The organism is Aquitalea pelogenes, from assembly GCF_041914625.1.
GTDB lineage: Bacteria > Pseudomonadota > Gammaproteobacteria > Burkholderiales > Chromobacteriaceae > Aquitalea > Aquitalea pelogenes.
In genome coordinates this window covers 57905-114643 of record NZ_JAYSDA010000012.1, presented here as the reverse complement: position 1 = coordinate 114643, position 56739 = coordinate 57905, and the positions used below count along the sequence as shown (strand labels likewise).

The window sequence follows — 56739 nt, the reverse complement described above, 5'->3', positions numbered from 1 at the left end:
CGCTTTGCCTGTGCCATGCAGGCAAAGCCGCAACAAGCGCTGGCCCGGCTGGCCGAACGCTATACCGCGGAATGCTATGCCGACGATGTCGACATCGCCGGCATTACCGCACAAACCCGGCAGATGCTGCAGGACATCCTCGGCCCGGACGGCCTGCAAGCCATCCTGCACCACCCGCATTACCGTTTGTCGTTGCTGCTGGTGGCATCGCACGGTTTGTTAAGGCATGAGGCACCGGCCTTGCTACTGCCCGGCCTGGCCTTTGGCGCCACGCTCAACGGCCTTGGCCGCAACTTGCTGCGCCACTGTTTCAGCCGGGTGATTTGCCACGATGCCCGCAGCAGCCTGCATTTTGTTCCGCACGATGGCCTGCCCACCCGTTTGCTTGCGCTGGGTGAACATAATCTGGCTGCCGCGCTGATGGGCAGCGTCGCCATCCCGGGGGTATTGCACGGGGTAAGCCTGCCGGGTGCGCCAGCTGGCGTATACCGGGATGGCGGCTTGCTGGATTACCACCTGGACCTGCCCTTTGCCAGTCAGGATGACATCACGCTGTATCCGCATTTCGGCCCGCGCATCGTGCCGGGCTGGTTCGACAAATTCCTGCCCTGGCGTCAACACCAGCCGTCCAACCACAGCAATACCCTGTTGCTTTGCCCTTCCGCCGACTATCTGGCGCGACTGCCAGGCGGCAAGCTGCCGGACCGCAGCGACTTCAAACGCTTTCGCGGCCAGGACAAGCTGCGGCAGCAGCAGTGGCGCACCGCCTGCAGCGAAAGCCAGCGCCTGGGGGACGCCTGGCTGGAATGGCTGGCGCGCGGCTGCCCGCTGGATGTGGTGGAAACGCTCTAGCGATTGCGGCTGGATGACCAAAGAAAAAGCCCCCGAACGGGGGCTTTGGCTTGCAGATACGGCAATCAGGCTCAGCCGGCACGGCCCAGCTTGAAGTTCTGCCACAGGCGGGAATAGATGCGCAGGGTTTTCGGGTCTACCGACTTCATGATGAAGCCCTTCTTCACATCGTCAGCCGTCGGGAAAATGCTGCGGTCAGCCAGATACTTCTTGTCGATGAAAGGACGTGCAGCCAGGCTACCCGGTGCATAGGTCACCTTGTTGGCATTGGCTGCAGCAACATGCGGGTCCAGCGTGTAGTTGATGAAGGCCAGTGCGTTGGCAACATTGGCGGCATCCTTCGGAATGGTCATGCTGTCCACCCAGAAGGCAACACCGGTCGACGGCATCAGCACCTTGATGTTGACGCCACGCTTGGCTTCTTCGGCACGACGCTTGGCGATGTTCAGGTCGCCACCGTAACCCATGGCCAGGCAGACGTCGCCGTTGGCGATGTCATTGATGTAGCCGGAGGAAGAGAACTGGGTGATACTGCTGCGAATGGCCGCCAGTTGCGGGGCAACGGCCTTGTAATCAGCCTCGTTGTTGCTGCCCGGCTGTTTGCCGTAGTAATGCAGCACCTTGGGCAGTACGTCAGAGGCGGAATCCAGAATGCTCACGCCGCAGGATTTCAGCTTGGAAGCATATTCCGGCTTGAACAGCAGGTCCCATTCATTGGCCGGCAGCTTGCCACCCAGGGCCTTCTTCACCTTGTCTTCGTTGATACCCAGGGTAATCACACCCCAGAAGTAAGGTACGGCAAACTTGTTGCCCGGGTCGGATGCTTCCATCAGCTTGAGCAGGGCCGGGTCCAGGTTCTTGTAATTGGGGATCTTGCTCTTGTCCAGCGGCTGGAACAGACCACCCTTGATGCCTACTTCCAGCACATTGTTGGACGGTACGGTGATGTCGTAGCCGGAGTGACCGGTCACCAGCTTGGCATTCAGGGTTTCCATACTGTCGTAAACGTCGTAACGCACCTTGATGCCGGTTTTCTTGCTGAAATCCGGTACGGTGGTCGGTGCAATGTAGTCAGACCAGTTATAGATGTTTACGACCGGTGCGCCGGCCTGAGCTGCCAGTGCAGTGGCGGCCAGCAGGCCACCGATAATCATTTTTTTCATTGTTTCCCAACTCCTTCGGTACAGGTTTGTTGCATCATGCCTGTTTAGCATATCAGTACATTTGTGATCAAATCTACCATTTCCTTAAACAGCCTTCATCCGCTGCTTGTGGAAAATGCCATGCAGAATGCAAAAAGCCGCCAAATATGGCGGCTTTCACGCGTACAGGCAAGTGTAGTCGGTCTGTGCTCAACTCAATGCCGCGCTTCGCGCACGGCGGCAACCAGGTCGTAATCGAACAGCTCGTTGGCGTCCTCTTCATCAAACACATAGTGCTGGTTGCAGTAGTCGCAGACAATTTCCACACTGCCCTGCTCCACCAGCACCTCACCCACCTCCTGACCGCCCAGCATCTTCAGCATATTGCCCACGCGCTCGCGGCTGCAATTGCAGGAAAAGCTGACGGCTTCGGGTTCGAACACCCGCACGGTTTCTTCATGGAACAGGCGGTGCAGGATGTCGGCTGCCGACAGGGTCAGCAACTCGTCGGCTTGCAGTGTGCCACCCAGAATGCGGACGCGGTCCCAGCCTTCCGGCTCGCCATGGCCGTCGGGCAGGCGTTGCAGCAGCATGCCGGCTGCGGTGCTGTCATTGCTGGCCAGTACCAGGCGGGTATCCAGCTGCTCGGAACGCAGCATGTAGTTTTCCAGCATCTGGCCGATGCTGTCGCCTTCCAGCGCTACAATGCCTTGCCAGGTTTGCGACTTGTCCAGCTTGGGTTCGAGCGTGATGACAAACTGTCCGGCACCACCCAGCAAATCCAGAATGGGAGCTTCGGGCAGGTCGCCATCCCACTTGGCAGTAGCGCGCACCGTGCGGTCATGGTTGCACTCCACCACAGCCAGGCGCAGCGGGCCGCTGCCATGCAATTGCAGGATGAGGGCACCGTCAAATTTCAGATTGGCCGACATCAGCTGCGCAGCTGCCATCATCTGGCCCAGAATGTTCTTGAGTGGTGCGGGATAGGCACGGCGGGCCAGCACCTGTTGCCAGGCGCCATCCAGACGGACCAGTGCGCCGCGCACCGGTGCGCCATCAAACAGGAATCGTTGCAAAGTATCGTGTTGGCTCATGTTTATTCCTTGGCGGTGTCTTCTGCCACTTCTACGGTATAGACGGTCATCGGCAAGCAGGAATTGACGTCGAATTCACAACCGGCACGTACGCCCAGCTCGGCAATTTCACGCGCGGTCAAATCCTGCTCATAAGCGGCAAACATCGCGCCCATGGCGAATTTGCGGCCCGAGCCTATCGCCCAGAAACGCGAAAACTGGTAGATCTCGCGCATGGGGTAAACACCGAAAATACCGTGGGGATTGGCAATCACCACCATCATCTGGCTGGATTCATAAGGGTCTTCCTCGTCCTCTTCCGGACGCAGGTAAAACCCGTCTTTCAATTTGGGATGCAGCTTGCGAAAGGTATCGAAAATGCCTTTGCGGCTGGAGAAATCCTTTTTCTTCAGTTCCTTCAGCGCACCTTGCAGCACCAGGTCATGGGCGGCAGAACCGGAAATGGCAAGATAGCTGTCTCCATGCTGGAAAATCTTGTTATGGAAACAGTCGTAGTTGGCCAGTAGTTTCTGGTCGTCACCAAAGGTGGTCTGGCTGTCGGCGGCAATGGCAATCTGCCCGCCTTTTCTTACTGCCACAATGGTTGTCATTGCCGGATGCGCCTGCTTGCAAGGGAAGGGGCTAATATAGGGCCGCATGGCAAAAATGCAAGCCTGCCCCGCAACAGGCAACAAGCCGACTTGCGTCGGCCTGTAACCCTGACTGACCAGCCCTGCTTACAACACCACGGCGGGCTTTTTCACAGGCTTGAGCTTGTTACCGGCTGAATTATAGGACTGCGGATTCGTCACATTCTGCGGCTCGGCCTGCTGTTCCACCGGCATGCCCTCCTTGGGCGGCAGGGATAGCCAGCGCACGGCGGCCAGTTCACCCGGCACACCGGGCTGGTGCTTGCAGGTGAGGCACACCGGCTTGCCGCTGCGCTCTTTCAAGGCCTGGTCTACCCGACGCCCCACCACGGCAACGCCGTGGGTGCGCTGCCACTCCAGCAGGCTGTCAGCCAGATGGGGGAAGGACGGGTCATCCTGCTTGTAATGGTTTTTATAGGCGGTGAGCCACAAATCGCCGGCCGGGTCCTGATTCAGCAATACCGTCTGATAGGCAATGGTGACCGCCGCGCCCTTTTGCACGGCATCGGCCAGGCTAAGAGCATCCGGGTTCTTCAGACGGATGCAGCCATGGCTGCGAAAACCGGGCACGGAAGCCGGCGCATTGGTACCGTGAAAACCCAGCCCCAGGCGAGCCTCGCCAAAGCGGATGAACACCGGGCCAAGCGGATTATCCGGCCCCGGCGGCACCACGGTGAGCACCGGCTTGCCCTGGTTCTTCTGCTCTTCCTGAATGGATTTGGGCACATGCCAGCTGGGATCGCGGTACACCCCGGTAATGGCATAGCTGCCAATCGGGGTCTGGGTCAGCATCTTGCCGACCGCCACCGGGTAAATCTTTTGCAACTGGCCATCCTGATAAAAAAACAGGCGAGCCTGCGGCAGATTCACCACCAGATGCTGACCGGCCTGACTCAGCTGGATATCAGGTTCGGGCATGCTGGCAGCCATGATCGACGCAGAGCAGGACACCCAGACAGCAGCAGGAACAAGAAAGGAAAGCGACAACTTCATTGCGCACCAGACCCATGGTTTTTCACGAAAAACATGATAACAGAAATCAGCAAATTCCCGCCCCGGCAAAAACCCCTGCGCAGCAGCGCATATTTTGAGAAAATCCCGGTTTTACGCCTGATTTCCCACATCAATACAATGACTCAGCAACAGACCATTGCTCTGGTCGAATCCCTTGACCACGAAGGCCGCGGGGTCGCCCACGTCGACGGCAAGACCATTTTCATCGACGGTGCATTACCTTATGAAAAGGTAATATACAGCGCATACCGCAAAAAACCCACGTACGAAAACGCCGACACCACCAGCGTGCTGAAGGAAAGCTTCATGCGCACCACGCCGCGTTGCCCGCACTTCGGGACCTGTGGCGGCTGCTCGATGCAGCATGTGGAATTCACCGCCCAGGTGGCCATCAAGCAGCGCGTGCTGGAAGACAACCTCAAATTCATCGGTAAGGTTAAGGCTGAGCGCATTCTCACCCCGATTGCCGGCCCCACCTGGCATTACCGTCACCGCGCACGCCTGTCGGCCCGCATGGTGCCGAAGAAAGGCGGCGTGCTGGTGGGCTTCCACGAAAAGCATTCCAGCTATATCGCAGAAATGCGTGAATGCCATATTCTGCCGAAAAACATCTCCGACATGATCATGCCGCTGCGCGAGATGATCGCCAGACTGTCGATCAACAGCCGCATGCCACAAGTGGAAGTGGCGGTGGGCGACAAGGTGGACATTCTGGTATTCCGCAATATGGATGCCATCAATTCCGCCGATGAAAAACTGCTGCAACAGTTTGCCGACACCCATCGCCAGCCCGATCGTCCGGTACAGATCTGGCTGCAACCCGGCGGCCCGGACACCTGCTACCCCATCTATCCGCTGGATGCACCGCGCCTGACCTACAGCCTGCCGCAATACAGCGTGGAAATGCCGTACTACCCCACCGAATTCACCCAGGTGAACCCGCAAATCAACGCGGTGATGGTATCGCGTGCGCTGGGCTTCCTCGACCCGCAGCCGGGCGAGCGCATTGCCGACATGTTCTGCGGCATCGGCAACTTCACCCTGCCCATTGCCCGCTCCGGTGCCACCGTGCATGGCATGGAAGGCAGCCAGGCACTGGTGAAGCGTGCGGTGGAAAACGCCACCCACAACGGCCTGCAGGACAAGGTGAGCTATGAAATGGCCAACCTGTTTGAAGTCACGCCGGAAAGCTTTGCCGCGCTGGGCAAATTCGACAAGATGCTGGTCGACCCGCCACGCGACGGCGCCATCCAGCTACTCAAGGCCATGACCGACGACACCGCGCCGCAGCGCATTGTCTATGTGTCCTGTAACCCGGCCACGCTGGCACGCGACGCTGGCGTACTGGTCCACACCAAGGGCTACACCCTCAAGGCGGCAGGCATCATTAACATGTTCCCGCACACCGCCCACGTGGAGTCCGTTGCCTGGTTTGAAAAAACCGGCCCGGCCAAAAGCCTGAAGGAAGTGGCTGACATGGAAGCCGCGGAAGAAGCCATCCGCGAAGCCAAGCGTCAGGCCCGCAAGCAGCAGGAAGCCGAGGCAGAAGCCCGTAAACAGGCGGAACTGGCCGAAAAAGCCGCGGCTAAGGAAGCCCGCCGTCAGCACTATCTGGCCAACAAGGACTACTACGACGCCCGTAGTGCTGCCCAGCAGCAGGCACGAGATGCCGCTGCCGCTGGTGAGGATGTTTCCAGCAAGGAATAAGCTGTTTTGGGTGTTTGCCTGTAGCGTTCGACCCCGGTTGTCACCCCGGAGCGAACCATGCAGGCGCACCTGACCGACAGCTATATAGCCAGAATCAAGACCCCGGATTCACGTGTTGAACTCAAGGACACGCGGATACCGGGGTTTACTTTGCGCGTAGGAAAGCGCGCTAAGGTGTGGTACTTCCGCAGCACAGTACGCAGCGAACGGGTAAGCATCAAACTAGGTACATGGCCTGTAGTGAACGCAGAAATGGCCAGAGCACGCTGTATACACTGGCTACAGCACAACCGTGATACCTACACGGTAGACAGCGGCAATACCCCTTCCAGGGCCGTTAATCAGCCCATCCCCTCCCCTACATTGCAAGAGGTGTACGACCAGTACATCAAGGCCAAACAGCTCAGGCCAGCTTCAGTAGCTACCTACAGCAAAACACTTCGGCTGTACCTTTCTGAGCACACAGCAAAACCCCTTACAGGGTTTACGTCACAGCTTGTGCGTAAGTTATATGCAGGGTTGAAAAACAAGATTTCGGTAGCGAAGGCAAATTCAGCAGTTACATTGCTAAAAGCAATCTGGCGATGGTGGGGTGCTACGCAGGAAGTTGAACTGCCGGATGTGTTCACTGCACTTACGGCATCAGGTGAGAAACAACGCACACGGGCTAAGGATGACGTATTAATTGACAGTGAAATCAAAACAATTTGGGATGAGGCTCAAAGATCAAACAACGAAAAATATAAATTTATTCAACTAGGCTTACTTACTGGGCTGAGGCTGTCAGAAATACTAAATCTCACACCCTTAAATATTGACTTTGAACATAAAAAAATTCAAATACGTGAAACAAAGAATGGACGAAGTCACTCACTACCAATAACAAGCCAACTCAATTCCATACTGAAGTATTTATGCGTTGGCAAAGCAAAAAATGCCAAATTATTTTCAGCACATGCTAAAAATTGGTGCTCCTCTATATCAAATGATTTATCCATTAATTTCACAACACATACATTACGAAGGACATTTGCATCCATCGCAGCAAAAATTAACTTAAACTCATACCAAATTAGGGCCCTACTAAATCACCATGCAAATGCAGACGTAACCCAACTTCACTACGTAAGACTCACAACAGATGACCTAGCAGAGCCAATACAACGAATTAATGACTACATATCTAATTTACAAACTATTGATAATAATTGAGCAAAGCCGAAAATGCCTTTTCTGATATTTCATCTTTATATTTTTCAGCAAGTGCCGAAACAAAATCCTGATACTGTTCCTTGTTAACAAACCTAGGCAAAGCACTATTAATCCGCGCAGGCAAAAAACAACATGTTTCAGGAGAATACATTACCAAACCAGGACTAGACAGTAGATCTTTATCAAGTTGATACTTATCTTTATCATGCCCTAGCTGATCATAGAACCATTTTGCAAATTTTTGAAAGTCCAGAAATTCATTAGAAATTCCAACTCCCATATAACATGGCTTATGATCGAAGTTCGCATTAACAACACGATCAATCATAGCACTCCAACGCCTATACGCATCACTATGCACTGAAGGACTATATGGACCCGCCCCAAGAAAAGCAGTACCACGTACTGTTTTATCATATGGTGAAGAAAACTTCTCCTCTGCAAGATTAGACATGGGAAGCAATCCAAAACAGTCTAATCCAAATTCCATACTTTCAAAACAAACCAGTGCCAAACAATCATCCCAAACCGCAATGAGTTTTGCAAAATTTTCATATTTATTTTTATACCACGCACCAACAATTAATGGCATTTTTTCATTATTCACTTACGTGACCCTCTTTCTAAACTCAGATTCAATTGCTTCAGCACAGAGCCTTAGCGCCTCAGCAAGTCTTCTGGAATGTCGCTCAGACATCCACGTTCTCACCCTAACCTCATGAGAGGTTATAACTGGCATAGTAGAAATCAATAAGAATAATTTCCATGGAACTAATCCACGGACACCACCCCAATCTAAGGCACAGACCCCCTCCACAATATCATCGATGAATGGATAATTAAATGCGACCGATTCCAATGATGGATATTTATTTAATAGGTTATAGCAAAATTGATTACTCCTCTCGACTCCAGGCCGCCCCCTATTTGTCACAAGCACTTCTGGTGGAGTATGAGTTGAAGGAGTACCAACAGCTTTTACAAGTGGATAGCTAAGTTCATCAAAGCTTTCAAAATATATGTTTTTACAGGGCAATGCACCTGAATGAGAAAAAAACAGACTCTCACCGGTATCTTTTGCCACTATCCAAAATCCGTTTGACATCAAAAAATTTGTAGGCTAATTCTTCTGCTCCAGCGTTGTAATATAAAAATGAATTACGGCCACCTAAGAGAAATGCCAATTTCTAAAAATTGCGAAATACATCCAACCAGTGGATAAATCATCCTGCTTAGCAAAAGTGGTTTTCACACGATATTTCTATTTTATTTATTAACTTAGTTGCAACTAATACACTCAAGCATCACTTAGCAGTAGCCAAGATACCCAAGACTAGTTTCTTTGAAAAACTAAAATATCAAGAAGGGCAGCACGTAGAAAGGTATATATAGATTACATATACCTGTGCGGCTGACAGGAGAAGATAATATCAATATGGAAAACAGGAAGGAAGCAGCAGTACTAGCATCGTATACATCTTGCCAGCACTGCTGATAGTTCATGCGAAAGGGTTAGACATTGTATAGAGCACGTCTTGCTGCATGGTAAGACATACCAAGAGCCGCACACTCTTGCTCAGCACAGATATTCTTGCTGGTGTATTTACCACTCTTCCATGCCGCAATCATCTTGGCACGCTTTTCCTTGGCACCATTACTCTTGCTATGCCGTGCATTAGCAGCTTCCCGTGCAAAATAGCTACGCATCCTAGCTTTATCATCAGGGTCGAATTCCATATCAGACTTTCCTAGAAATTTATAAGTGAAGCCTCTGCAGAGACGGCGGCATTTAAGCATGTCACAAATAGGTTTTCAACATGAAAGTTAATATTTTTTCCTGAATAATTTAATCGCTACATACTAATATGACAATGTAAAAACGAGTCATGATGTATATATATGCATTACGTGTTAACAAATCAACTGAGCAGTCTGCACATATATACAGATTGATATTAATACATCAAATAAAACTATCTAAATATTGACTCTGTCTTATTCTATATCATTTCACATTGAACACTACAAATCAAATTAATGTAAAGAATGATCTTTCCCTCTACAACAAAACATCGAAAACAAGAATATTCTTAAATAGCACTACTAAACTTATCTGACTTTTTCACTTGGCTTAACAGAAAAAACTAAGAACTTTTAATTTGCAAATTCAATCAACATTTCAATACCAATGAATTTATCTATCAGTATAGTTGTGATATTGAAACCACAAATTAATTATGCAAAAATGATGGATTCATACTAGAAAGTATCTCGATGAAAAAAAGTCTATATGTATCATTTCTTGCAGTAAGTGTTCTTACTGGCTGTGCAGCAACGAATCCGAACTATCAGGCACCGAATATAAAACCGAATGAACCCGCAATTGTAATAACTGGAACAAATCAAGCATCGGCATGCTTTGGAACTATTTTAATTGATGGGACATATGCTGCTGATGTTGGACCATATGAAACAATTTCCATACCAGTTCAACCGGGAAGACACTTTGTCAGATGGGATATAGAGAAGAAAGGCTCATGCATAGGGCACAAGCAAGACATAGCGCACAAAATGGTTGAAGTGCGCGATGGGCCAATAATGCTAAAACTTGACATATCCGGGATAGGTAAGGCATTTATACCAATCTATGGTATTTTTACATCTCCCGAATTTAGTATCATAGAGATTAATTAAGAATAAAAACGACCACATGTTAAGTGTGTGTCGTTTTTTTTAATTTACTGCTTTGATATCAATTTTAATATCCGTTGTACTTGTATTAGTGTCCAGCGCCCACCACGGCTTGCTTTAATATCAAGTTCATTTAGTTCCTCAACCATTCTTCTCTGTGAAATACCACGCATTTTCATACCTACAAAAACACTGCGTAGTTTTTCTGCAAACTCTTTAGCTTCCTGCTGGCGTTGTTCTATATTTGGTTTTAAATTTGTAAAACCAGCCTTGCCAAGTACTACTCCCCTAGCCTTAGCCGCAGCAAGAGCAGCTTTGGTTCGTGTACTGATCTGATCACGCTCCCATTCAGACATAACAGCATGCATCTGAATCATGACTTTGTTTGCGTGTGGCATATCAGCAGCGACGAACTCTACCCCGGCCTCTAGTAGTCCAGAGACAAAGTGTACGTTTCTCGCTAGTCGATCAAGTTTAGCGATGATCAGTGTTGCCCCGTGTTTCTTGCATGCGTGTAACGCAGCCTTTAGCTGAGGGCGTCTGTCCAGGGCATTGCTACCCTTTCCAGTTTCAACCTCGTGGAACGAGTCCAGGAGTTCCCACTCTCCACCGTTTAGATACGAGAGTACAGAACTCTCCTGTGCCTCTAGCCCAAGCCCACTCTCACCTTGCTTCGCGGTGGATACCCGGTAGTACGCGATGAACTTACCTGACGGCATAGATGACTCCCGGTGACTACATTACTAGTTGTTCATTTAATATGTAGTCATTATATATAAATATTATATACTAACAAATATTCCAACCGCACATATCTCAACTACATAGCCGCACTATATCGTGGTGTTGTTAGTTCGATGAGACGCAATCCAGATATACAAATTAGATAGGGTTGTACCATCTCACTATATTGACCAGAAGAACGACGCAATGAAGGTGCTACACAAAGCGCATCCAGGCAATGCTCTAGACGAACAATGCCATACCTAAAATCTATATTAGCTATAATTTTAATTAAATATTACAATGAAGAACACACCCGTGGCAACTTCGAATCCAGGACAACACACGCATCCAGCGTCTTGCCATGGAAAAATGAACACAATGTTCTTCAGTTATAGGGTCTTTAACAGATGGCCATACCCGATGGTTTGACGTAGCACGAATAAGATATCATCATATGTATCATGAAAAATTATGAAGTAATTAATCACAAGGTAATTTAAATTATTCAAAAATACAACTCTCTAGATAAATTTTATTTCTCATTATTATAAACCTAAACTCACAGAATTGGAACTCAACATGCAAATTGAATCAATTCAAATTAAAAACTATCGCTTATTTCGTGACACTAAACTTGAAAGAATACCAAAATTATGCGTACTTGTTGGAGCAAATGGAACTGGAAAATCCACTCTATTTGATGTATTTTCCTTTTTAAAAGACTCTCTAAGCATGAATGTCGGCAAGGCAATATCCAAACGTGGTGGATATAAAGAACTTTCAAGCCGAGGACATTCTACGGAACCTATTGAAATTACAATGCAGTTCCGGCTAGAAATTACCGGAAAAGAACGACTTGTTACTTATTTATTAAGAATTTCATTAGGAACAAATGGAAAGCCTATTATTGAACGAGAAGTATTAAGATATAAGCGCGGATCATACGGCGCGCCATTTCATTTCTTAGACTTTTCCAATGGGAAAGGATATGCAATAACAAACGAAGAAGATTTCTCAAAACCTGATGAAGCACTGAATAAAGAATATAGTGAGCTTGATGCACCAGACATCCTAGCAGTTAAAGGACTTGGCCAATTTGAAAAATTCAAAGCTGCCAGCGCATTTCGTCTGATGATTGAAAATTGGCACATTTCAGACTTTCACGTCACAGAGGCTCGCCCTAGTCAAGAAGAAGGATATGCAGAACATTTATCTTCCCGCGGTGAAAATTTACCATTAGTTGCAAATTATATCTTTGAAAATCATTCAAAAATATTTAAAAGAATTATCAAATCCATGAAAAAGCGTGTCCCTGGAGTTTCGGTTGTTGAACCCAAACAAACCGAGGATGGCAGACTAGTTTTGCGCTTTCAAGATGGCAGCTTCAAGGACCCATTCATTGCTAGACATGTATCAGATGGAACAATAAAAATGTTTGCTTATCTGATATTACTTAACGATCCTAATCCATATCCTATGCTAGCGGTTGAAGAACCTGAAAATCAACTGTATCCAGAATTGCTACCAGAATTGGCCGAAGAATTTAGGGACTATGCAACCAGAGGCGGTCAAGTATTTATTTCCTCACACTCCCCTGATTTTTTAAATGCACTATTACTATCTGAAATATATTGCCTTCGTAAAGAAAATGGCTTTACAAAAATAACAAAAGCAAGCGATTCAGAAACTCTTACCTCACTTAACAATGAGGGAGATTTGCCTGGCTACCTTTGGAAGCAAGGATTATTTGAAGGACTGAATTAATGCAAGGGCGCATAATTTTTTTACTAGAAGAGCCTTCAATGAAGGAATTACTCGAAGTCCTGATACCTCGATTTTTCCCAAAAATGAAAAGCGGAGAGCACTTTCTTTGTGTTAAACACGAAGGGAAAAGTGATCTAGACACAAGCATTCCTCAAAAACTAAAAGCATGGAATGTACCGAATGACAGATTTATAATACTACGAGATACAGATGGAGCAAACTGCATCGATCTAAAAAAGAGGTATATTAAAATTTGCAAGGACTGTAGAAGAGAAGATACTTTAATAAGATTAGTTTGCCAAGAATTAGAAAGTTGGTACATTGGAGATTTAGCTGCACTTTCAGCTGCATTTACAGATCCAAAACTTAACTCACCAGTAAATCGAAAGAGATTTATTAATCCAGACGAATGGGTTAAACCATCATCCGAACTTACTCGCCTAATTAAATCTTTCCAAAAGGTAAGTGGTGCTAGATTAATGGCAGAAACACTTAACATGCAGGGAAATAGGTCTACCAGTTTTAATTTTTTTATTTCTGGTTTAACCAGGGTAGCCACAGAAATGGGTTATTGAATATTTAATAATTCTAAATTTCATCAAGATTTGGAGGCTTGCGAAAACGGTATACTCAAGACGTAAGCAAGCCTACTTTTCTTAGTCTATAAGTGGCAGAACTAACCAGATGTTCTTTCTATTCAATGCTAACATCAATTTAGTGCATTACCTAAGATGTGATAATATTGAAAATACACCATTTCAACCCCTGGCAGCACTTCACTGCCCACTGGAGTCGCGCTAGCCAAACGTAAATAACAGCTATTCCTAATTGGGTAACATGTTCCCGCACACCGCCCACGTGGAGTCCGTCGCCTGGTTCGAAAAAACCGGCCCAGCCAAGAGCCTGAAGGAAGTGGCTGACATGGAAGCCGCGGAAGAAGCCATCCGCGAAGCCAAGCGTCAGGCCCGCAAGCAGCAGGAAGCCGAGGCAGAAGCCCGTAAACAGGCGGAACTGGCCGAAAAAGCCGCGGCTAAGGAAGCCCGCCGTCAGCACTATCTGGCCAACAAGGACTACTACGACGCCCGTAGTGCTGCCCAGCAGCAGGCACGAGATGCCGCTGCCGCTGGTGAGGATGTTTCCAGCAAGGAATAAGCTGTTTTGGGTGTTTGCCTGTAGCGTTCGACCCCGGTTGTCACCCCGGAGCGAACCATGCAGGCGCACCTGACCGACAGCTATATAGCCAGAATCAAGACCCCGGATTCACGTGTTGAACTCAAGGACACGCGGATACCGGGGTTTACTTTGCGCGTAGGAAAGCGCGCCAAGGTGTGGTACTTCCGCAGCACAGTAGGCAGCGAACGGATAAGTAGCGCACCAAGCACATGGCCACATGACACGAGCGAGGTAATCCGCATTGCCTTGAAGATTGACCTGGCGCTGGCCAATGAACTCTGAACAAGTATCGGGTATTGATTGAAGCGGCCAAGCGTCGCTGTAATCATTTTTCTGGTTTTGATCTAGAATCTAAGCGTTTATTCAGCGTAGTAAGCGAAAATCATGCCCCACATCGGCTATCAATGGTTGGCCAAACACTATGGGATCACCCCGGTGCATCCCTTTGCCGTGCATAGCGAGATTGGTCGCACACGCAGCACCGTGGTGGCCGATGGCGTGCGCCGTGAAGTATATACCGAGCATTACCGGCCACAGGCCAATCTGGCAGATCAGCTGACCTTTGCCTTCAAGTATGAAGGCATCCATCTGGAGTTTCTCGCCCGGCTGGCACCGTTGCCAGGCGTCAAACAGGCGTTGGAAGAATGGATAGCGCGTGAGCCAACCGGTGCCTACGCGCGCCGCGCCGGTTTTTACTACGAATGGCTGACGGGTGAGCAACTGGCCTTTGCCGGGGTCAGCAAAGGCAATTATGTTGACGCCCTTGATGCCGAGCTGTTTGTGACCGGAAGCCCGGTGAATAACGCCCGCTGGCGTGTGCGTGACAATCTGCCGGGCAACAGGGACTTCTGCCCCATCATCTGGCGCAGTCCTGCAGTGCGTGCTGCGGAAAGCTACGACATTCCACAGCATCTGGCTGCACTGGAGGCTGATTACGGCATCGACCTGGTGCTGCGCAGCACGGTATGGCTGACAGTCAAGGAAAGCCGAGCCAGTTTTCTGATCGAGCGGGAGCAAGAACAGGAAGACCGCATCCGGCGCTTTGCCGCGGTGATGGAGACCGAGTGCGGCATACACCCGCAACCACTTGCGCCAGACACACTCTCGGCCCTGCAACGAGCCATCCTGGGGGATGCCGCCCTGCGCTACGGGCTGCGCCGTTCTCCCGTATTTGTTGGCCATACCGCACGCTATCAGCAGGTGGTGGACTACATCGGCCCGCACTGGGATGAAACCATCCCGATGCTGCAAGGCCTGGCGCAGTTTCTGGACAAAACCAGGACAACATCTGCGCTGGTGCGCGCGGCAGTGGCATCCTTCGGCTTTGTTTACATTCACCCCATGGCGGATGCGAATGGGCGGATCTCGCGCTTCCTGATCAATGATGTGCTGCGGCGCGATGGCATCCTGCCACCACCAATGATCCTGCCCGTTTCAGCCACCATCACGCATAGCACCTATAACCGTGCCGATTACGACCGGGTGCTGGAAAAATTCTCCCGTCCGCTGATGCAACGCTATGCCAGCCATTACCGTTTTGCCGAGGCGGTGCAGGCGGAAGACGGTGTGGAATACAACTTCCACTTTGATGCCTATCAGGACGCCCTGCCCGCCTGGCGTTACCCGGACCTGACGCCCCATGTCGCCTATCTGGCAGATATTGTTGACCAGACCCTGACACGGGAAATGCGGCAGGAAGCGCAATTCCTGCATGCCAACGAACAGGCACGCCAAGGCATCAAGCAAGTGCTGGAAGCACCGGATGCCGAGCTGGACGTCATCATCCGCAGTGTGCGGGAAAGTGGCAACCGCATCTCCGGCAAGCTGGGCAAACGCTATCCACTGCTGGCAGAAAAACCTGCGCTGGCAGCACGAATCATCGACGCCATCTCCCGCGCCTTTGGCGATGACACTGCCGAACAGGCCGGAGACGAGCATGCAAGAACAACTGAAGACAACAATCATGACTGAATCCAACGCTGATCTGGACACCCTGCTCAACCAACAGTTTGCCGGCAAGGTGGTGCGCAAAGACCTGACGAAGATGATCAAGGAAGGTGCCAACGTCCCGGTTTACGTGCTGGAGTATCTGCTGGGAATGTAAAGCGCATCCTGGCTGAGAATTATGTGCGGCGAGACCAAGCCAAGCAGATCAATGGGAGTAGCAATAGCTTGTGATTTGCTCTGTATCGGACTTGCCCTGATAGCATTCATAAACAACCCTATAAAATATGTGGTTTATCATCGACATCCCGCAAATTAACAATTGTAAATAAAGAAAAATCCCCTCTAGAATTCACTCATTACAGGCAAAGCCGGTGAAAGCCGGTGACGCAAAACTAAAGGGACTACCGGAGGCCTTGCCCCCATGTCAGCCAGTTGCCCGCCACGCGATGTGTGGCTGCATGTGCACCTTTGGGTTTGTTGGATACTACTGAAGGAAAGCACATGAGCGCCTCCAATACCCTCTCTCGTCAGTCGAACAACCCGCTGGACAATGCTTCCAACTCGCAGACTGCCGACACGATATTGACGGGCTTTGCCAACAACGTGTTGCACGATGTTGCCGTCCCCCTGCAAGGTGCCATGCTGCGTTCGGCGCTGCCCTTTGTCAGTGCAGCAAGCGTAAGCACCACAACCACGGCATCCACTGCCGCCCTGGCCACGACCATCAACCAAACCACCAGCACCACGGTAAAAACCGGCAGCACCACCGCCCCCAGCTGGATTGCCACGCTGACCGATGTCGCCTTGAAAGCCGACATGAACGCCATGTCCGGCAACGTGACTGAAGCTGGCCTGGCCAAGATGGTGACCGACCTGGCTGCCGAACTGACCAGCAGCAAGAGCACGCTGTCCACCAGCCAGTTCAACGACCTGAAAACCATTGTCACCAACCTGAATGTCGGTGAAACGGCCTCGTCCTATTCCCAGTACACCCTGAATGCACTGGTAAACGGCAATGCTGCCAACAGCAGCTGGACCGGTGGCGCGGCCAGTTCCAGTTCGCTGGGCAATCTGGCTGTCGGCTCCAGCGCAGCCCAACTGAGCAATCTGAACGGCAAATGGCTGCAAGGCACTGACCTGCCCACATCCACCGTCACCGTCAGCGGCTCCACATCCAAGATTACCTACGCCACCAGCACGGCTTCCCTGTTTGGCAGCAGCGGCCCGCTGGCCAGCGACATCAACCAGGGCAAACTGGGTGACTGCTATTTCCTGGCGTCGATTGCCGAGGTGGCAGTCAAGAACGCCGGCATCATCAAGAACATGATTACCGACAACGGTAATGGCACGTATGGCGTGGCATTCCACGTCAAGGGCGCGACAGAATACGTTACCGTCAACAATGTGCTGCAAACCGGTTGCAACTCCGGGCCCAATATGTGGGCCACCTTGCTGGAAAAAGCCTACGCCCAGTTGCAGGCCATCAATGTCACCACCGGTAACAGCTATACCGGCAACAGTTTTACCGCCATCGGCAACGGCGGCCTGCCGGAATATGCACTGGAGTCCGTAACCGGTGCTTCGCAAATCACCGACTACAGCGGCAGCGGCACCAGCTGGCTGTGCCGTACTTACAATTCTTCCTTGTCCGGTACCGGCTCGCAAAGCGGCCTGAGCAATGCCACGGTATTGAGCTCGCTCAAAACCCATCTGGCTGCCGGTGATGATGTAGTGCTGTCGTCCTACACCTGGAGCTACGACGCCGCTGGCAAGGTGCAACTGGTGGCCGGCCATGCCATGTCGGTTTACGGCATTGATGCAGCCAACGATTATTTGCAGATTCGTAACCCGTGGGGCAGCCAGACCGGCCAGTACTGGAACACCACTTTTGAAGTCAGCCTCGCTACCCTGCTGGCCGCTGGTGACACCATCACCGTGGACAATGCCGGTGGCTCGGTCCCCGTCACCCCGAAAGCACCGGTAATCAGCGCCCAGACCGCCAGTCAGACGGTTGCCGCCAACCACGCCTTCTCGGTGTCGCTGGGCAATGTGTTTACCGACCCGCAAAACCAGACGCTGAGCTATAAGGTGACCCAGGCCAATGGCCAGGCCTTGCCGTCGTGGATGACTTACAACGCCAGCACCAACACCCTGTCCGGCACCACACCGGTGACCAGCAGCAGCACCCAGATTCTGGTAACAGCCACCGACACCTCCGGCCTTTCCGCCAGCGAAACCTTTTCCATTACAGATACCGCACTGGCACCGACCTTGGCCAAGGCGACCGCCACCCAGGTGGTGACACCGGGCCGTACTTTCAGCTTTGCCCTGCCCGCCGGCACCTTTAGCGACCCGCAAGGCGAAACCCTGAGCTACACCGCCAAGCTGGCCAGCGGGGCTGCGCTGCCGTCCTGGCTCAGTTTCAATGCCCAGACCCAAACCTTCAGCGGCACCGCACCCACGGCCAATACATCGGTAGCCGTGCAAGTGGTGGCTACCAATCAGGCCGGACTCACGGCATCGGAAAGCTTCACCGTCAACGATGCCTATGTCGCCCCTACCCTGAAGGCGCAAACCGCCAACCAGACGCTTGCCGCCAACCATGCCTTCTCGGTATCGCTGGCCAATGTCTTCAGCGACCCGCAAGGGCTGGCTCTGAGCTACAAGGTGACCCAGGCCAATGGCCAGGCGCTGCCGTCGTGGATGACTTACAACGCCAGCACCAATACCCTGTCCGGCACCACGCCGTTTGGCAGCAGCAGCACCCAGGTGATGGTGAAGGTGACAGACACGGCCGGCCTGTCCTCTTCGGAAACCTTCACCATCAGCGATACCGCCTACGCACCAACGCTGAGCAAGGCCACCGCCACCCAGCTGGTGACGCCGGGCCATACCTTCAGCATTGCACTGCCAGCCGGCACCTTTACCGACCCGCAAGGCGAAACGCTGAGCTATACCGCCAAGCTGGCCAGCGGGGCTGCGCTGCCGTCCTGGCTCAGCTTCAACGCCCAGACCCAAACCTTCAGCGGCACCGCCCCGACGGCCAGTACTTCGCTGTCGCTGCAAGTGACCGCCAGCAACCAGGCCGGTTTGTCCACCTCGGAAACCTTCACCCTGAACGATGCTTACGTGGCCCCGACGCTGAACCAGCAAACCGCCACGCAAACCATCAATGCCGGCAAGGCCTTCAGTTTTACCCTGCCGTCCACCACTTTTATCGACCCGCAAGGGCTGGCGCTCACCTACAAGGCTGCGCTGGCCAATGGTCAGGCTTTGCCCGGCTGGCTGAACTTCAATGCCCAGACCGAAACCTTCTCCGGCACCGCGCCCACCACGGCAGGTAGTTTCTCGGTCAAGCTGACCGCGACCGACAGCGCAGGCTTGTCCACCTCGGAAACCTTCTCCATCAACGATATCGCCACGGCACTGAAGGCACCGGTGGTGAACCCGCTGCCCCTGATGGTCGGTTTCAATGCCAATGGCACGCTGAATATCAGCGTACCGCAAGGAACGTTTACCGATCCGCAAGGCCTGGCACTCACCTACGGTGCAAGCCAGTCCAACGGCCAGGCATTGCCGAGCTGGATCACCTTCAACGCCCAGAACGACAGCTTTACCGCCACCCTGGGTCACCAGACCGAATCGGCCATCATCACGGTGAAAGCCACCGATACGGCAGGCCTGTCCGCCAGCGAAACCTTCTCGCTGACGCTGGGTGCCGTGGCCGCCACCCCGGGGCTGGTAGGTTCGGCCGGGCCGGACATTTCGCTGGTGGGCGTACAGCAAGTGGCTCACACCGACCTGCACGCAGCCTGAGCCGGTCAGCAACAAAAACGGCCTACTGTCCCTGGACAGCAGGCCGTTTTGTTTTGGTCCCGGCCCTGCCGTCAGGGTGAGGGCTGCGGCTTGCCCTGCAGGAAGTGGCGGTCCAGCAGCGCAAGGTCCGTCTGCTCGATGGCACCGCTGGCCGCACGCAGTGCAATCCAGCTCACCAGCTGGTTGTACTGGGCAAGCAGCAAATCACGCCGTGCCTGATACAGCTGCTCCTCGCTATTGAGGATGTCGGTCAGCGTCTTCACCCCGGCCACCAGTCCAAGCTTGCTGGCCTTTACCGTCTCGGCGCTGGAGAACACTGCTTTTTGCAGCGAGGCCACCTTGCGCGCGCCGGTGCTCACGCCGTAATACTGTCGGCTGACTTCCAGCTCCACCTGGGCGCGGGCATTGTCCAGTTCCGCCTGCGCCTGCCGGTACAGCGCCGCGCTCTGCGCCAGCTGGGCGCTATTGTAGCCACCGTTGAACAGCGGCAGGCTCACCTCCACGCCAATCACGTTCTGGCTGATGCGCTGGTTGATGGTGGAGACCGAACTGGCACTGGAACGGTCCTTGCTGGCGACCAGATCCAGCGTCGGATAATTGCCGGCGCGGCTACGCTTGACCTCTTGCTCGGCAATGCGCAGGTTCTGTTGTGCCGCCTGAATGTCCGGGCTGCTGGCCAGGGCCTTGTCGCGCCACTGTTCCAGCTCGCCCTCCGGACCCAGATAGCGGCCGATGTCTTCCTGTGGTTCGGCCAGTTCGCTGCTGCGCTGGCCGGTGGTGGTTTGCAAGGTACGTTCGGCAATCTGCTGCATGCTGCGCGCTTCCAGCAATTCCGCCTCGGCCATGGCCATGCGGGCTTCTGCATCATGAATGTCGGTCACCGTGCCATCGCCCTGATCAAACAGCTTCTGTGCCTGGGTACGTGCGGCTTGCAGCGCATGCAGCTTGGCTTCGCTCAGCGCCAGGTTTTTCTGTGACAGCAACACCCCCAGATAGGCCGACAGATAGCGCAACACCAGCTCGTTTTCCTTGCGGGCAAACAGCGCGTGGCTGTAGTCCACCCGCGCCAGTCCCTGCTGGTACAGCGCCCAGCGTTGCAGGTTGAACAATGGCTGACGCAGCTGGATGGCGGCGTCCTGACTCATGTAATTGAGCGGCGAGGTGGAGATGGCACCGGTAAAATCCGGTGCGGTATCGCTGCCGGTGACCTTGCTGCGGTTAAAGCTGGCATTGACGGTGGGCAGCAATTGCGCGCGGCCCATCGGACCATTGGCTTCGCCAGCTTCGCGTTCGGCGGTAGCCGCCTGATATTGCGCATCGTAGGCGCGGGCCAGTTGCAGGCCTTCCAGCAAGCCATAGCCCGCAGACAGGGCAGGCATCGCCAACAGACAGGCCGCAGCCAGCAGCGCCGGGCGAAACAGCGGACGGTCGGTCATCAGCTTTCCTTGAAGGCCAGATTCATGCGATCGAGCACCGGCTTGAGCAGATAACGCAGCATGGTGCGCTCGCCACTCTTGATGACAATGCTGGCCGGCATGCCGGGCTTGACCTGCTGATCGCCCAGCAAGCGCATGCCGGCCGGGGTCACCTTCACTTGTGCCAGGTAGTAGGGCATGCCGGTTTTGGCATCCAGCAAGCGGTCGGCCGAGAAGGTGGCCACCTCGCCGGGAATCACCGGGGTGGTTTGCTGGTTGAGCGCCGGGAAGCTGACATCCACCGGCAGGCCGGGGCGTACCTTGGCACTCATGGCCGGATCCACCATGGCTTCAATCAGCAGGGGCTGGTTCTCCGGCACCACTTCCATCAATGGCTGTCCCGCCTGCACCACCCCGCCCACAGTATGTATCTTCAAGCCCAGTACCCGGCCGGCCAGCGGCGCGCGGATGGTGCTGTTGTGCAGCACATAGCGCTGGGCAGCCAGTCGGTCCCGCAGGGTGGCGGTTTCTTTCTGGATGTCGGTAAGCTGCGACTCCACTTCTTTCTGGTAATCCTGCTTGCGGGCCAGCTGGCGCAACCGGGTTTCGGCAATGCCGTCCTGCACCCGGCCAATGCTGGAGATGGTGTCGGCCAACTGGCCACGGATTTCTGCCGCGCCACGCTCCAGCTGGTACAGGCGGTTCTTGGGCACATAGCCACCGGCTGCCAGGTCGCGAATGCCTTCCAGCTCCCTGTCCTGCCATTTGCTTTGTTCGGCACGGGCGGCCTTCATGCCTTGCAGGCCGCGTAATTGCTCCTGCAGGCCCTTGATGTTTTCATCCTGCGCCTGCAGTTCGTCACGCAGGCCGTCGCGCCGGGTATGAAACAACTGGGTTTGCAGCTGCTTGGCCTGCTGCACGCGGGTTTCATTGCCCGGCAGTTCCTGACCCAGCTGATCCAGCTCGGCAGAAAAGCGCAGGCTGGCACTGCCCTCGCGCTCGGCCAGCAAGCGGTCTTCAATGGCACGGGCGGTGATGAACTGCGCCAGGATGCTGCCCATCTGCGCCCGCACTTCGGTATCGTTCAGTGTCAGCAGGGCCTGGCCTTTGCGCACCACATCGCCTTCGTTCACCAGCAGTTTTTCCACGCTGCCACCAGTCAGGTGTTGTACGGTCTGACGGTTGCTGGCGACGATCACGCTGCCGTTGGCGGTCACGCCCTCGTCCAGCGGAGCCAGTGCCGCCCACAGCACAAAGCCGCCGAAACCGATCAACAACACTTTCAGTCCCCAGCGCCCCACGCGTTTGTCGTCGGTATCCACCCGGCCAAAGGGTTCAATCGCAGACGGGGCAGCAGGCGTAGCCTGATCCCGGCGCAATGCAGTCAGTTTGCGGAACAGATTCATGCCACGCTTTCATCCGGATTCTTGCCTGCCTGCTGCTGCATGGCGGCTTGTTGTTGCAAGGCCTGCTGGGTGGCCTGGTTCAGGGCATACAGCACCTGGTCGCGCGGGCCGAATAGATGCAGCTGGCCATCCCGCATCACCAGCAGTTTGTCCACGGCATTGAGGATGCTGGTGCGATGGGTTATCAGCACCACGGTGCAACCGCGTGCCTTGAGGTCCATCACGGTATGGATCAGGGCTTGCTCGCCCACGTCATCCAGATTGGAATTGGGTTCGTCCAGCACCACAAAGGCCGGGCTGGCATAGATGGCACGCGCCAAACCAATGCGCTGTTTCTGGCCACCGGACAGCATGTTGCCACCATCACCCAGACGGGTATCGTAGCCTTGCGGGAAGCGCAGAATCATTTCGTGCACCCCGGCGCGGGTGGCGGCTTCAATCACCAGCGCCGAGTCCACCTTGCCAAAACGGGCAATGTTTTCGGCAATGCTGCCTTCAAACAACTCGATATCCTGCGGCAGATAGCCGACATGAGGGCCCAGTTCGTCCTTGTTCCACTGGAATACATCCGCCCCGTCCAGCCGCACCTTGCCCGACTGCGCCGGCCAGATGCCCACCAGCAGGCGCGCCAGCGTGGATTTGCCCGCGGCACTGGGGCCGACAATGCCCACTACGTCGGCATGCTGCATGGCAAAGCTGATGTTTTTCAGGATGGGCAAGGCACTGCCGGGCGCAGCCGCCACCAGGCCTTCCACCTGTACATTGCCCTGCGGGCGCGGCAGGCTCATGCCGCTGATACGGGCAGGATATTCGGTCAGCAAGTCATCCAGCCGCTGGTAAGCCGCACGGGCCGAAATCAGCTGCTTCCAGGTGGCGATGGCCATTTCCACCGGCTGCAAGGCGCGGCCCATCAGGATGGAACCGGCAATCATCATGCCGGGGGAAATTTCATTCTGGATGGCCAGCACCGCACCCACCGCCAATACCAGCGATTGCAAGGCCAGCCGGATCAGCTTGGAAACCGCACCGATGCGGGCGGCACGGTCCGAGGCTTCCGTCTGTTTTTCCAGCACCCGGCTTTGCAGCAGGAACCAGCGCTCGCGCAGCGCCGGCAGCATGCCCATGGCCTCAATCACCTCGGCATTGCGCAGATTGTTGTTGGCATAGTTACTGGCGGCAATCGCTGCCTGATTGGCTTCACCCAGCGGTTTGCGCGTGGATAGCTCAGTCAGCCAGGCCAGCGCACACAGGATCAGCATGCCGGCCAGCACGAACAAACCCAGTATCCAGTGGAACATGAAGGTCACCACCAGATAAATCGGTGCCCAGGGCGCATCGAAAAAGGCAAACAGGCCATTGCCGGTGAGAAACTGGCGCAGCGTGGTGAGGTCGTGCAGCGCCTGGCTGGCATTGCCGTTGTTACGGCGCAGATTGCGTTCGAAGGCCGCGGTGAACACGCGGAAGTTAAGCTGCATGTCCAGCCGGTTACCCACGCGAATCAGCACCGAGGAGCGCACCATCTCCAGCACCGACATCAGCCCGTACAGGCCCACTACCATCAGGGTTAGCATCAGCAGTGTGGTTTCATTGCGGCTGTGCAGTACCCGGTCGTAAATCTGCAGCATGTAGATGGAAGGCAGCAGCATCAGCAGATTGATGACTGCACTGAAACCCGCCAGCTGATAAAAAGCCTGCCGGAACAGCAGCATGACCTGTGCCAGTTCGGAGCGCGACTGCAAAAGACGTTTCATTGGATGGTGTCTCGGAATGGCATGCGTGGCACAGTCAGGCTGCGCGGCCTGCTGGGCGTGTTAAAAAATGCAAGCAATCTTACCATTGGCATGTTTCTCCCCCTACCCCCATTTTAGTGGCAGGGTTTATGCTTTGCCGCGCCATGTCATCCGCCAGGCTTGTTGGCGGGACGTTCTGTACTGGGGTATGGTAGGCCGCGTATTTGCCATCAGAGAAAGAACAAATCATGTTTGTCCAGGACAGCAGCAGCATTGTCTATCGTCAACTCAGCACTGCGGATGGCAAGGTGTTTTCAGTGCCGGAGTTCATCCTGCGCATGGATGAGGCCAACTTCCATGGCTGGCAGCTGCGCTATGGCGAATGGACCGACTTTGCCGACCTGCCCGGTGCCGATGGCAGCGCCCATGCGCTGCAACGCGCAGTGGAAGAAATGCTGGAACGGGTGGAATACCGGGGTAAATGAACAGGCCACGCCCGGTGACATGGCCTGTTGTTATGCGGACTAAAGCTGGTACTGGCTGATGATGTTCATCTGCTGCTCGGCCTGACTGCGCAGTGACCTGGCATGACCCGCCGTTTGCGCTGCCACCGCATTGGCCTGCTCCGACATCTGGGCAATGCGCTCCACCTGCCGGGCAATGCTGTTGCTGGCTGCGCCTTGCTCCTTGATGGCCATGGAGATGTCAGCCACCATGCCGGTGGTTCCGGCAGCCGCTTCGCCAATACTGAGGATGGCCCGGTCTGCTTCATCCGCCCGGCTTACCCCACCCTCCACCAGCTGCTCGGCATTGTTCATCTGCGCCACCACCGCTGCGGAAGCCTGCTGCATGGCCTGCAGGCTGGCTGAAATTTCCTGGGTGGAGCTGGCAGTACGCTCAGCCAGCTTGCGCACTTCGTCGGCCACCACGGCAAAGCCGCGTCCCATTTCCCCGGCCCGCGCTGCCTCGATAGCGGCATTGAGCGCCAGCAGATTGGTCTGGTCTGCCACATCGCGTATCACCTGCACCACCGACATGATTTGCTGACTCTGCGCATTCAGGCCACGCAATGCCTGACCGGCACTGGCAATGGCGGTTGAAATATCGCGAATATCGCTGATGGTCTGGCTGATGGTGACCGATCCCGCCTCGGCTTGCTGGCTGGATGTCTGCGACAGGCGCTGCGCTTCGTCGGCACGCTCGGCCACATGGTTGACGCTCACCGTCATCTGCTCGATGGTGGCTGCCACTGCCGCAGAGGATTCGCTCTGCGCGGATGCCGCCTGGAAAATGGTATCGGCTGCCTCGTTCATCTGGTGCGACGATGCCATCACATCCTGGGCACCATGCTGCAGCTGTTGCAGGTTCTGTTGCAGGCTGTCCAGCAGCGAATTGAATGCCTTGGCGGTACGACCCAGTTCATCCCGGCTGTCGTTGCGCACCCGCAGTTTGAAATCCCGCTGCCGGCTGAGCAGCTCCATGGTGTGCTGCATGTCGGTCAATGAGCGGGTAATGGCCCGGATCAGCCACCAGCCGCCAATGGCGGTCAGCAACAAGGCTGCCAGTGCCAGCGACATCTGCAACCACTTGGCCATGGCATAGGCCGAATGGTTGGCTTCGTTCTGGCGGTTGCCCAGCTGGTAGTTGTAGTTGATCAGCTTGTTCAGGTCCGCTTCCAGCTTGCCGGACAACTGATACAGCGTGCCGCTCTCCAGCATGGCCGTGGCCACCGACATGTAATTGGACCGGGAGTTGTTGAAAAACTCGTCCATGGCAGTACGGTATTGCGCCATGTCGGCCTTGGCCTGCTTCACCATCTGCCGGTCGGTGTCATCCACCGCCAGTTCGGTCTCATATTGGCCGACAGCCTTGTCAAACTGCAGGCGTTTGCTTTCGATGGCCTTTTCGTCTTCCTGCTTCTTGTCCTGCTGCACATGGGATACATGGTTGCGCAGCGAGGTCCGCATGTCGTACATGGCGACTTGCGCACTTTGCAAGGCTTTCAGACTGGGAAAGGTATTGCTGCTGATGTACTCGAAACGGGCCTGTGCCGCACTCAGTTGCCACAGCCCTACTGCGCTGACCACCAGCAGTGCCAGCAAGGCAATGGATAGTAGCAGCGTGATTTTCAGCTTGATTGTCATCCTCCAACTTCCTTTTCGGTTTGTTATTGTTGGACATGCTTCTGACTGGTCCTGCCCCATCTGTAAATGACCGGCCGGGAAAGTGCCGGTCATTGCGCAGGGCTTGCTGTTTTATACATGAGTGCCCGGATGATGACGATGAGAACTTGCAGTCGCTGCGGCAAAACAGACAGGGCTGGTCGTACCGAGATTCGCCTTGAAGTAGCTTTGTCAGCTGCTTATAAGTGAAGCAGGTGATTTTCCAGATCAAACAGGTGGGCTTCAGCCGGAGACGTAAGCCGGTCAGGTACAGGACTGTGAAATTAATCCATATCAGCGATACGCATCTGGGCAAAAATGATAATGCACTCCGCTTCTCCCGCCTGGTGGACCAGCTTGTCACCGCGCCCCCACTCCCCCCGCAGGAATGCCTGCTGATTCATACCGGTGATGTCATCGATAGCGCCAGTGCCGAAAACCGCGCAGCGGGTTGCCAGCAATTGGCCCGCTTGTCCGCCGCCGGCTATCGGGTGTATCTCTGCCCCGGCAATCACGACTATGGCAATGCAATGGCCATCAACAACCAGGCGGCGCATGCTTTTCTCCATGATTATCACCAGTGGATTTTCCACGATCAGCCCGCCAGCTTTCCGGTGGTGCATCACCTTGATGCTGCGCATGTGCTGATCCTGCTGGATTCCAACGCCGCAGAACTGGTGTGGTACCAGCGCTGGTTTGCCGAAGGCCATCTGGGCAGCAGCCAGCTGGCGGCACTCAACACCTTGCTGGACCAGCCCGACATCAGGGACAAGCGCATCATCCTGTGCTTGCATCACCACCCGTTTTACTACGGCTACAGCGTCGCACCGGATGTGGGAGACGGTCATCTGGCCATTCACCTGCTGGCTGGCGTCACCCGCAGTTTCCGCCGGCTCAAGGATGCGTACTCCTTGTGCAAGATCATTCAGGACCGGGTGCAATTACTGCTGTTCGGTCACATGCATTACGGGCTTGATTGCAGTTCGGAAAGTCAGAAATACGGCATCCCGCAGGCGTTTGATGGCGGATCGTCCACCGCTACCGATGATGATTGCGACCGCCTGCGTTACCGCCAGATCGACACCGACACCCGCGTGGTGCACACCAGCATGCTGCGCCTTGATTAACGGCCGGAGGGGAATGAAAGCACATGAAAATCATCGACAAGGTTTTGTTGCTGTTGCTGGCCATATTGGCGCGCCCCGCCTATCTGCTGTTGCGCTTCATGATGATTACCACCCTGTTCAGCCCATTGCTTGTGTTTCTGACATGGCTGCTGCCGCCCGCTTACCGCGCCATTTTCCTGTCCTCGGCCATCACCCTGCTGTTTGTGCTCAATCTGTTTGGCGTAGCCCTGCCCCCCTCCCGCCCCACCTACTGGGGCAATCCGCAATATGGCGGCTGGAAAGGCTTGGGTAATTTCCTGATAGACCGCCTCATCAACTGGATAGGGACATTGAAATACGCAAGCTTCCGCAGCGGGCCAATCAGCATGGCTTACTGCGTGCAGGAGGATCCGGGCGGTTACAAAATTGATGCACGCGCCATTCGCAGTCTGCTTGAAGGCGGGCAGGATGGCCTGCCATTGCAACCGGGCGATATCCTGCTCAGGGGTTTTGACCATTTCATTGATGGCGCTTTCATCAATATGGCGGGCAATAGCGGAAATGACGCGCAGTATTATTCCCATGCCGCCTTGTACGTGGGTGAACTGACCGAGGCCGACCGCAAACTTGCCGCCAGTGAACTCAAGGTAGCCAGCGGCAATGCAGGCTGGACGGAAGCCAGCGAGGCAGAAAAAGAAGCTGTCAGGCATGACCCGGCCTATTTCCAGACCGGACGGCAGATGGTGATTCACTCAATGTCGCGCGGCGTGTTTGTGGAAGACATCCTGACCTTCACCCGCTGCGATTATCTGTGCGTTATCCGTTTGCAAGGCCCGTTACAGAAAGAGAGTGGCAGCCTGGCAAAATCCCTGCCCGGAATGGCAGCATTGAGCGAACCTGAGTCGGCTATAAACCAGCAATTGCAGCAGCATTTGGCGGTGAATGTGGCCGATGTGGTGTGTGCAGCACGGCATGCTGCACTAAGCCGTATCGGTAGCGCATATGACTTTCAATTTGATGATGGCAAGACATTTCATCGTTTCAGCTGCTCCGAGTTTGTCTATTTTTGCTATAAAAGTGTACATGGGTTGATTGGTTTGCAACTGCAACGTCACGCTCTTTTCAAGGTCCTGTTTGCCCGCAACTCCATCACTCCACCTGACATATACAAAACAGCCAAGGCAGGGAAGTTCATGAGGATTGTCTGGCGCTGTTAGCGTGCTTGGTCGATGCGATCGGGGAAATCATGACCAAAACTGCCAGAGCGCTCATCACTTACGATGCAGTGCTACGTACGGTGTGCTCACTGCTGGGATTGAATGTACAAGCGGTAAGCACTTTGGAGGAAAGGCGCAAGCAGGCGGTCATCGCCATTGCACTGGCTTTACCCGTCACCCTGGTGTTTGCGCTGGTCAATTATTACCAGTTTCACTTTGAAGAACTGGCACAAGCCGAAATCATCGTCGCCGTCCTGTTCTTGCTGCCCGCGTTTTTATTGCTGAATATCGAGCGGGCCATTCGCTGGGCGGAATCACTCATCCTGTGGTACGGCATTTTCATTTCCAGCGCACTCATCGTATACGGGGGACTGGAAGGCAGTGGCGTACTGTGGGTATTCACCTATCCATTCCTGGCATTTTTCATCAAGGGACAACGCCTTGGCTGGCTGTATTGCCTGGCCTGGGTGGCCGTATGCTGGCTGGCGGTAAAGCTGCTTGGCAATCTGCCGCATGCCTGGCATTACCCGGATGCTTATGTGGGCCAGATGATTCCGGCCTTGCTGTTTTATTCCACCATGGCCGCGGCATTCAATCTGGTACGGGCCCGCTTTGAAGAAATGCTGCACGACAAGGTGGAAACCAATACCGCACGCGCACGCGCCTATCTGGATCAGCTGCAGTTTCTGGCCCAGCATGATGAAGTCACGGGCTTGCCCAACCGCAATCGGCTGAACGTACTGCTGGAGGAGGCCATCGCACAGTGCAATCCGGCTCAGGAAGCCATCGTGGTGATTGACCTGCGACTGGAGCGGCTGTTTGAAATATCGAACATCCTGGGGGAGAGAGGCGGAGACTTGCTGATGGAGTCCATTGCCCGTTCGCTGCAGGACCGCTACGGCAAGATAGGCTGCCTGGGACGGCTGCGCCGCGACGAGTTCGGTTTTTTCTACCAGGCCGATTTGCAAAATACCCAGCCTTGCAAGCTGGCCGAAGCGGTATCCGACATCTCGCTGAGCTATCAGGTGGATAACTACCCCATCCACATTGAAAACACCATCGGCATTGCACTCTACCCCCAGCATGCACAAACCCCTGCCGAGCTGTGGCTCAAGGCAGAGCAGGCCATGCTGCATGGCCGTGCCAACAAGCTGGACATTTCCATTTACAACGAGGAGCTGAACCAGCAATTTGTCCGGCGTAACCTTTTGTTTGGTCAGCTGCGCCATGCACTGAGCACGCAGGAGCTCAGCCTGCATTTCCAGCCGCAAATCGACCTGAAAACCGGCAGGCTGGTGGGAGCAGAAGCACTGGCGCGCTGGCGTACCGGTAGCGGGCAGTATATTTCCCCGGCCGAGTTCATTCCGGTTGCCGAAAGTTCAGGCCTGATCAAGCCATTTACCAAATGGCTGCTGTCCGAATTTTTCCGCCAAACGGCACAATGGCGGCAAGCAGGCATGAACCTGCACTTTTCAGTCAATCTGTCGGCACGCAACCTGGCCGACCCCGAGCTGATTTCAGACCTGCGCCACTTGCTGGCCTTTCATGCAATACCTGCTGAAAACATTGTGCTGGAGATTACCGAATGCTCGTTTTCCGACTCGCCAGACCAATTCATGATGACGGTGGATCAATTGCACAGGATGGGTTTCCGGCAATCAATTGACGACTTCGGGACTGGTTATTCGTCGCTCTCCTACCTGAAGGACCTGCGGGTGAACGAACTGAAGATAGACCAGAGTTTCGTCACCAACCTGACAACGGAGAAAAGCTGCATCGCCATTGTGAAATCCACCATACAACTGGCGCATAACCTGGGGCTTACCGTCGTGGCAGAGGGAATAGAAAGCGAGGAAGTGGCAGCCTTTCTGAGTCATGCCGGCTGCGACATTGGCCAAGGCTACTACTACAGCAAACCACTGCCGGTGGATGCATTCTTCAGCTATGCATCATCGAGCACAACGCCCTGATACGGGTGCCCATGCAATCCGGGGCAATGTGGCCGGCCGAAGGGAAAAACAAAAAGCCCACCATGGAGGTGGGCTAAATGCTTGAATCTGTTGGCTCCCCGAGCAGGGCTCGAACCTGCGACCTGCGGATTAACAGTCCGTCGCTCTACCGACTGAGCTATCAGGGAATCGCCTAAAGAGAAAGCTATTTTATAAACTCATTGCGAAACCGTCAAGCCCCTGCACGTAGTTTTTGCAGGGGCCATGCACGACATCAGCTGTTGCGGGTTTCCACCTGCTTGAGTTCAATCGCTACCGGCTGCTCTTCAGTCTGACGAACCACATCACGACGACGCGGACCGGCAGGTACTTCAACCTGCGGCACCACAACTTCAGACACCGCCTTGGTGGCAACCATCACCAGACCACCCAGATCAGCCGGCAATTCGGCTTCGATCTTGGGCTGGGCTGCTGCCACAGTTTCCACGACCACCGGTGCCACGGCCACAGGCTCGTTCACGGCAACTTCTGCAACTTGCGCAGCAGCAGGCTCAACGGCAGGTACCGGTTCGGCGGCAACCACCACCTCGGCCTGCTCAAGCGTGGTTTCTGCCACGGTGGTGACCTGCTCCAGCGGGGCAGCCACTTCGGCGACTTCCACAGTCTCGACAGCCACAGCAGCTTCGGTCACGACAACTGCAGCAGGTGCAGCCACTTCGGCCACCACCACTTGTTCTGCCTGCACAACCGGTTCGGATGCTGCTTCAACCGGGCTGGCTTCAACAGCAAGCGTCTCAACCGGTGCAGCCGCCGGAGCAACAGCTTCTTGCGCTACCTCGGCCGGGGCTGCGGCAACTTCCACCGCGTCCACTGCAACGGCAGCTTCTGCAGCCGGCTGGGCGACCGCTTCGGAAACCACCGCAACGGCAGCAGCGGCAGCCACACCAGCTACAGCTACTTCGGCAGTCACATCGCCAGCGGCAGCTTCTGCCACCTGAGCGGTGCTATCACCTTCGACATTGTCACGACGACGGTCACGACGGCCACGACGACGACGACCACGTTCGCCACGCTCTTGCTGTTCGGCGGACTCGGCAGCCACTTCCACGCCTTCGGCACCATTCAGGTTCAGTTCTTCCTGAGCGGCAGCCAGCGGCTTGTCGGCTTCGTTGCGTTCAGCCTGCTGGCGACGACGGGACGGCTTCTCGGCGGCTTGCGGTGCAGCCTGTTCGCCACGCTCTTCAGTCTGCGGACGCGTGTTTTGCTCGCGCGCTTCGCGGTTTTCACGCGGCTCGCGTTCGCGGCGCTGACGCGGTTCGCGTTGCGGCTGCTCGCTGCGCTCGGCACGTTCCGGACGCTCTGCGCGTTCGGTGCGCTCGGCACGTTCCGGGCGTTCTACGCGTTCCGGACGCTCCTGACGATCACCGCGCTCGCCACGCTGACGACGGCCATCTTGGCGCTCGCCGTCGGCACGTGCTTCGGTCGGGCGCTTGCCCGCCTCTTCACCCTGACGGCGATCGTGATGGTCACGGCGAGCCTGGCTGCCCGGACGACGCTCGTTATTACGCTGGCGGTTGCCATTGCGCTGACCTTCGCGCTGGCCGGCAGCGGCCGGTTTTTTCTTCTCGGTTTCCTGCGGAGCAGCTTCCGGCTCGGCAAACAGGCTCTTCACCCAGCCGAAGAAGCGGCTGACCACGCCCTGCTCGGCCACCACCGGTGCAGCTGCGGCAACGGGCTGGGAGGATACCGGAGCCGGCTGTTGCGGGGTAATGCCCTTGACTGCGGCTTCCTGACGCTCGGCCTTCGGCTTTTCCTGACCAAAATTGGTGATGATGTCTTCTTCCTGCACTTCCACGCGCAGATAGCTCGGGCCATCACCCAGTTCAGCCAGATCGTCGTGACGGATACGGGCGATCTTGTAGTGCGGGGTTTCCAGATGAATATTCGGAATCAGCACCACATCCACGTCCAGACGCTCTTCGATGGAGTGGATTTCGGCACGCTTCTCGTTCAGCAGGAAGGTGGCAACATCTACCGGCACCTGTGCGTGTACCGCACCGGTGTTTTCCTTCATTGCCTCTTCCTGGATGATGCGCAGGATGTGCAGTGCGGAGGACTCGGTACCACGGATGAAGCCGATGCCATGGCAGCGCGGGCAAGGCTCGTGACTGGTTTCACCCAGCGACGGTTGCAGACGCTGACGCGACAGTTCCAGCAGGCCGAAGCGGGACAGCTTGCCCATTTGCACGCGGGCGCGGTCGTGCTTCAGCACATCGCGCAGCTTGTTTTCCACTTCACGCTGGTTTTTCGGGTTTTCCATGTCGATGAAGTCGATCACGATCAGACCGCCCAGGTCGCGCAGACGCAACTGGCGGGCGATTTCTTCGGCGGCTTCAACGTTGGTGCGCAGTGCGGTTTCCTCGATGTCGGCACCCTTGGTGGAACGGGCGGAGTTGACGTCGATGGAGACCAGCGCTTCGGTATGGTCGATCACGATGGCACCACCGGACGGCAGCTGCACGCTGCGCGAGAAGGCGGTTTCGATCTGGTGTTCGATCTGGAAGCGGGAGAACAGCGGTACGTGATCCTTGTACAGCTTCACGCGGTGCACCATGTTGGGCATCACGTGGCTCATGAACTGGCGGGCCTGTTCGTAGATTTCGTCGGTATCGATCAGGATTTCGCCGATGTCCGGATGGTAGTAGTCACGGATGGCGCGAATCACCAGGCTGCCTTCCTGCAGAATCAGGAAAGGCGCGCTTTGCGAGCCGGCCGCGCCTTCAATGGCACGCCACAGCTGCATCAGGTAACCCATGTCCCATTGCAGTTCTTCCAGATTGCGGCCGATACCGGCGGTACGGGCAATCAGGCTCATGCCATTGGGGACTTCCAGCTGGGAGAGCAGGTCTTTCAGTTCCTGACGTTCTTCACCCTCGATGCGGCGCGATACACCACCGCCACGCGGGTTGTTCGGCATCAGGACCAGATAGCGGCCAGCCAGGCTGATATAGGTGGTGAGGGCTGCGCCCTTGTTACCACGCTCGTCCTTTTCTACCTGGACAACCACTTCCATGCCTTCGCGCAGCACGTCCTGAATGCGCGGACGGCCGCCGTCATAGCCCTGGAAATAGGAACGGGATACTTCCTTGAACGGCAGAAAGCCGTGACGTTCGGTGCCGTAATCGACAAAGCACGCTTCGAGGGAGGGCTCGATACGGGTGATGATGCCCTTGTAGATATTCCCCTTGCGTTGTTCCTTGCCAACGGTTTCGATATCGAGGTCAACAAGCTTTTGCCCGTCGACGATGGCAACGCGCAGCTCTTCAGCCTGCGTTGCATTAAACAACATGCGTTTCATGAATATTCCCTGCGCAGGCACTCACGCAAGGGATGCAGCCAGTATTTGACGGCCCAGAGACTAGTGATGGGCGCTTTCCGAAAGAAGTGTTGGTATAAAGATCATTACAACCGAGATATCAAGCCTACTTCCTGACGTAATTTCACACGAGCCCGGGGGTTTGAGCGCATTAGCGCAACGGATATTTTCTTCCGGGTTGCCATCACGGGCAGCCTGGACAAACTGGAGAGCATCGTGCCGGGTCAAACTTTGCTGCAATATCTCCTGACTGGCTTTGCATCAGGAAATGGAATACTGGTGAGTGCGTTATGCGACTAAATGCATTACCATCGCTGCTTTTTGGTGAGCGAGTTAACCTTGGCTGCGGCCGGTTGACGCGGCATCAGGTCAGGGTCATTACCCTGCCGGCCGGTTCACTTTCCCGCAGCAGCATCACGCGGCAATACTGCCTGTGACCATGGCTTTCCGGAACGCTGTCATCGCACTGAAATGTGCGGTCGAGCGCACGAAGTATAAGCAATATGACTGACATTCGCAAAGACTCCGTCACGTTTCTTGACGTGGACGAGGGAGATTCCGGCCAGCGGCTGGACAACTTTCTGGTACGCATCCTCAAAGGCGTGCCAAAAAGCCATATTTACCGCATTCTGCGCTCGGGCGAAGTCCGGGTGAACAAGGGGCGCAGCGATGCGTCCTATCGCATCCAGGCGGGCGACAGCATCCGCATTCCGCCCATCCGCCTGGCCGAGCGCCCGGTCAATGACGTGCCGCCGGGCAGTTTCCCGGTGGTGTACGAGGACAATGCCCTGCTGGTGATCGACAAGCCAGCCGGCGTGGCCGTACATGGCGGCAGCGGCGTATCCTTTGGTGTGATCGAACAGCTGCGCAAGGCCCATCCGGACTGGAAATACCTGGAACTGGTGCACCGGCTGGACCGCGAAACTTCCGGCTTGCTGATGCTGGCCAAGAAGCGCTCGGCCCTAGTGAAGCTGCACGACATGATGCGTGCCAACGTGCCGGACAAACGCTATCTGGCACTGGGTATCGGCCAGTGGGACCCCAGCAAGAAAGCCGTCAAGCTGCCCTTGTTCAAGTTCCATACCGCCGACGGCGAACGCCGCGTCAAGGTCGCCGAAGGTGAGGACGGCCAGTTTGCCCACACCAATTTCAGCATTGTGGAACGCTTTGCCGACTTCACGCTGGTGGAAGCCCACCTGCGCACTGGCCGTACGCATCAGATCCGCGTGCACATGCAGGCCAGTGGCTGCCCGATTGCCGGTGATGAAAAATACGGCGACTTTGCGCTCAACAAGGAACTGGCACGCAGCGGCCTCAAGCGCATGTTCCTGCACGCGCGCAGCCTGACCCTGCCCCACCCGCTGACCGGCGAGACGCTCAAACTGGAAGCACCGCTGCCCGCCGAGCTGGAAAATTATTTAAAGAAGCTGAGAAGCTGATGGCACGCGCATACGATTTACTGGTATTCGACTGGGACGGTACGCTGATGGACTCCACCGCGCACATTACCCACTCCATCCAGAATGCCTGCCGCGAACTGGGCCTGCCGGTGCCAGACCGTCAGGCCGCCAGCCATGTCATCGGCCTGCGGCTGGACCAGGCCCTGCACATGGCCTGCCCCGGCCTTGACGACACACAGCACAAAGCCCTCACTGAAAGTTTTATCCGCCATTACCGCAGCAGTGACGATGGCGTGACGCTGTTTGATGGTGTGCGCGAAGGCCTGCACGCCCTGCGCGAACGCGGTGTGTTCATGGCAGTAGCCACTGGCAACAGCCGGATCGGCCTGAATCGCCTGCTGGCGGAAACCGGCCTGGGGCCTTTGTTTGATGCCACCCGCACCGTGGACGAATGCCATTCCAAACCGCATCCGGCCATGCTGCAGGAACTGAGCGACGAGTTGGGTGTAGACCTGGCGCGCACCGTGATGATTGGCGATACCAGCCACGATCTGAACATGGCATTGAATGCGCGCGCCCATGGCGTGGGCGTGAGTTACGGCGCACACGACGTGAAGCTGCTGCAGGACTGCCAGCCGCAAACCATCGTCCACAGTTTTGCGGAGTTGCAGCAATGGCTGCTGGAACGACTGGACTGATCTGCGATAGTAGCGCGCTGGTCGATAGCGGCCGCGCGGTGCGCTTCGAAGTCACCGGCCCGGATGGCAAGCCACAGCCGGCTATCGCCCTGCGTTATCAGGGCCGGGTGTATGGCTATGTCAATGCCTGCCGCCACATCCCCATCGAACTGGATCTGGAAGACGGCAATGTGTTCGACCTGTCCGGCCAATACCTGGTGTGCAGCATGCACGGCGCGCTCTACCTGCCCAATAATGGCCGTTGCGTCAGCGGCCCCTGCCGCGGGCAAAGCCTGCAAGCCCTGCCTTTATATGAGGCAGACGGTAAGGTGTGGCTGAATATCATGCCAGACTGATTTTTTGTTAGACTGCCGACATTCGCAATCAAGGCAACTGCAATGAACGACACTCCGAACTGGGAACGTCAACTGGTGGAAAAACTGGCCATGGCGGCCCTGGTGGAACAGCGCCGCGCCCGACGCTGGAAAATCTTTTTCCGCCTGGTGTGGCTGGGCATTATTGGCGGCCTGTTGGCCACCGCCTTCCTGCGCAATGAAGACAAATCGGCCGAAGCCCTTACCGGTGGCGGCCACACCGCTGTCATCAGCCTGGAAGGCGTGATCGACAGCGAGAACAATACCGCCGAAAAACTGAGCGCCGCCCTGGAAGACGCCTACGGTGACAGCGGTACGCGCGGCATCATCATCGAGGCCAACAGCCCGGGTGGCAGCCCGGTGTTGTCCGGCATGGCCTATGACGAAATCCGCCGCTTGAAGAAGCAGCATCCGGCCATTCCGGTGTATGTCACGGTGCAGGAAGTGTGCGCCTCTGGTTGCTATTACATTGCCGCCGCTGCCGACAAGATCTTTGTCGACAAGGCCAGCATCATCGGCTCCATCGGCGTATTGTCGGACGGCTTTGGCTTTACCGGCCTGATGGACAAGCTGGGCGTGGAGCGCCGCCTGAAAACCGCCGGTGAAAACAAGGCGATGGGCGACCCCTTCTCCCCCACCAACCCCAAACAGGAAGCCATTCGCCAGCAATTGCTGGATGACATCCATCAGCAGTTCATCAAGGCGGTCAAGGACGGACGCGGCAGCCGCCTGAAGAGCGACCCGCAGCTGTTTTCCGGCATGGTATGGATTGGTGAAAAAGGCATTCCGCTGGGGCTGGCAGATGGCCTGGGCAGCACCCGCTCGGTGGCACGCGACGTGATCAAGGCGGAAAAGACTGTGGACTACACCCAGCAGGATGACCTGTCCAGCCGTGTGGCACGCAAGATTGGCGTGGAGTTTGCCGGCGGCGTACGCAGCCTGTTCAACACCCGCCTGTTCTGACCCTTTACCGTCACGGAGCACTCAATGGCACGCAGAAGACGCCGGCAGGAAGAAGAACACGAAAACCACGAACGCTGGCTGGTTTCCTATGCCGACTTCATTACCCTGCTGTTTGCCTTCTTCGTGGTGATGTATGCCATTTCCTCGGTCAACGAAGGCAAATACCGCGTGCTGTCCTCTGCCATTGTCGACGCCTTTCGCAGTGGCTCCACAGTAAATATCCAGACTACCCCGCCCACCGGCGGGGCCAATACCATGATTCAAATTCCCGACACCAAACCGATTGCCAAGGCGGTGAAGGGAGACCACCACATCGACCCGGCCTCCAAGCAGGGTTCACTGGCGGCGGACCTGGCCAAGGTGATGGACCCGCTGGTCAAGGGCGGTCAGGTCAACATCACCCAAAGCCCCAAAGGCGTTACCGTGGACATCCGCGATACCGCCCTGTTTCCGGTAGGCCAGGCATCGCCGAATGACCAGTCGCGGCAGATCATGGCCGGCATGGCTGCCCTGCTGTCCAAGGTGGACAACCAGATCCGGGTGGAAGGCTTCACCGACAACGTGCCGATCAAGACCTCCACCTACCCTTCCAACTGGGAACTCTCTGCCGCACGTGCAGGCAGCGTGGTGCGTCTGTTCCAGGAAAACGGCATCAATCCTTCACGCCTGGTTGCAGTTGGCCGTGGTGAAAACCTGCCGGTAGCGGACAATGCCACCCCGGATGGCCGCGCCACCAACCGCCGCGTATCCATCACCGTGCTGGCCGAAGACCAGAACGAGGCAGAAGTCTTGCCATCACAACCGTCCACCACTCCGGCACCCGTGGCTACGCCGCCGGCAAAATAATCATCAGCCCAGAACAAAGCCCGTCAGGAGGAGACCATGACCACCCCGCTTTCCACCACTGCACTGGAACAGCTGTTTTACAATGCACGCACCCACGGCCACTGGCAAAACCGTGCCGTGAACGATGAAACCCTGCACCAGCTATTCGACCTGCTGAAGCAATGCCCGACCAGCGCCAATGCGTCTCCCGCACGCTTCGTCTTTCTCAAGAGCGCTGCGGCCAAGGAAAAGCTGCGTCCCTTCCTGATGGAAGGCAATGTGGAAAAAACCCTCAGCGCACCGGTCTGCGTGATCGTGGCACAGGACATGCAGTTTTATGAACACCTGCCGCGCCTGTACCCGTATGCCGATGCCAAGAGCTGGTTTGAAGGCAATGCAGCGGCGATTGAATCCACTGCCGCACGTAACAGCAGCCTGCAAGGCGCTTACCTGATCATGGCTGCGCGCTCGCTGGGACTGGATTGCGGCCCGATGTCCGGCTTTGACAATGCCGGCGTGGATCAGGCCTTTTTCCCGGATGGACGGTTCAAATCCAATTTCCTGATCAACCTGGGCTATGGCGAAGCCGGCAAACTGCATCCGCGTGCGCCGCGCTTCGATTTTGACGACGCCTGCCAGATACTCTGAACCTCCATTCTGACGGTCAGCCCTCCTGCTGACCGTCAAAACTTCGGTTTCACCGGCCGCCCCGGTTATACTAGCGGCCATATTCACTCCGGAGACGCCGATGCTCTACCCCCTTCTGCGCCCTCTGCTGTTCAGATTTGACGCAGAAACCGCCCACGAACAAACCCTGCACCTGCTGGACAAGGCACACCAGCTGCGCCTGCTGTCACTGGCAACACCGGCCGCCACGCGCGCACCGGTCAAGGCCATGGGACTGACCTTTCCCAATGCCGTAGGACTGGCGGCCGGACTGGACAAGAATGGTGATCACATTGATGCACTGGCGGCTCTGGGCTTCGGCTTTCTGGAAATCGGCACCATCACACCCCGTCCGCAGGATGGCAACCCCAAACCGCGCCTGTTCCGCGTACCGGAACACCAGGGCATCATCAACCGCATGGGTTTCAACAACCGTGGCGTGGATGTCCTGCTGAACAATGTGCGCAACTGCCATTTCAATGGCGTGCTGGGCATCAATATCGGCAAGAACGCCGTCACCCCGATTGAAAACGCGGTGGACGACTACCTGATCTGCCTGGACAAGGTGTATGCCTATGCCAGCTACATCACGGTCAACATTTCTTCGCCCAACACCAAGAACCTGCGCCAGCTGCAACAGGGCGATGAACTGTCCCGCCTGCTGTCCGCCCTGAAAACGCGCCAGCAACAACTGGCAGACCAGCATGGCCGCTATGTGCCACTGGCGGTCAAGATTGCCCCGGACCTCGACGACGAACAGATTGCCGATATTGCCCGTCTGCTGACCGTCAACCAGATTGATGGCGTCATCGCCACCAATACCACGCTGTCACGGGTGGAAATTGCCGGTCATCCGCTGCAGGATGAAGCCGGTGGCCTGTCTGGCGCACCGGTACGGGAGCGCTCGACGCAGCTGATCCGCAAACTGGCTCGTGAACTGGATGGCAGCTTGCCCATCATAGGTGTTGGTGGCATTTGCAGTGGTGCAGATGCCGTGGAAAAACTGCAAGCCGGTGCTACGCTGGTGCAGCTGTACAGCGGCCTGATCTACCAGGGCCCTCCGCTGATCAGCCAATGCAGCCAGGCGATTGCCCGTCACTTGCAACAACAAACCCGAAACTGATTTCGAGGAGCCGAAATGTTCTACAAACTGACTCGATTGACCTTGCTGGGCAGCCTCTCGCTCGGCCTGCTGGCTGGCTGCGCCACCTCCGACTCGGCTGCCGTCTATTCCCAGGGACAGATGCGCCGCGCTCAAACCGTAGAGCTGGGTACCGTGGTTTCGGTAAACAATGTCAAGATGGAAGGCAAGAACAACGAACTGCTGACCCTTGGCGGCGCCGCCTTGGGCGGTCTGGCTGGCAGTGAGCTGGGCGGTGGCCGCGGTTCGATTGCTGGTGGTATTGTCGGCGCACTGGCCGGTGGCTTTGGCACCCAGGCAGCCCAGCGCAGCCTGGGCACCAAGAATGCCCTGGAAGTGACTGTCCGGCTGGATGGCAGTGGCCGCCTGATTTCCATTGTGCAGGATGCTGACATCCCGCTGGCCGCCGGTCAGCGCGTCCGCGTCCTTACCGGCGGTGGCGACGACCGCGTGGTTCCGTACTGAAGCACTCTGCGGTAAAAACAAACAGGCTGACAATGTCAGCCTGTTTTTGTTTCAGCCCGCTCAAGCAGCATCTGGCTGCTGCATCGGTATCCAGCGGCCATCACGCAATAGCTCCAGCGGCCGGTACTGGGATTTGTAAGCCATCTTTCGGCATTCCCCGATCCAGTAGCCCAGATACAGGTAAGGCAGCCCCCATGCACGGGCAAGCTCCACCTGCCACAGCACATTGAACACGCCATAACTGGCCTTGGCATCTTCCGGCTCATAAAAAGTGTAGACCGCCGACAGGCCATCCCCCAGCCGGTCAATCAGGCTCACCATTTTCAATGCGCCGTCCAGACGAAACTCCGCCAGCATGCTGTCCACCCCGCTCTTGAGAATGAACTCCGAATATTGCTGGACATTGTCTTCGGCCATGCCACCACCGGCATGACGGGATTGCTGGTAACGGTGATAAAGCTGGTAGTGGTCGTCACGGTATTCCAGCGGCAACAGGCTGACCTCCATGGCCTGCAGACGCTGCCAGCCACGGCGCTGACTGCGGTTGGGGCTGAAGTCCGCCACCGGCAAGCGCACCGGCACACAAGACTGGCAGCTGTCGCAATACGGACGGTAGGTATACAGGCCACTGCGGCGAAAACCCAGCTTCACCAACTGGCTGTATACCGCGGCATCAATGGCTTCAGCAGGAATAGCCACCTGCGAACGCGCTTGTCGTCCGTCCAGATAGCTGCAGGGATATGGTGCGGTGGCATAGAAATGAATGGCAACCGCTTGCGGGTGATCACGATGGCTCATTGTCGAAACGATAGGTCCACATGCCGTCCGCCTGGGGCTCAAGCGTACTTTGCTTCAGCTTAGCAAGAAATTTCGCTCTTGGAATCAGCATTGCGCCCAGGCTTTCCAGATGCGGGGTGTGCATCTGGCAATCGATCATCTCCACTCCGTGACGCGCCAGGTGACGTGCCATGTGGACGAAAGCAATTTTGGAAGCATCGGTACGGTGCGAAAACATCGATTCACCGTAAAACATCCGCCCCAGCCCCACACCATACAGCCCACCAGCCAGCTCACCATCCATCCACACTTCAAAGGAATGGGCGGCACCCAGTGCATGTAACCGGCAATAGGCATCCACCATGGGCGGGATGATCCAGGTGCCGGCTGCACCCTCGCGTGGCGCAGCACAGGCCTCAATCACATGCCGGAAAGCCGTATTGATGGTGACGCGGTAGGGTCGGTTGCGCAGCACTTTGTCCAGTGAACGCCGGACATGCAGTCGCTCGGGAAACAGAACCATGCGGTGGGAAGGCGACCACCACAGGATGGGTTCCCCCTCGGAGAACCAGGGGAAGATGCCCAGTGAGTAGCCCAGCAGCAGCCGCGCGGGAGACAAATCGCCTCCGGCTGCCAGCAAGCCATCCGGCTCGGCCAGTGCAGTGCGAACCGGGGGGAACGCCAGTTCTTGGCCAAGCCAGGGAATCATTACTTGGTTTTGGCGCCGGATTTACCCTGGCAATCGACACATTCACCGTACAGGTAGAGGGCGTGCTCGGCGATGCGGAAGCCATGTTGTTCGGCTATGCGATCCTGCAGCGCTTCGATTTCCGGGTCGAAGAACTCCATCACGCTGCCGCACTTCACGCACACCATGTGGTCGTGATGGCCGCCCTGGTTCAGTTCGTAAACCGCCTTGCCGGACTCGAAATGGTGGCGTACCAGGATACCGGCCTGTTCAAACTGCGTCAGGACACGGTAAATGGTGGCCAGGCCGATATCGATGTTTTCGGCCAGCAGTTTGCGATAGACATCCTCGGCAGACATGTGGCGGTCATCGCTCAGCTCGAACAGGTCGAGAATTTTCAGACGTGGGCCGGTAGCCTTCAGGCCGATATCTTTAAGGTGACTGGCTTTGCTCATCGTGATATAAATTGGGTCGATTTTTGAAGCATGATAAAGCCTTTTTGCGGCTTTGCCTAACATCGCCTTTAAATAATACTCAGCTCATCGGAGTCTCATGCGCGCCCTGATCATTGCTGCCATCCTTGCCCTCGCTGGCTGCACCTCCATGAATCCCCTTCACTGGATCAGCCCTTACAAAATGGAAATCCAGCAGGGCAACTATGTCACGGAAGATGCCGTGGCAAAACTCAAGCCAGGCATGACTCGCTCGCAGGTACGTTTCCTGCTGGGCACGCCTCTGCTCAGCGACCCTTTCCACAGCAACCGCTGGGACTATCCTTATCAGGATACCAAGCAAGGCACACTGGTGGACAAGAAGCTGCTGACCGTGTTCTTTGAAGGCGACACCATGGTACGGGTTGAAGGCACGGCACAACCGGCCGAGCGCGCCGTACTGCCGCCTGATGCTTCCGCTCCCGCCCAGGAAACCGTAAAACAATGAGTGAATTGAATATCGTCATTGTCGGCGCAGCCGGCCGCATGGGTCGCACGCTGATCGAATCCGTACTTGCCACGCCCGGTACCCGTCTGCATGCCGCCATTGACCGTGCCGGTTCCGACTTCATCGGTCAGGATGCCGGCCTGTTCATCGGCCAGCAGACCGGCGTGAAGATTGCCAGCGATTTTGCCGCCGCCCTGTCCGGCGCCGATGTGGTAATCGACTTCACCCGTCCGGAAGCCACGCTGGACTACCTGCAACACTGCCAGCAGCACGGCGTGCAGATGATTATCGGCACCACGGGTTTTGACGATGCCGGCAAGGCAGCCATCAAGGCTGCCAGCGAAAAGATCGGCATCGTGTTTGCCTCCAATTTCAGTGTCGGGGTCAACCTGACCTTCAAGCTGCTGGACATGGCAGCCCGCGTGCTGAACGAAGGCTACGACATCGAGATTACCGAAGCCCACCATCGCTTCAAGGTGGATGCCCCGTCCGGCACCGCCCTGCGCATGGGCGAGGTGATTGCCGACGCACTGGGCCGTGACCTGAAGCAATGCGCGGTTTATGGCCGTGAAGGCGTGACCGGCGAGCGCGACCCCAACACCATCGGTTTTGCCACCGTGCGTGCCGGTGATGTGGTTGGCGATCACACCGTGCTGTTTGCTGCACTGGGAGAACGCGTGGAAATCACCCACAAGGCCTCCAGCCGCGCCACCTTTGCCAATGGTGCGGTACGCGCGGCCAAGTGGCTGTCGGAAAAGCCGTCCGGCCTGTTCGACATGCAAGACGTACTGGGTCTGCGTTAAGCCCCGCCAGAAGCCTGCCTTGCACGGCAGGCTTCACTGCTCACTCCCTTCCTTCGCCTTCCCGATGTCACGCACCCTGCATGTTTGCCTGCTCTTGCTTGCTGCCTTGCTGCTGACCGGGCTGGGCAGCTTGCTGCACGACAGCGGCGTCAGCCTGCATGTCTTGTTGCACCCTTCCTCTCTGCCTGCACTGGAAAGCCAGTTGCTGTGGCAATTACGCCTGCCACGCCTGTTAATGGCCGCCTGCAGCGGCATGTTGCTGGGCTGCGCCGGCAGTGCGGTGCAAGCCCGTTTTTGCAATCCACTGGCCGAGCCCGGCTTGCTGGGCATTTACAGTGGCGCAGCACTGGCCGCAGCGCTGGCACTCAGCCTGAGTGCCGGACTGATGGCTGTCTCGCTGGCAGGCTTTGCCGGCAGCGTGCTGGCACTGTGCTTGCTGCGGGCGCTGGCGGGCCAGGCCAGCGGCACCCGTTTATTGCTGGCTGGGGTTGCCATCAGCACCTTGCTGGCCAGCCTGCTGACCTTGCTGATCACCACCTTGCCCGATGGCGCGCTGCGCAGCGTCACCTTCTGGCTGATGGGCAGCTATGCCGGTGCACAATGGCAGCAGGTGGGCTTGATGCTGCTGGCCACCCCGCTGGTCTGGCTGGGCCTGTTCCGTCATTGGCACTTGCTCAATGCCCTGCAACTGGGCGAAGCGGCAGCGTTTCATCTTGGCTTTGATGTACGGCGGGGAAGCTGGCTGATCGTGTTGCTGGCCTCCATGGCGGCCGGTGTGGTGGTGGCCAGCTGCGGCATGATCGGTTTTGTCGGCCTGCTGGCACCGCATCTGGCCCGTTTGCTGCTGGGCAGCGACGCCCGGCGGCTGTTGTTGGCTGCCCCATTGTTCGGTGCCTGGCTGACGGTGGGTGCCGACTGGCTGGCGCGTAGCCTGCTGGCGCCGGCGGAGCTGCCGGTTGGCGTGATTACCAGCCTGCTGGGCGCGCCATTCTTTCTGTGGCTGCTGCGTCACGCCAAGGACGAACATGCTTGAACTGCAAGAAGTCAGCCTGAAACTGGGCAGCAAAACCGTTATTCGCCAGGTGTCACTCCAGGCGCAGCCGGGTGAGTTGTGCGTGATTCTTGGCCCCAACGGGGCCGGTAAAAGCACGCTGTTGCAGCTGATGTCCGGCTATCGCCATCCGGATGACGGACAGGTATGTCTGGCCGGCAAGCCGCTGTCTGGTCAAAGTGCCGCCAGTCTGGCCTTGCAGCGTGCGGTAGTGGAGCAACACCCGGTCCTGCCTGCGGGCTGGCGGGTGTCCGAACTGATTGCCACCGGGGCGTATCAGGCCCGCGCGATGGTATCTGACAGTGCCTGGCAACAAGCGCTGGCATTGAGTGATACCGGCATGCTGCTGGAACGCACGCTGGGCAGCCTTTCCGGGGGTGAAGCCCAGCGGGTGCACCTGGCACGCGCGCTGCTGCAATTGCTGGTTTCTTCCAGTCCCGAAAGCTACTTATTGCTGGATGAAGCCACTTCGGCACTCGACTTTGCCATTGCCGATGCCATGGTGGTGCGGCTGCACCACATCGCCGGCAGTCTGGGGATAGGCATTGTGGCAGTGATGCATGACCTGAACCTGGCCCTGCGCCATGCCGACCGAGTCCTGCTGCTGCGCGATGGCTGCGCCGTGGCCTGCGGCAAGACGGCAGAGGTAATGCACAAGCAGCAACTGGAAGCCATTTACGGTGTTGCGCTGGCAGAATTGACGAGCCCGGACGCACAGGTCCGGGCCTTTGTACCGCACACTGGCAGCTGAACACTGCGGCTACAGGCGTTGCAGCTCCAGATTGGATTTCACTTCAAAACGCTGGGTAATGCTGCCATCACTGTCCGCGCTTTCCAGCCGCACATCAAAGCCCCACAAGCGCCCTACGTGCTTGAGCACTTCCTGCGCACTGCCTTCGTCCAACGGACGGCGATTGTGCATGGTGTGACGCAGGGTGAGGCTGCGATCCCCGCGTACATTCACCGACCACACCTGGATATTCGGCTCGCGCGAACCCAGATTGTATTGCTCGGCCAGCTTGCTGCGGATGTCGCGGTAGCCGTTTTCATCATGAATGGCCGACACTTCCAGCTTGTCCTCATGGTCGTCATCACGAATGGCAAACAGGCGGAATTCGCGGATCAGCTTGGGTGACAGGTACTGCGAGATGAAGCTCTCATCCTTGAAGTTCTTCATGGCGAATTCCAGCGATGCACGCCAGTCGCTACCGGCCAGGTCAGGGAACCACGCCTTGTCTTCCTCGGTAGGGTTCTCGCAAATGCGCTTGATGTCCTGATACATGGCAAAACCCAGCGCATACGGGTTGATGCCGTTATACCAGCGTGCAGTCACCGGTGGCTGATACACCACATTGGTGTGACTTTGCAGAAACTCCATCATGAAACCATCGGTCACCAGCCCTTTCTCGTACAGGCGGTTGAGTATGGTGTAGTGCCAGAACGTGGCCCAGCCCTCGTTCATCACCTGGGTCTGGCGTTGCGGGTAGAAATACTGCGCCACCTTGCGCACGATGCGCACCAGTTCGCGCTGCCATGGTTCCAGCAGCGGCGCGGATTTTTCGATGAAGTACAGCAGGTTTTCCTGCGGCTCTGCCGGAAAGCGCGGCGGTTCGCGGTTGGCGTCATCCCGGTCACGGCGCGGAATGGTGCGCCACAGGTCGTTCACCTGCATTTGCAGATATTGTTCGCGCTCTTCCTGCCGCGCCTGTTCTTCGGCCAGCGACAGTTTTTGTGGCCGCTTGTAGCGGTCCACGCCGTAGTTCATCAGCGCATGGCAGGAATCCAGCAGCTCTTCCACCGCATCAATGCCATAGCGTTCCTCGCATTTGCTGATGTAGGACTTGGCAAACACCAGATAATCGACAATGGCCGAGGCATCGGTCCAGGCACGGAACAGGTAATTGCCCTTGAAGAAGCTGTTGTGACCATAGGCAGCATGGGCAATCACCAGCGCCTGCATGGTCATGGAATTCTCTTCCATCAGGTAGGCAATGCAGGGGCTGGAGTTGATGACAATCTCGTAAGCCAGGCCCATCTGGCCGCGCTTGTAGCTTTTTTCGGTGGAGACGAAATGCTTGCCGAAGCTCCAGTGGTGATAATTCACCGGCATGCCTACCGAGGAATAGGCATCCATCATCTGCTCGGCCGTAATCACTTCCAGCTGGTTGGGATAGACATCCAGCTTGAATTCATCCACCGCAATCTTGCGGATTTCGCGGTCGTACTCGTCAATCAGGTCGAAGGTCCATTCGGACCCGGTGGAAATGGGTGTCATGCTGTTTTCCCCTTGGCTGGCAGCCCTTGCGCTCAAGCACGCGTGGCTGGCTGGCGTTTGAACAGCTCCCGGAAAACCGGATAAATGTCGGAGGCCGAGCGGATTTTCTGCATGGCAAAGTGACGCTGACGCTCCTTGACCTTGAGGTACTCGTACCACAGGTTCTGCGGCTCCCCTTCGGTGATTTCGATGTAGGCGAAATACTGGCAGTAAGGCAGCAGTTGTTCTTCCATGATGCGACCGCAATTGGCCGAATCACTGTCCCAGTTGTCGCCGTCGGATGCCTGGGCGGCGTAGATGTTCCACTCGCTGCTGCTGTAGCGTTTCTTGACGATGTCCGCCATCAGGTTGAGCGCGGAGGACACCACGGTGCCGCCGCTTTCGCGCGAATGGAAAAAGTCCTCTTCATTCACTTCCACCGCACTGGTGTGATGGCGGATGAACACCACTTCGATCTTGTCGTAGTTACGCTGCAAGAACAGGTAGAGCAGGATGAAAAAGCGCTTGGCCATATCTTTCTTCTGCTCGTCCATGGAGCCGGACACGTCCATGATGCAGAACATCACCGCCTGGCTGGTGGGCTTGGGCTGCTGGATGCGGTTGTTGTAACGCAGGTCGAAGGGGTCGATGAAGGGAATGCTGCCCAGCTTCTCGCGCAGCAGATGGATGCGCTTGCGTTGTTCGCGCACTTCCTGGGTGCTTTCATCGTCCGATTCCAGCAGCGCGTCCAGGTCCTCCTCGGCCTCGCCCAGCCGGGCCAGCGTTGGCGCAGCCATGGCTACCCGCCGCGCCAGCGCACCGCGCAAGGAACGCACGATGCTGATATTGGCCGGCGTGCCGTCATTGGTGTAACCGGCCCGCACCTGCTTGAGTTCTTCCACCCCCATCAGCTGGGTCTTGATCAGGTTGGGCAGCGCCAGGTCATCAAAAAACACATTGAGAAATTCTTCGCGCGACAGCTCGAAGACAAAATCGTCCTCTCCCTCGCCATCCTGGCTGGCCTTGCCACCGCCTCCGCCCCCTCCTCCGCCTTGCGGACGGGCAATGCGGTCGCCACGGATGAACTCCTCATTGCCCGGATGCACCTGTTCGCGCACCCCGCCCTGGCCATGATGGAATACCGGCTCGGAAATATCCTTGACCGGAATGGACACCTTCTCGCCACTCTCGATATCGGTGATGCTGCGCCCCTTTACCGCACGGGAGACGGCTTCCTTGATTTGCGCCTTGAAGCGGCGCAAGAAGCGCTCGCGGTTGACCGCGGACTTGTTCTTGCCGTTCAGGCGTCTGTCTATGATGTGGGACATGGCAACCTCGCTGTTGTCTCCTGCGGCCTGACGGGGCATAGCTGCATACCTGCGCCAAGCCATGCCGGACCTGTCAATTAAGACAGGCCGGGCCAGAATTGGTGCCGCCATGCCGGGCGCATGCACCCGGCAGGCACGGCTTGGTCAGGAGGACTTGCGTACCCGCAGATACCATTCGCACAACAGGCGTACCTGCTTGGCGGTATAGCCCTTTTCCACCATGCGGTTGACGAAGTCTTCGTGCTTCTTGGCATCTTCCACGCTGGCCTTGGCATTGAAGGAAATCACCGGCAGCAGCTCTTCGGTATTGGAGAACATCTTCTTCTCGATCACCGTGCGCAGCTTTTCGTAGCTGGTCCAGGTCGGGTTCTTGCCACCGTTATTGGCCCGGGCCCGCAGCACGAAGTTGACGATTTCGTTGCGGAAGTCCTTGGGATTGGAAATTCCGGCCGGTTTTTCGATTTTCTCCAGTTCGCCATTGAGTGAGGTACGGTCGAAGATTTCGCCGGTGTCCTGATCGCGGTATTCCTGGTCCTGAATCCAGTAGTCGGCGAAGGTGACATAGCGGTCGAAAATGTTCTGCCCGTATTCCGAGTAGCTTTCCAGATAAGCGGTCTGGATTTCCTTGCCGATGAACTCGACATACTTCGGTGCCAGATACTCTTTCAGGAATGTCAGATACTTTTGTTCCTGCTCGGCCGGGAACTGCTCGCGCTCCACTTGTTGCTCCAGCACATACAACAGATGCACCGGGTTGGCGGCTACTTCCTGATTATCAAAGTTGAACACCTTGGACAAAATCTTGTAGGCAAAGCGGGTGGAAAGCCCGTTCATGCCTTCGTCCACCCCGGCATAGTCGCGGTATTCCTGCAGCGACTTGGCCTTGGGGTCGGTGTCTTTCAGGTTATCACCGTCGTACACCTGCATCTTGCTGAACAGGCTGGAGTTTTCCGGCTCTTTCAGGCGCGACAGGATGGCAAACTGGGCCATCATCTTCAGCGTTCCCGGTGCGCATGGTGCATTGCCCAGGGAAGAGTTGCGGATCAGCTTGTCGTAGATCTTGATCTCTTCGGTCACACGCAGGCAGTACGGCACCTTGACGATGTAAATACGGTCGAGGAAGGCCTCGTTATTCTTGTTGTTGCGGAACTGTTTCCACTCCGATTCATTGGAGTGCGCCAGCACGATGCCATCGAATGGAATCGCGCCAAAGCCTTCGGTCCCCTTGAAATTGCTTTCCTGAGTGGCGGTCAGCAGCGGGTGCAGCACCTTGATGGGCGCCTTGAACATTTCCACGAATTCCAGCAAACCCTGGTTGGCCAGGCAGAGGCCACCGGAGTAGCTGTAGGCATCCGGGTCGTCCTGGGCATATTTTTCCAGCTTGCGGATGTCCACCTTGCCCACCAGCGAGCTGATGTCCTGATTGTTTTCATCGCCCGGTTCGGTCTTGGCCACGGCAATCTGGCGCAGCACCGACGGATAGCGCTTCACCACCTTGAACTGGCCGATATCGCCATTGAACTCGTGCAGCCGTTTCACCGCCCATGGGCTGGGGATGGTTTTCAGGTAACGGCGCGGAATGCCGAATTCTTCTTCCAGAATGGCACCGTCTTCTTCCACATTGAACAAGCCCAGCGGCGACTCGTTCAGCGGACTGCCTTTCAGGCAATAGAACGGCACTTGCTCCATCAGCTCTTTGAGCTTTTCGGCAATGGAAGACTTGCCGCCACCCACCGGCCCCAGCAGGTAGAGAATCTGTTTCTTCTCTTCCAGCCCCTGGGCAGCATGGCGGAAATAGGCCACCACCTGCTCGATCACCTCTTCGGTGCCGTAAAACTCACGGAAGGCAGGGTAAACCTTGATGACCTTGTTGGAGAAAATACGCGACAAACGCTGGTCGTGGCGGGTATCCACCAGCTCCGGTTCGCCAATGGCCGCCAGCATGCGTTCGGAGGCGGTGGCATAGGCAGAGGGATCACGCTTGCAGATCTCCAGATACTCCTGGATGGTGTATTCCTCTTCACGGGTTTTGTCGTAACGGGAGGCGTAGTGGCTCAAGATATCCGGGTGCATGGCTCTCTCCTGGCTGGTTGCAGAGGTCCACACGGTGTGCGTGATGCACCCGCCGTCCCCTTGCAAAATTTAGAGTACTGACTGGCTTTCAGATTCTCTTTTTTTGGGTATAGCACATGCAGGGAAGAGCAAGAGCAAAAGCAACAAAACAATTGAAAACACTAAAAAATCTAGATAAGTGTCTGAATTTGATAGAGAATTTTCTTAGTATGACTAAAGAAAAAACCATGAGAAAGAGTTTACCATTGGCATGGTTAAATTTTTATCTTTTAAAATCAAAGACATAAAAAAACCCCGACTAAAAGTACTGGGGTTTTTACAGATGTATCAATTTGTAAGCAGCTGTTTCAGCTTTTGCGCTGGATGATGCGCGTGCCAATTTCATAGACCTGGCCACGCTTCACCTCGTTGCAGCGCCTGACTTCCACTTCCGCAGCCAGCGGCTTGCCCGGCAAACCACCCACGGCCGGGGCCAGCACAATCACCGACAGGCGTTCGCCATGCTGGGGGACGTAGGAGCAACGAAAGGCCATGCCATCCACCGACAGGTCAACACACTCGCCATAGTGTGTTTCACCGGTGTGCAGCGACTTGATGCGTGCCTTGCAGCCCATCTGCAAGCGGCGCGCACCGCGCCGTTCGTGGTAGGGGTCAAACGGCGGCACCAGGCAATCTCCCGTCCAGATGGGCAGCCAGCCAATGCAGGCCGACAATGGACTTGCTGTCGCAGATTTCACCGCTCAGCGCCATTTGCATCACCTGCTCCAGCGGCAGGGTGAAGACTTCCAGAAATTCGCCTTCGTCCAGTTCGCGCTCACCCAGTTCCAGATCCTCGGCCAGGTAGTAGCTGATCTGCTCGTTGGAATAACCAATGCAGGGATACGCCGTGCCCAGATGCAGCCAGCGGCCGGCGCGATAACCGGTTTCTTCCAGCAGCTCGCGTCTGGCGGTCAGTGCCGGGGCTTCGTCGGGGTCTATCTTGCCGGCTGGAATTTCCACAAACACACGGCCCGCCGGGTAACGGTACTGGCGCTCCAGTACCAGTTGGCGGTCGGCCGTGAGTGCCAGGATGGCTACCGCACCGGGGTGCAATATGTATTCTCGGCTGGCCTCGGCACCATCGGGCAGCAATACCTTGTCCTTGTGTACCTGAAGAAACCCCCCTTCGTACACCAATGCGGTTTGCAATTGCTTTTCAACAAGATCCACGTGCTGCCTTTCTTTTCTTCCAGTTACGCACTACCGCCCAGCGCCAGCCCAGCATCACCAGCACATAGCCCGACACCGACAACAGCAGCCCCAATACCAGCAAGCCCAACAACAAAGGCCAGCCCAGCAGTAACAGCCAGTCAAGCAACTGGCGGCTCCATTGCCACAGGGTCTGGTTCTCCCAGAGTGGAGGCTGGCTCATTGTACCTGCAGTGGGGTCCCCCAGTAACAGCAGTCCGCAGGAATAAGCCAGAAAATAAAGTGGCAGGATGGTGAGCGGGTTGCTGTACAGCGTTGCCAGCAGGGCTGCCGGCACATTCAATTTCAGGCAGAACGCCAACAGCAAGGTGGACAGCCGCTTGGGCGGGCCGGGCAGCAAACCGGTGGCCAGCCCCAGTGCAACACCGCGCGCCACTTTGCGCCGGTTCAATGCCCAGCAGGCCGGGTGGTCCAGCAATGGCCCCAGCCAGCGCAGCGAGGGGCGCTGCAACAGGTGGTGACGCCCCTTGCTGACACGTTGCAGCAGTTTTCGCAAAGCGGACATGAAGATGATGCTTCCCGTTGTCGTAATGCCACACCAGCAGCAGCCTGCCGCTAAAAGATGTTGTCAAAGCCGGCGGAATAATTTAAACAAGCGTTTGAATTAAGCGCATGCAATCAAACCGCCTTGCGTTCACGGCTATTCGACCCGGAAAACCCGGGCAGCGCAACCTACAGGAGAAACACCATGCCCGCATACAAAGCACCATTGCGCGACTTTGACTTCGTACTGAACGAACTGATCAAGGTGCAGGACATCATCCCGCAGCTGCCCGGCTACGAAGAAGCCACCCAGGACATTTTCACTTCCTATCTGGAAGCTGCCGCCCAGTTCTGTGAAAGCGAGCTGGCACCCCTGAACCGCCAGGCCGATGAAGAAGGCTGCCAGTTCGACCCCAGCACCAAGTCCGTCACCACCCCGCCGGGCTTCAAGGAAGCCTACAAGCAATATTGCGAGCTGGGCTTTCCGGCACTGGACTGTGACCCGGCCTATGGCGGCCAGGGCATGCCCAAATCACTGGCTTTCCCGGTGATGGAAATGCAATGTTCGTCCAATGTGGCCTGGTCGATGTATCCCGGTCTGTCGCACGGTGCCTATGCCGCCATTCACGCCCACGGCAGTGATGAACAGAAAGCCACTTACCTGCCGCGACTGGTGGATGGCAGCTGGACCGGCACCATGTGCCTGACCGAACCGCACTGCGGCACCGACCTGGGCCTGCTGAAAACCCGTGCCGAACCCAATGCCGATGGCAGCTATCGCATTACCGGCACCAAGATTTTCATTTCCGCTGGCGAGCACGACATGTCCGACAACATCATCCACCTGGTCCTGGCCCGCCTGCCGGATGCGCCGAAGGATGTGAAGGGCATCTCGCTGTTCATCGTTCCCAAGTTCCTGGCCGATGGCCGCCGTAACACCGTGGCCTGCGGCAGCCTGGAACACAAGATGGGCATCAAGGCCAATGCTACTGCGGTGATCAATCTGGATGAGGCACAGGGCTGGCTGATTGGCGAAGCCAACAAGGGCCTGGCCTGCATGTTCACCATGATGAACGCTGCGCGTCTGGGTTGCGGCATGCAAGGCCTGGGCATTGGCGAAGCGTCCTTCCAGGGCGCACTGGCTTATGCACGCGAACGCCTGCAAATGCGTGCGCTCACCGGCAACAAATGCCCGGACAAGCCGGCCGACCCCATCATCGTGCATCCGGACGTGCGCCGCATGCTGCTGACCCAGAAAGCCTATACCGAAGCCGGCCGCGCATTGACCGCCCTGCTGGCCTTGCAACTGGATATCGAAGACAAGCATCCGGATGCCGCGCAGCGTCAGGACGCGGCGGACCTGGTGGCGCTGCTCACCCCGGTGGCCAAGGCCTTCATGACCGATAACGGTTTTGAAGCAGCCAATATGGGCATGCAGGTATTTGGTGGCCATGGCTTCATCCGCGAATGGGGCATGGAGCAGCTGGTACGCGACTGCCGCATCTCGCAAATCTACGAAGGCACCAATGGCATCCAGGCGATTGACCTGCTGGGCCGCAAGGTATTGCTGGATCAGGGCCAGAAACTGCGCAAGTTCACCAAGCAGATTCACCAGTTCTGCCAGGCCAATGAAGGCAATGACAAGCTGGCCGAATACATTGCTCCGCTGTCCAGGCTGATGAAGGATGTGGGCGAAGTGACCATGGGCGTGGGCATGGCCAGCCTGCAGAACAAGGACGAAGCCGGTGCAGCCGCTACCGACTACCTGCGCCTGATCGGCCATCTGACCTATGCCTGGCTGTGGGCGCGCATGGCTGAAGTGGCACATGCCAGCCTGGGCAAGGGCGATGATGCCTTCTACCTGGCCAAGATTGCCACCGGTCGCTTCTACATGGCCAAACTCTTCCCCGAAGTGCATACCCTGCTGGCGCGCATCAAGGGCGGTGCTGCACCGCTGATGTCGCTGGATGAAGAGCACTTCGCGTTCTGATTGATTGCTGGCTCTACCCTTTGCACGGCCCTGCAGGGCCGTTTTTTTTCGCCCGATTGCCGCCAAGTGGCTGTCGGAAAACAAAAAAAAGCCCGGAAAAACCGGGCTTATGAATAAAGGAATGAAAAAAAGAGAGCTCGTACTCTCGGTTTCATTCTAATCAAAACCGTCACGCACTGTCATGCTTTTTGCATGACAGCACGGGCAAGCAAGTACTCATGTCCAGCAGGAAGCAATGCAACTCAAGCCTGCAAATACACCACATGACTATGCGTGTACTCGTACAGACCATGCTTGCCGTCAGCCCCACCGATGCCGGATTTGCGCACTCCGGCATGAAAACCTTGCATCGCTTCAAAGTTTTCCCGGTTGATATAGGTTTCGCCAAAGTCCAGTTCACGCATTGCCTGCATCGCCTTGGCCAGATCGCGGGTATACACGGATGAAGTCAGGCCGTACTCGGAATCATTGGCCAGGGCAATGGCCTCCTCCATGCTGTCCACCACCTGTATGGGCAATACCGGGCCGAATATCTCTTGCCGCATGACCTCCATCTGCCCGTGGCAGCCGGCCAGCACCGTTGGCTGGAAATGGAAGCCAGACCCCAGATCCGCCACCTGGCCACCGGTAATCAGCTGCGCCCCCTCCTGCACCGCCTGCGACACTTTTGCCTGCACCCTTTCCAGTGCCTGACGGTTGATCAGTGGCCCCATGTCGATATCCGCCACCGCCAGCGGGTCGCCATAGCGGGTTGCCGCCATTGCGCTGGCCACCTTGTCGATGAAGGCATCCGCCACCTTGCGCTCGACATAGACCCGTTCGGCACAGTTGCACACCTGACCGGTATTGATGATGCGAGAGGCGTGGATGGCTCTCGCCGCCAGATCGAGGTCGGCATCGGCCAGTACGATGGCTGGTGCCTTGCCGCCCAGCTCCAGATTCAGTTTGGTGATATGCGGGGCTGCCGCTGCCGCAATGCGCGCACCGGTTGCCACACTGCCGGTAAAGCTGATCATGTCGACGTCCGCGCTGCCAGCCATGTCAGCTCCGGTCGCACCCCGACCATACAGCACATTGAACACCCCGACCGGCATGCCTGACTGCGCCACCAACTGGCTGAACAGATGACAGTTGATCGGCGTTTCCTCGCTGGGCTTGATCACGATGGTATTGCCGGTCAGCAGGGCCGGCGCCATCTTGCGGGCAATCAGAAAGAAAGGAAAATTCCAGGGCAGGATGCCGGCCACCACACCCAATGGCTTGCGCAGCAGGAATATCTGCTCGCCGGCACGGTCGCTACTGATAACCTCGCCTTCAATGCGTCTTGCCCATTCGGCCATGTAGTCCAGGTAATCGGCCGTAAAGCCCACTTCAACCTTGGCCAGCGCCAGGGTTTTGCCTTGTTCTGCGCTAATGGTATGGGCCAGTACATCCACTTGCTGACGAACAAGGGCGGCAATACTGCGCAGATAAGCGGCACGCTCGATGGCCGGTCGCGCAGCCCAGTCACGCTGGGCGGCACGGGCAGCACTCAGGGCATCAGCCACCTGCTGCGTGGAGGCCTGCGGAGAATGGGCCAGAATCTGGCCATTGGCCGGATTACTCACCACATGGTGATCGACCCCTTCGATAAAACGGCCATTGATGTAATGACGCAATTGCTGAATTTCAGACATCGGCATGCTCCTGGAAAATCATGTTGCCATGCCGGGCGCACATCACCGGCGTGCGCCCTTGTAGGGGGATGGTTAATAGCCCTGCTTGCTGGTGACGGATAAAGAAGAAACACGGAAACGTGCCAGGCTGGCCAGTGCCGCCTGACGCAGCAGCGGGATGTCGATGCTGATGGCAATAAAGCTGCAACCCCACTCGGCATAACGGCGGGCATCCTGCTCATTGGGCGCCAGAATGCCGCAGGCCTTGCCGTGCGCCAGGCAGCTGTCAATGACGTGACGGATGCTGTGCTGGACGTCGGCATGGCTGGCATTACCCGCGTGGCCCATGCTGGTGGATAAGTCGGCCGGGCCGATAAAGATGGCATCCATGCCTTCCACAGCGGCGATCTGCGCCGCGTTTTGCACCCCGAGTGAAGATTCGATCTGCACCACCAGGCACAGCGCCTGATCGGCCTGCGGTATGTAATCCGCCACCGCATCCCAGCGAGTGGCGCGGATCAGTCCGCCACCGACACCACGTATCCCCGCTGGCGGGTAACGCATGGCCCGCACCAGAGTGGCGGCCTGTGCTGCGCTCTCCACCATCGGCACCATCAGGGTTTGTGCGCCGATATCCAGCACCTGCTTGATCAATGCCGGGTCGCCATGCGGGATGCGCACCACTGGATCGACGGGATAAGCCGCCAGCGCCTGCAGCTGTCCCAACAGCGTGGGCACGGTATTGGGCGCATGCTCGCCATCGAGCAGAATCCAGTCATGGCCGGTGCCAGCCAGTATTTCCGCGTGATAG

The 56739-nt window shown here is 56.5% G+C and carries 52 protein-coding genes, 1 tRNA gene and 1 riboswitch (2 of these 54 only partly in view); of the genes, 28 read left to right on the top strand and 25 right to left on the bottom strand.

Annotation, left to right across the window (positions count from 1 at the left end; all coding sequences use genetic code 11):
- A protein-coding gene (locus tag ACE3SE_RS11690) for a hypothetical protein (protein WP_374555436.1) crosses the window boundary here: on the top strand, nt 1-852 show its 3' portion. It extends 228 nt beyond the left edge of the window; only the last 852 of its 1080 coding nucleotides appear in the window; the start codon falls outside the window, past its left edge; it ends in the stop codon at nt 850-852.
- A 71-nt stretch (nt 853-923) separates the two neighbouring features.
- Here ACE3SE_RS11690 and ACE3SE_RS11685 read toward each other — a convergent pair whose 3' ends face one another.
- From ACE3SE_RS11685 to ACE3SE_RS11670, 4 genes are all read right to left on the bottom strand, one after another.
- The gene (locus ACE3SE_RS11685; RefSeq protein WP_374555434.1) at nt 924-2015 is read right to left on the bottom strand and encodes a polyamine ABC transporter substrate-binding protein; all 1092 of its coding nucleotides are present in this window, start codon (nt 2013-2015) and stop codon (nt 924-926) included.
- Between the two features lie 194 nt (nt 2016-2209).
- Nucleotides 2210-3088 (bottom strand): Hsp33 family molecular chaperone HslO, encoded by an 879-nt coding sequence (gene hslO, locus ACE3SE_RS11680; protein WP_374555432.1) that lies wholly within the window; start codon nt 3086-3088, stop codon nt 2210-2212.
- 2 nt (nt 3089-3090) lie between these two features.
- Nucleotides 3091-3678, bottom strand: a complete 588-nt coding sequence (locus tag ACE3SE_RS11675; RefSeq protein ID WP_045847157.1) for an MFS transporter — start codon at nt 3676-3678, stop codon at nt 3091-3093.
- A gap of 126 nt (nt 3679-3804) precedes the next feature.
- Entirely contained in the window at nt 3805-4635 is an 831-nt protein-coding gene (locus ACE3SE_RS11670) for a L,D-transpeptidase (protein WP_374555430.1), read from the bottom strand.
- A gap of 213 nt (nt 4636-4848) precedes the next feature.
- Here ACE3SE_RS11670 and rlmD point away from each other — a divergent pair, with 213 nt between their 5' ends.
- Together rlmD and ACE3SE_RS11660 are read left to right on the top strand one after the other, a co-directional pair.
- Nucleotides 4849-6438 carry a 23S rRNA (uracil(1939)-C(5))-methyltransferase RlmD gene (rlmD, locus tag ACE3SE_RS11665; RefSeq protein ID WP_374555428.1) on the top strand — a complete coding sequence of 530 codons (1590 nt, stop codon included), beginning with the start codon at nt 4849-4851 and terminating at the stop codon, nt 6436-6438.
- Between the two features lie 57 nt (nt 6439-6495).
- Nucleotides 6496-7650, top strand: a complete 1155-nt coding sequence (locus ACE3SE_RS11660; protein ID WP_374555426.1) for a tyrosine-type recombinase/integrase — start codon at nt 6496-6498, stop codon at nt 7648-7650.
- Here ACE3SE_RS11660 and ACE3SE_RS11655 read toward each other — a convergent pair.
- The 3 genes from ACE3SE_RS11655 to ACE3SE_RS11645 all read right to left on the bottom strand — a co-directional run bounded on the left by ACE3SE_RS11655 (nt 7634) and on the right by ACE3SE_RS11645 (nt 9387).
- Entirely contained in the window at nt 7634-8257 is a 624-nt protein-coding gene (locus ACE3SE_RS11655) for a hypothetical protein (protein WP_374555424.1), read from the bottom strand. The two genes, ACE3SE_RS11660 and ACE3SE_RS11655, sit on opposite strands and share 17 nt — an antisense overlap.
- Nucleotides 8258-8734: a hypothetical protein gene (locus ACE3SE_RS11650; protein ID WP_374555422.1), complete on the bottom strand. Its 477-nt coding sequence runs from the start codon at nt 8732-8734 to the stop codon at nt 8258-8260.
- A gap of 428 nt (nt 8735-9162) precedes the next feature.
- Nucleotides 9163-9387 carry a hypothetical protein gene (locus ACE3SE_RS11645; RefSeq protein WP_374555420.1) on the bottom strand — a complete coding sequence of 75 codons (225 nt, stop codon included), beginning with the start codon at nt 9385-9387 and terminating at the stop codon, nt 9163-9165.
- 537 nt (nt 9388-9924) lie between these two features.
- On the opposite strand from ACE3SE_RS11645, the gene ACE3SE_RS11640 reads away from it, so the two are divergent.
- Entirely contained in the window at nt 9925-10344 is a 420-nt protein-coding gene (locus tag ACE3SE_RS11640) for a hypothetical protein (RefSeq protein ID WP_374555418.1), read from the top strand.
- A 44-nt stretch (nt 10345-10388) separates the two neighbouring features.
- Here the strand turns inward: ACE3SE_RS11640 and ACE3SE_RS11635 are convergent, their stop codons facing one another.
- Nucleotides 10389-11060, bottom strand: a complete 672-nt coding sequence (locus ACE3SE_RS11635; protein ID WP_374555416.1) for a recombinase family protein — start codon at nt 11058-11060, stop codon at nt 10389-10391.
- A 586-nt stretch (nt 11061-11646) separates the two neighbouring features.
- On the opposite strand from ACE3SE_RS11635, the gene ACE3SE_RS11630 reads away from it, so the two are divergent.
- The 7 genes from ACE3SE_RS11630 (at nt 11647) to ACE3SE_RS11600 (ending at nt 19767) form a co-directional block, all read left to right on the top strand.
- Nucleotides 11647-12831: an AAA family ATPase gene (locus tag ACE3SE_RS11630; RefSeq protein WP_374555414.1), complete on the top strand. Its 1185-nt coding sequence runs from the start codon at nt 11647-11649 to the stop codon at nt 12829-12831.
- Between the two features lie 38 nt (nt 12832-12869).
- Nucleotides 12870-13406, top strand: coding sequence for a DUF4276 family protein (locus tag ACE3SE_RS11625; protein WP_374555412.1), 537 nt, complete (start codon nt 12870-12872; stop codon nt 13404-13406).
- 262 nt (nt 13407-13668) lie between these two features.
- Nucleotides 13669-13983, top strand: a complete 315-nt coding sequence (locus ACE3SE_RS11620) for a hypothetical protein (RefSeq protein ID WP_374555410.1) — start codon at nt 13669-13671, stop codon at nt 13981-13983.
- Nucleotides 13984-14040: 57 nt separating this feature from the next.
- Entirely contained in the window at nt 14041-14286 is a 246-nt protein-coding gene (locus ACE3SE_RS11615) for a DUF4102 domain-containing protein (RefSeq protein WP_131354902.1), read from the top strand.
- A 102-nt stretch (nt 14287-14388) separates the two neighbouring features.
- Nucleotides 14389-15975, top strand: coding sequence for a Fic family protein (locus ACE3SE_RS11610; protein WP_374555408.1), 1587 nt, complete (start codon nt 14389-14391; stop codon nt 15973-15975).
- Entirely contained in the window at nt 15968-16108 is a 141-nt protein-coding gene (locus tag ACE3SE_RS11605; RefSeq protein ID WP_207389835.1) for an anti-phage BREX system Lon protease BrxL, read from the top strand. Before ACE3SE_RS11610 ends, ACE3SE_RS11605 begins: the two co-directional genes overlap by 8 nt.
- Nucleotides 16109-16302: 194 nt before the next feature.
- Nucleotides 16303-16391: riboswitch (cyclic di-GMP riboswitch) on the top strand.
- A gap of 61 nt (nt 16392-16452) precedes the next feature.
- On the top strand, nt 16453-19767 hold the full coding sequence (locus ACE3SE_RS11600; protein WP_374555406.1) for a putative Ig domain-containing protein: 3315 nt from the start codon (nt 16453-16455) through the stop codon (nt 19765-19767).
- 71 nt (nt 19768-19838) lie between these two features.
- On the opposite strand, the gene ACE3SE_RS11595 is transcribed toward ACE3SE_RS11600, so the two are convergent.
- Genes ACE3SE_RS11595 through ACE3SE_RS11585 form a run of 3 tightly spaced genes read right to left on the bottom strand, consistent with a single transcriptional unit; the run spans nt 19839 to nt 24339 of the window.
- A complete protein-coding gene (locus tag ACE3SE_RS11595; protein WP_374555404.1) occupies nt 19839-21203 on the bottom strand; it encodes a TolC family outer membrane protein in 1365 nt (454 codons plus the stop codon).
- Nucleotides 21203-22588, bottom strand: a complete 1386-nt coding sequence (locus tag ACE3SE_RS11590; protein WP_374555402.1) for an HlyD family type I secretion periplasmic adaptor subunit — start codon at nt 22586-22588, stop codon at nt 21203-21205. Before ACE3SE_RS11590 ends, ACE3SE_RS11595 begins: the two co-directional genes overlap by 1 nt.
- Entirely contained in the window at nt 22585-24339 is a 1755-nt protein-coding gene (locus tag ACE3SE_RS11585) for a type I secretion system permease/ATPase (protein ID WP_082086466.1), read from the bottom strand. Before ACE3SE_RS11585 ends, ACE3SE_RS11590 begins: the two co-directional genes overlap by 4 nt.
- Nucleotides 24340-24566: 227 nt before the next feature.
- Between ACE3SE_RS11585 and ACE3SE_RS11580 the strand changes: the two genes are divergently transcribed.
- Nucleotides 24567-24803, top strand: coding sequence for a hypothetical protein (locus tag ACE3SE_RS11580; protein ID WP_131354919.1), 237 nt, complete (start codon nt 24567-24569; stop codon nt 24801-24803).
- Nucleotides 24804-24842: 39 nt separating this feature from the next.
- Here ACE3SE_RS11580 and ACE3SE_RS11575 read toward each other — a convergent pair whose 3' ends face one another.
- Nucleotides 24843-26462 carry a methyl-accepting chemotaxis protein gene (locus tag ACE3SE_RS11575; protein WP_374555400.1) on the bottom strand — a complete coding sequence of 540 codons (1620 nt, stop codon included), beginning with the start codon at nt 26460-26462 and terminating at the stop codon, nt 24843-24845.
- Nucleotides 26463-26758: 296 nt separating this feature from the next.
- Here ACE3SE_RS11575 and ACE3SE_RS11570 point away from each other — a divergent pair, with 296 nt between their 5' ends.
- From ACE3SE_RS11570 to ACE3SE_RS11560, 3 genes are all read left to right on the top strand, one after another.
- Nucleotides 26759-27607 carry a metallophosphoesterase family protein gene (locus ACE3SE_RS11570; protein WP_374555398.1) on the top strand — a complete coding sequence of 283 codons (849 nt, stop codon included), beginning with the start codon at nt 26759-26761 and terminating at the stop codon, nt 27605-27607.
- Nucleotides 27608-27810: 203 nt separating this feature from the next.
- The gene (locus ACE3SE_RS11565) at nt 27811-28803 is read left to right on the top strand and encodes a hypothetical protein (protein ID WP_374555396.1); all 993 of its coding nucleotides are present in this window, start codon (nt 27811-27813) and stop codon (nt 28801-28803) included.
- A 29-nt stretch (nt 28804-28832) separates the two neighbouring features.
- Nucleotides 28833-30773 carry a putative bifunctional diguanylate cyclase/phosphodiesterase gene (locus ACE3SE_RS11560; RefSeq protein WP_156156966.1) on the top strand — a complete coding sequence of 647 codons (1941 nt, stop codon included), beginning with the start codon at nt 28833-28835 and terminating at the stop codon, nt 30771-30773.
- Between the two features lie 91 nt (nt 30774-30864).
- On the opposite strand, the gene ACE3SE_RS11555 is transcribed toward ACE3SE_RS11560, so the two are convergent.
- Together ACE3SE_RS11555 and ACE3SE_RS11550 are read right to left on the bottom strand one after the other, a co-directional pair.
- A tRNA-Asn gene (locus ACE3SE_RS11555) sits at nt 30865-30940 on the bottom strand.
- 86 nt (nt 30941-31026) lie between these two features.
- Nucleotides 31027-34110 carry an Rne/Rng family ribonuclease gene (locus ACE3SE_RS11550; RefSeq protein ID WP_374555393.1) on the bottom strand — a complete coding sequence of 1028 codons (3084 nt, stop codon included), beginning with the start codon at nt 34108-34110 and terminating at the stop codon, nt 31027-31029.
- A 521-nt stretch (nt 34111-34631) separates the two neighbouring features.
- Between ACE3SE_RS11550 and ACE3SE_RS11545 the strand changes: the two genes are divergently transcribed.
- The 8 genes from ACE3SE_RS11545 (at nt 34632) to ACE3SE_RS11510 (ending at nt 40639) form a co-directional block, all read left to right on the top strand.
- Nucleotides 34632-35567 carry an RluA family pseudouridine synthase gene (locus ACE3SE_RS11545; RefSeq protein ID WP_062789055.1) on the top strand — a complete coding sequence of 312 codons (936 nt, stop codon included), beginning with the start codon at nt 34632-34634 and terminating at the stop codon, nt 35565-35567.
- Nucleotides 35567-36226 (top strand): HAD-IA family hydrolase, encoded by a 660-nt coding sequence (locus tag ACE3SE_RS11540; RefSeq protein ID WP_374555391.1) that lies wholly within the window; start codon nt 35567-35569, stop codon nt 36224-36226. Before ACE3SE_RS11545 ends, ACE3SE_RS11540 begins: the two co-directional genes overlap by 1 nt.
- A complete protein-coding gene (locus ACE3SE_RS11535; protein ID WP_045847147.1) occupies nt 36202-36561 on the top strand; it encodes a Rieske (2Fe-2S) protein in 360 nt (119 codons plus the stop codon). Before ACE3SE_RS11540 ends, ACE3SE_RS11535 begins: the two co-directional genes overlap by 25 nt.
- 42 nt (nt 36562-36603) lie before the next feature.
- Nucleotides 36604-37542 carry a S49 family peptidase gene (locus tag ACE3SE_RS11530; RefSeq protein ID WP_374555389.1) on the top strand — a complete coding sequence of 313 codons (939 nt, stop codon included), beginning with the start codon at nt 36604-36606 and terminating at the stop codon, nt 37540-37542.
- 24 nt (nt 37543-37566) lie between these two features.
- The gene (gene motD, locus ACE3SE_RS11525; RefSeq protein WP_374555387.1) at nt 37567-38388 is read left to right on the top strand and encodes a flagellar motor protein MotD; all 822 of its coding nucleotides are present in this window, start codon (nt 37567-37569) and stop codon (nt 38386-38388) included.
- Between the two features lie 36 nt (nt 38389-38424).
- Complete coding sequence (locus tag ACE3SE_RS11520; protein ID WP_374555385.1) at nt 38425-39015, top strand: malonic semialdehyde reductase; 591 nt, start codon at nt 38425-38427, stop codon at nt 39013-39015.
- A 100-nt stretch (nt 39016-39115) separates the two neighbouring features.
- Complete coding sequence (locus ACE3SE_RS11515; protein WP_045847143.1) at nt 39116-40156, top strand: quinone-dependent dihydroorotate dehydrogenase; 1041 nt, start codon at nt 39116-39118, stop codon at nt 40154-40156.
- 15 nt (nt 40157-40171) lie between these two features.
- A complete protein-coding gene (locus ACE3SE_RS11510; RefSeq protein ID WP_045847142.1) occupies nt 40172-40639 on the top strand; it encodes an outer membrane lipoprotein in 468 nt (155 codons plus the stop codon).
- A gap of 60 nt (nt 40640-40699) precedes the next feature.
- On the opposite strand, the gene ACE3SE_RS11505 is transcribed toward ACE3SE_RS11510, so the two are convergent.
- The 3 genes from ACE3SE_RS11505 to fur are packed head-to-tail and all read right to left on the bottom strand — an operon-like array spanning nt 40700 to nt 42559.
- Nucleotides 40700-41437, bottom strand: a complete 738-nt coding sequence (locus tag ACE3SE_RS11505) for an arginyltransferase (protein ID WP_374555382.1) — start codon at nt 41435-41437, stop codon at nt 40700-40702.
- The gene (aat, locus tag ACE3SE_RS11500; protein WP_374555380.1) at nt 41424-42125 is read right to left on the bottom strand and encodes a leucyl/phenylalanyl-tRNA--protein transferase; all 702 of its coding nucleotides are present in this window, start codon (nt 42123-42125) and stop codon (nt 41424-41426) included. Before aat ends, ACE3SE_RS11505 begins: the two co-directional genes overlap by 14 nt.
- Entirely contained in the window at nt 42125-42559 is a 435-nt protein-coding gene (gene fur / locus ACE3SE_RS11495; protein ID WP_045847139.1) for a ferric iron uptake transcriptional regulator, read from the bottom strand. Before fur ends, aat begins: the two co-directional genes overlap by 1 nt.
- A gap of 97 nt (nt 42560-42656) precedes the next feature.
- Here fur and ACE3SE_RS11490 point away from each other — a divergent pair, with 97 nt between their 5' ends.
- The 4 genes from ACE3SE_RS11490 to ACE3SE_RS11475 all read left to right on the top strand — a co-directional run bounded on the left by ACE3SE_RS11490 (nt 42657) and on the right by ACE3SE_RS11475 (nt 45648).
- Nucleotides 42657-43043, top strand: coding sequence for an outer membrane protein assembly factor BamE (locus ACE3SE_RS11490; protein WP_045847138.1), 387 nt, complete (start codon nt 42657-42659; stop codon nt 43041-43043).
- Nucleotides 43040-43846: a 4-hydroxy-tetrahydrodipicolinate reductase gene (gene dapB / locus ACE3SE_RS11485; protein ID WP_374555378.1), complete on the top strand. Its 807-nt coding sequence runs from the start codon at nt 43040-43042 to the stop codon at nt 43844-43846. Before ACE3SE_RS11490 ends, dapB begins: the two co-directional genes overlap by 4 nt.
- 64 nt (nt 43847-43910) lie before the next feature.
- Nucleotides 43911-44879: a FecCD family ABC transporter permease gene (locus tag ACE3SE_RS11480; protein ID WP_374555376.1), complete on the top strand. Its 969-nt coding sequence runs from the start codon at nt 43911-43913 to the stop codon at nt 44877-44879.
- Nucleotides 44872-45648, top strand: a complete 777-nt coding sequence (locus tag ACE3SE_RS11475) for an ATP-binding cassette domain-containing protein (protein ID WP_374555374.1) — start codon at nt 44872-44874, stop codon at nt 45646-45648. The genes ACE3SE_RS11480 and ACE3SE_RS11475 overlap by 8 nt, the downstream gene beginning before the upstream one ends.
- 9 nt (nt 45649-45657) lie before the next feature.
- Here the strand turns inward: ACE3SE_RS11475 and ACE3SE_RS11470 are convergent, their stop codons facing one another.
- From ACE3SE_RS11470 to ACE3SE_RS11445, 6 genes are all read right to left on the bottom strand, one after another.
- Nucleotides 45658-47172: a SpoVR family protein gene (locus ACE3SE_RS11470; RefSeq protein WP_374555372.1), complete on the bottom strand. Its 1515-nt coding sequence runs from the start codon at nt 47170-47172 to the stop codon at nt 45658-45660.
- A gap of 32 nt (nt 47173-47204) precedes the next feature.
- Complete coding sequence (locus tag ACE3SE_RS11465; protein ID WP_045847217.1) at nt 47205-48479, bottom strand: YeaH/YhbH family protein; 1275 nt, start codon at nt 48477-48479, stop codon at nt 47205-47207.
- A 144-nt stretch (nt 48480-48623) separates the two neighbouring features.
- Nucleotides 48624-50552 carry a PrkA family serine protein kinase gene (locus tag ACE3SE_RS11460; RefSeq protein ID WP_045847133.1) on the bottom strand — a complete coding sequence of 643 codons (1929 nt, stop codon included), beginning with the start codon at nt 50550-50552 and terminating at the stop codon, nt 48624-48626.
- Between the two features lie 347 nt (nt 50553-50899).
- A complete protein-coding gene (locus tag ACE3SE_RS11455; RefSeq protein WP_082086463.1) occupies nt 50900-51217 on the bottom strand; it encodes a PilZ domain-containing protein in 318 nt (105 codons plus the stop codon).
- Nucleotides 51204-51761 carry an NUDIX domain-containing protein gene (locus tag ACE3SE_RS11450; RefSeq protein ID WP_374555369.1) on the bottom strand — a complete coding sequence of 186 codons (558 nt, stop codon included), beginning with the start codon at nt 51759-51761 and terminating at the stop codon, nt 51204-51206. Before ACE3SE_RS11450 ends, ACE3SE_RS11455 begins: the two co-directional genes overlap by 14 nt.
- The gene (locus ACE3SE_RS11445) at nt 51748-52305 is read right to left on the bottom strand and encodes a DUF2062 domain-containing protein (protein WP_374555367.1); all 558 of its coding nucleotides are present in this window, start codon (nt 52303-52305) and stop codon (nt 51748-51750) included. The genes ACE3SE_RS11450 and ACE3SE_RS11445 overlap by 14 nt, the downstream gene beginning before the upstream one ends.
- Before the next feature lie 183 nt (nt 52306-52488).
- Between ACE3SE_RS11445 and ACE3SE_RS11440 the strand changes: the two genes are divergently transcribed.
- Nucleotides 52489-54273, top strand: coding sequence for an acyl-CoA dehydrogenase C-terminal domain-containing protein (locus tag ACE3SE_RS11440; protein WP_374555365.1), 1785 nt, complete (start codon nt 52489-52491; stop codon nt 54271-54273).
- Between the two features lie 242 nt (nt 54274-54515).
- Here ACE3SE_RS11440 and aldA read toward each other — a convergent pair whose 3' ends face one another.
- The gene (gene aldA, locus ACE3SE_RS11435; RefSeq protein WP_374555444.1) at nt 54516-55940 is read right to left on the bottom strand and encodes an aldehyde dehydrogenase; all 1425 of its coding nucleotides are present in this window, start codon (nt 55938-55940) and stop codon (nt 54516-54518) included.
- A gap of 81 nt (nt 55941-56021) precedes the next feature.
- On the bottom strand, nt 56022-56739 hold the 3' portion of the coding sequence (locus tag ACE3SE_RS11430) for an HpcH/HpaI aldolase family protein (protein ID WP_374555363.1). It continues 92 nt past the right edge of the window; the window shows 718 of its 810 coding nt (coding positions 93-810); its start codon lies off the right edge, out of view; its stop codon occupies nt 56022-56024.

What these genes read in the sequence shown, in the direction of transcription:
- ACE3SE_RS11685 (WP_374555434.1), bottom strand. Translation starts at nt 2,015, where the DNA reads ATGAAAAAAATGATTATCGGTGGCCTGCTGGCCGCCACTGCACTGGCA.
- hslO (WP_374555432.1), bottom strand. Translation starts at nt 3,088, where the DNA reads ATGAGCCAACACGATACTTTGCAACGATTCCTGTTTGATGGCGCACCG.
- ACE3SE_RS11675 (WP_045847157.1), bottom strand. Translation starts at nt 3,678, where the DNA reads ATGACAACCATTGTGGCAGTAAGAAAAGGCGGGCAGATTGCCATTGCC.
- ACE3SE_RS11670 (WP_374555430.1), bottom strand. Translation starts at nt 4,635, where the DNA reads ATGCCCGAACCTGATATCCAGCTGAGTCAGGCCGGTCAGCATCTGGTG.
- rlmD (WP_374555428.1), top strand. Translation starts at nt 4,849, where the DNA reads ATGACTCAGCAACAGACCATTGCTCTGGTCGAATCCCTTGACCACGAA.
- ACE3SE_RS11660 (WP_374555426.1), top strand. Translation starts at nt 6,496, where the DNA reads ATGCAGGCGCACCTGACCGACAGCTATATAGCCAGAATCAAGACCCCG.
- ACE3SE_RS11645 (WP_374555420.1), bottom strand. Translation starts at nt 9,387, where the DNA reads ATGGAATTCGACCCTGATGATAAAGCTAGGATGCGTAGCTATTTTGCA.
- ACE3SE_RS11640 (WP_374555418.1), top strand. Translation starts at nt 9,925, where the DNA reads ATGAAAAAAAGTCTATATGTATCATTTCTTGCAGTAAGTGTTCTTACT.
- ACE3SE_RS11635 (WP_374555416.1), bottom strand. Translation starts at nt 11,060, where the DNA reads ATGCCGTCAGGTAAGTTCATCGCGTACTACCGGGTATCCACCGCGAAG.
- ACE3SE_RS11630 (WP_374555414.1), top strand. Translation starts at nt 11,647, where the DNA reads ATGCAAATTGAATCAATTCAAATTAAAAACTATCGCTTATTTCGTGAC.
- ACE3SE_RS11625 (WP_374555412.1), top strand. Translation starts at nt 12,870, where the DNA reads ATGAAGGAATTACTCGAAGTCCTGATACCTCGATTTTTCCCAAAAATG.
- ACE3SE_RS11620 (WP_374555410.1), top strand. Translation starts at nt 13,669, where the DNA reads ATGTTCCCGCACACCGCCCACGTGGAGTCCGTCGCCTGGTTCGAAAAA.
- ACE3SE_RS11615 (WP_131354902.1), top strand. Translation starts at nt 14,041, where the DNA reads ATGCAGGCGCACCTGACCGACAGCTATATAGCCAGAATCAAGACCCCG.
- ACE3SE_RS11610 (WP_374555408.1), top strand. Translation starts at nt 14,389, where the DNA reads ATGCCCCACATCGGCTATCAATGGTTGGCCAAACACTATGGGATCACC.
- ACE3SE_RS11605 (WP_207389835.1), top strand. Translation starts at nt 15,968, where the DNA reads ATGACTGAATCCAACGCTGATCTGGACACCCTGCTCAACCAACAGTTT.
- ACE3SE_RS11600 (WP_374555406.1), top strand. Translation starts at nt 16,453, where the DNA reads ATGAGCGCCTCCAATACCCTCTCTCGTCAGTCGAACAACCCGCTGGAC.
- ACE3SE_RS11595 (WP_374555404.1), bottom strand. Translation starts at nt 21,203, where the DNA reads ATGACCGACCGTCCGCTGTTTCGCCCGGCGCTGCTGGCTGCGGCCTGT.
- ACE3SE_RS11590 (WP_374555402.1), bottom strand. Translation starts at nt 22,588, where the DNA reads ATGAATCTGTTCCGCAAACTGACTGCATTGCGCCGGGATCAGGCTACG.
- ACE3SE_RS11585 (WP_082086466.1), bottom strand. Translation starts at nt 24,339, where the DNA reads ATGAAACGTCTTTTGCAGTCGCGCTCCGAACTGGCACAGGTCATGCTG.
- ACE3SE_RS11580 (WP_131354919.1), top strand. Translation starts at nt 24,567, where the DNA reads ATGTTTGTCCAGGACAGCAGCAGCATTGTCTATCGTCAACTCAGCACT.
- ACE3SE_RS11575 (WP_374555400.1), bottom strand. Translation starts at nt 26,462, where the DNA reads ATGACAATCAAGCTGAAAATCACGCTGCTACTATCCATTGCCTTGCTG.
- ACE3SE_RS11560 (WP_156156966.1), top strand. Translation starts at nt 28,833, where the DNA reads ATGACCAAAACTGCCAGAGCGCTCATCACTTACGATGCAGTGCTACGT.
- ACE3SE_RS11550 (WP_374555393.1), bottom strand. Translation starts at nt 34,110, where the DNA reads ATGAAACGCATGTTGTTTAATGCAACGCAGGCTGAAGAGCTGCGCGTT.
- ACE3SE_RS11545 (WP_062789055.1), top strand. Translation starts at nt 34,632, where the DNA reads ATGACTGACATTCGCAAAGACTCCGTCACGTTTCTTGACGTGGACGAG.
- ACE3SE_RS11540 (WP_374555391.1), top strand. Translation starts at nt 35,567, where the DNA reads ATGGCACGCGCATACGATTTACTGGTATTCGACTGGGACGGTACGCTG.
- ACE3SE_RS11535 (WP_045847147.1), top strand. Translation starts at nt 36,202, where the DNA reads ATGGCTGCTGGAACGACTGGACTGATCTGCGATAGTAGCGCGCTGGTC.
- ACE3SE_RS11530 (WP_374555389.1), top strand. Translation starts at nt 36,604, where the DNA reads ATGAACGACACTCCGAACTGGGAACGTCAACTGGTGGAAAAACTGGCC.
- motD (WP_374555387.1), top strand. Translation starts at nt 37,567, where the DNA reads ATGGCACGCAGAAGACGCCGGCAGGAAGAAGAACACGAAAACCACGAA.
- ACE3SE_RS11520 (WP_374555385.1), top strand. Translation starts at nt 38,425, where the DNA reads ATGACCACCCCGCTTTCCACCACTGCACTGGAACAGCTGTTTTACAAT.
- ACE3SE_RS11515 (WP_045847143.1), top strand. Translation starts at nt 39,116, where the DNA reads ATGCTCTACCCCCTTCTGCGCCCTCTGCTGTTCAGATTTGACGCAGAA.
- ACE3SE_RS11510 (WP_045847142.1), top strand. Translation starts at nt 40,172, where the DNA reads ATGTTCTACAAACTGACTCGATTGACCTTGCTGGGCAGCCTCTCGCTC.
- ACE3SE_RS11505 (WP_374555382.1), bottom strand. Translation starts at nt 41,437, where the DNA reads ATGAGCCATCGTGATCACCCGCAAGCGGTTGCCATTCATTTCTATGCC.
- aat (WP_374555380.1), bottom strand. Translation starts at nt 42,125, where the DNA reads ATGATTCCCTGGCTTGGCCAAGAACTGGCGTTCCCCCCGGTTCGCACT.
- fur (WP_045847139.1), bottom strand. Translation starts at nt 42,559, where the DNA reads ATGAGCAAAGCCAGTCACCTTAAAGATATCGGCCTGAAGGCTACCGGC.
- ACE3SE_RS11490 (WP_045847138.1), top strand. Translation starts at nt 42,657, where the DNA reads ATGCGCGCCCTGATCATTGCTGCCATCCTTGCCCTCGCTGGCTGCACC.
- dapB (WP_374555378.1), top strand. Translation starts at nt 43,040, where the DNA reads ATGAGTGAATTGAATATCGTCATTGTCGGCGCAGCCGGCCGCATGGGT.
- ACE3SE_RS11480 (WP_374555376.1), top strand. Translation starts at nt 43,911, where the DNA reads ATGTCACGCACCCTGCATGTTTGCCTGCTCTTGCTTGCTGCCTTGCTG.
- ACE3SE_RS11475 (WP_374555374.1), top strand. Translation starts at nt 44,872, where the DNA reads ATGCTTGAACTGCAAGAAGTCAGCCTGAAACTGGGCAGCAAAACCGTT.
- ACE3SE_RS11470 (WP_374555372.1), bottom strand. Translation starts at nt 47,172, where the DNA reads ATGACACCCATTTCCACCGGGTCCGAATGGACCTTCGACCTGATTGAC.
- ACE3SE_RS11465 (WP_045847217.1), bottom strand. Translation starts at nt 48,479, where the DNA reads ATGTCCCACATCATAGACAGACGCCTGAACGGCAAGAACAAGTCCGCG.
- ACE3SE_RS11460 (WP_045847133.1), bottom strand. Translation starts at nt 50,552, where the DNA reads ATGCACCCGGATATCTTGAGCCACTACGCCTCCCGTTACGACAAAACC.
- ACE3SE_RS11445 (WP_374555367.1), bottom strand. Translation starts at nt 52,305, where the DNA reads ATGTCCGCTTTGCGAAAACTGCTGCAACGTGTCAGCAAGGGGCGTCAC.
- ACE3SE_RS11440 (WP_374555365.1), top strand. Translation starts at nt 52,489, where the DNA reads ATGCCCGCATACAAAGCACCATTGCGCGACTTTGACTTCGTACTGAAC.